This is a genomic window from Bradyrhizobium genosp. A, assembly GCF_049949275.1.
Classification (GTDB): Bacteria; Pseudomonadota; Alphaproteobacteria; order Rhizobiales; family Xanthobacteraceae; genus Bradyrhizobium.
The window spans coordinates 4,011,817-4,064,447 of record NZ_CP188196.1 but is presented as its reverse complement, the minus strand read 5'-3'; the positions used below and the strand labels follow the sequence as shown (position 1 = coordinate 4,064,447).

At 63.9% G+C, this 52,631-nt stretch carries 62 protein-coding genes and 3 pseudogenes (2 of these 65 only partly in view); 26 read left to right on the top strand and 39 right to left on the bottom strand.

The genetic code is table 11. The features are described from left to right. On the top strand, window positions 1–1,581 hold the 3' portion of the coding sequence (locus tag ACP2YP_RS18820) for a CHASE3 domain-containing protein (protein ID WP_426425908.1). It extends 678 nt beyond the left edge of the window; only the last 1,581 of its 2,259 coding nucleotides appear in the window; its start codon lies beyond the left edge, outside the window; its stop codon occupies window positions 1,579–1,581. 107 nt (window positions 1,582–1,688) lie between these two features. Here ACP2YP_RS18820 and ACP2YP_RS18815 read toward each other — a convergent pair. From ACP2YP_RS18815 to ACP2YP_RS18785, 7 genes and pseudogenes are all read right to left on the bottom strand, one after another. After that, window positions 1,689–2,023, bottom strand: a pseudogene (locus ACP2YP_RS18815) (carboxymuconolactone decarboxylase family protein). Between the two features lie 82 nt (window positions 2,024–2,105). Continuing rightward, window positions 2,106–2,501 carry a tautomerase family protein gene (locus ACP2YP_RS18810; protein WP_426425907.1) on the bottom strand — a complete coding sequence of 132 codons (396 nt, stop codon included), beginning with the start codon at window positions 2,499–2,501 and terminating at the stop codon, window positions 2,106–2,108. 117 nt (window positions 2,502–2,618) lie between these two features. Then, a complete protein-coding gene (locus ACP2YP_RS18805) occupies window positions 2,619–3,590 on the bottom strand; it encodes a zinc-dependent alcohol dehydrogenase family protein (protein ID WP_426425906.1) in 972 nt (323 codons plus the stop codon). 47 nt (window positions 3,591–3,637) lie between these two features. Continuing rightward, window positions 3,638–4,456, bottom strand: coding sequence for an alpha/beta fold hydrolase (locus tag ACP2YP_RS18800; protein ID WP_426425905.1), 819 nt, complete (start codon window positions 4,454–4,456; stop codon window positions 3,638–3,640). A 64-nt stretch (window positions 4,457–4,520) separates the two neighbouring features. Continuing rightward, the gene (locus ACP2YP_RS18795) at window positions 4,521–4,931 is read right to left on the bottom strand and encodes a tautomerase family protein (RefSeq protein WP_426425904.1); all 411 of its coding nucleotides are present in this window, start codon (window positions 4,929–4,931) and stop codon (window positions 4,521–4,523) included. Window positions 4,932–4,999: 68 nt separating this feature from the next. Continuing rightward, the gene (locus ACP2YP_RS18790; protein WP_426425903.1) at window positions 5,000–5,767 is read right to left on the bottom strand and encodes a DUF899 family protein; all 768 of its coding nucleotides are present in this window, start codon (window positions 5,765–5,767) and stop codon (window positions 5,000–5,002) included. A 9-nt stretch (window positions 5,768–5,776) separates the two neighbouring features. Further along, window positions 5,777–6,400: a flavodoxin family protein gene (locus ACP2YP_RS18785; RefSeq protein ID WP_426425902.1), complete on the bottom strand. Its 624-nt coding sequence runs from the start codon at window positions 6,398–6,400 to the stop codon at window positions 5,777–5,779. A gap of 288 nt (window positions 6,401–6,688) precedes the next feature. On the opposite strand from ACP2YP_RS18785, the gene ACP2YP_RS18780 reads away from it, so the two are divergent. Beyond that, entirely contained in the window at window positions 6,689–7,555 is an 867-nt protein-coding gene (locus ACP2YP_RS18780; protein ID WP_426425901.1) for a LysR family transcriptional regulator, read from the top strand. A 143-nt stretch (window positions 7,556–7,698) separates the two neighbouring features. Here the strand turns inward: ACP2YP_RS18780 and ACP2YP_RS18775 are convergent, their stop codons facing one another. Next, complete coding sequence (locus tag ACP2YP_RS18775; protein ID WP_426425899.1) at window positions 7,699–8,595, bottom strand: DMT family transporter; 897 nt, start codon at window positions 8,593–8,595, stop codon at window positions 7,699–7,701. A 763-nt stretch (window positions 8,596–9,358) separates the two neighbouring features. On the opposite strand from ACP2YP_RS18775, the gene ACP2YP_RS18770 reads away from it, so the two are divergent. Next, window positions 9,359–13,126, top strand: coding sequence for a vitamin B12-dependent ribonucleotide reductase (locus tag ACP2YP_RS18770; RefSeq protein WP_426425898.1), 3,768 nt, complete (start codon window positions 9,359–9,361; stop codon window positions 13,124–13,126). 413 nt (window positions 13,127–13,539) lie between these two features. On the opposite strand, the gene ACP2YP_RS18765 is transcribed toward ACP2YP_RS18770, so the two are convergent. Together ACP2YP_RS18765 and ACP2YP_RS18760 are read right to left on the bottom strand one after the other, a co-directional pair. Next, complete coding sequence (locus ACP2YP_RS18765) at window positions 13,540–13,833, bottom strand: hypothetical protein (RefSeq protein WP_426425896.1); 294 nt, start codon at window positions 13,831–13,833, stop codon at window positions 13,540–13,542. Between the two features lie 262 nt (window positions 13,834–14,095). Continuing rightward, entirely contained in the window at window positions 14,096–14,773 is a 678-nt protein-coding gene (locus ACP2YP_RS18760; RefSeq protein WP_426425895.1) for a cell envelope biogenesis protein TolA, read from the bottom strand. 133 nt (window positions 14,774–14,906) lie between these two features. Between ACP2YP_RS18760 and ACP2YP_RS18755 the strand changes: the two genes are divergently transcribed. Both ACP2YP_RS18755 and ACP2YP_RS18750 read left to right on the top strand, forming a co-directional pair. Then, on the top strand, window positions 14,907–15,701 hold the full coding sequence (locus ACP2YP_RS18755) for a transglycosylase SLT domain-containing protein (protein WP_426425894.1): 795 nt from the start codon (window positions 14,907–14,909) through the stop codon (window positions 15,699–15,701). Window positions 15,702–15,816: 115 nt separating this feature from the next. Next, entirely contained in the window at window positions 15,817–16,257 is a 441-nt protein-coding gene (locus tag ACP2YP_RS18750; RefSeq protein ID WP_426425892.1) for a DUF3237 family protein, read from the top strand. Window positions 16,258–16,333: 76 nt separating this feature from the next. Here ACP2YP_RS18750 and ACP2YP_RS18745 read toward each other — a convergent pair whose 3' ends face one another. Continuing rightward, window positions 16,334–16,798 carry a MarR family winged helix-turn-helix transcriptional regulator gene (locus ACP2YP_RS18745; protein WP_426425891.1) on the bottom strand — a complete coding sequence of 155 codons (465 nt, stop codon included), beginning with the start codon at window positions 16,796–16,798 and terminating at the stop codon, window positions 16,334–16,336. A 140-nt stretch (window positions 16,799–16,938) separates the two neighbouring features. On the opposite strand from ACP2YP_RS18745, the gene ACP2YP_RS18740 reads away from it, so the two are divergent. After that, a complete protein-coding gene (locus tag ACP2YP_RS18740; protein WP_426425890.1) occupies window positions 16,939–17,703 on the top strand; it encodes an alpha/beta fold hydrolase in 765 nt (254 codons plus the stop codon). 68 nt (window positions 17,704–17,771) lie between these two features. Here ACP2YP_RS18740 and ACP2YP_RS18735 read toward each other — a convergent pair whose 3' ends face one another. The 3 genes from ACP2YP_RS18735 to ACP2YP_RS18725 form a co-directional block, all read right to left on the bottom strand. Beyond that, window positions 17,772–17,951 carry an SGNH/GDSL hydrolase family protein gene (locus tag ACP2YP_RS18735; protein WP_426425889.1) on the bottom strand — a complete coding sequence of 60 codons (180 nt, stop codon included), beginning with the start codon at window positions 17,949–17,951 and terminating at the stop codon, window positions 17,772–17,774. 103 nt (window positions 17,952–18,054) lie between these two features. Next, the gene (locus ACP2YP_RS18730; RefSeq protein ID WP_426425888.1) at window positions 18,055–19,068 is read right to left on the bottom strand and encodes an acyl-CoA desaturase; all 1,014 of its coding nucleotides are present in this window, start codon (window positions 19,066–19,068) and stop codon (window positions 18,055–18,057) included. 151 nt (window positions 19,069–19,219) lie between these two features. After that, on the bottom strand, window positions 19,220–19,501 hold the full coding sequence (locus ACP2YP_RS18725; RefSeq protein ID WP_426425887.1) for a hypothetical protein: 282 nt from the start codon (window positions 19,499–19,501) through the stop codon (window positions 19,220–19,222). Window positions 19,502–19,722: 221 nt separating this feature from the next. Between ACP2YP_RS18725 and ACP2YP_RS18720 the strand changes: the two genes are divergently transcribed. Both ACP2YP_RS18720 and ACP2YP_RS18715 read left to right on the top strand, forming a co-directional pair. Further along, on the top strand, window positions 19,723–20,682 hold the full coding sequence (locus tag ACP2YP_RS18720; protein ID WP_426425886.1) for a hypothetical protein: 960 nt from the start codon (window positions 19,723–19,725) through the stop codon (window positions 20,680–20,682). A gap of 67 nt (window positions 20,683–20,749) precedes the next feature. Further along, window positions 20,750–21,100, top strand: coding sequence for a zinc ribbon domain-containing protein YjdM (locus ACP2YP_RS18715; protein ID WP_426425884.1), 351 nt, complete (start codon window positions 20,750–20,752; stop codon window positions 21,098–21,100). Between the two features lie 83 nt (window positions 21,101–21,183). Here the strand turns inward: ACP2YP_RS18715 and ACP2YP_RS18710 are convergent, their stop codons facing one another. Continuing rightward, window positions 21,184–21,990 carry an FkbM family methyltransferase gene (locus ACP2YP_RS18710; RefSeq protein WP_426425883.1) on the bottom strand — a complete coding sequence of 269 codons (807 nt, stop codon included), beginning with the start codon at window positions 21,988–21,990 and terminating at the stop codon, window positions 21,184–21,186. 295 nt (window positions 21,991–22,285) lie between these two features. Continuing rightward, window positions 22,286–22,684 (bottom strand): VOC family protein, encoded by a 399-nt coding sequence (locus ACP2YP_RS18705; protein WP_426425882.1) that lies wholly within the window; start codon window positions 22,682–22,684, stop codon window positions 22,286–22,288. 143 nt (window positions 22,685–22,827) lie between these two features. On the opposite strand from ACP2YP_RS18705, the gene ACP2YP_RS18700 reads away from it, so the two are divergent. Together ACP2YP_RS18700 and ACP2YP_RS18695 are read left to right on the top strand one after the other, a co-directional pair. Beyond that, entirely contained in the window at window positions 22,828–23,097 is a 270-nt protein-coding gene (locus tag ACP2YP_RS18700; protein WP_426425881.1) for a hypothetical protein, read from the top strand. A 26-nt stretch (window positions 23,098–23,123) separates the two neighbouring features. Continuing rightward, entirely contained in the window at window positions 23,124–23,366 is a 243-nt protein-coding gene (locus tag ACP2YP_RS18695; protein WP_426425880.1) for a hypothetical protein, read from the top strand. Between the two features lie 43 nt (window positions 23,367–23,409). On the opposite strand, the gene ACP2YP_RS18690 is transcribed toward ACP2YP_RS18695, so the two are convergent. Further along, complete coding sequence (locus ACP2YP_RS18690; protein ID WP_426425879.1) at window positions 23,410–24,330, bottom strand: DMT family transporter; 921 nt, start codon at window positions 24,328–24,330, stop codon at window positions 23,410–23,412. A 72-nt stretch (window positions 24,331–24,402) separates the two neighbouring features. Continuing rightward, window positions 24,403–24,822, bottom strand: a complete 420-nt coding sequence (locus ACP2YP_RS18685) for a nuclear transport factor 2 family protein (RefSeq protein ID WP_426425877.1) — start codon at window positions 24,820–24,822, stop codon at window positions 24,403–24,405. A gap of 112 nt (window positions 24,823–24,934) precedes the next feature. Here ACP2YP_RS18685 and ACP2YP_RS18680 point away from each other — a divergent pair, with 112 nt between their 5' ends. After that, entirely contained in the window at window positions 24,935–25,540 is a 606-nt protein-coding gene (locus tag ACP2YP_RS18680; protein WP_426425876.1) for a bifunctional transcriptional activator/DNA repair enzyme AdaA, read from the top strand. Here the strand turns inward: ACP2YP_RS18680 and ACP2YP_RS18675 are convergent. Further along, window positions 25,521–25,667, bottom strand: coding sequence for a hypothetical protein (locus tag ACP2YP_RS18675; protein ID WP_426425875.1), 147 nt, complete (start codon window positions 25,665–25,667; stop codon window positions 25,521–25,523). The genes ACP2YP_RS18680 and ACP2YP_RS18675 overlap by 20 nt on opposite strands. 13 nt (window positions 25,668–25,680) lie before the next feature. Here ACP2YP_RS18675 and ACP2YP_RS18670 point away from each other — a divergent pair, with 13 nt between their 5' ends. Then, window positions 25,681–25,926 (top strand): hypothetical protein, encoded by a 246-nt coding sequence (locus ACP2YP_RS18670; RefSeq protein WP_426425874.1) that lies wholly within the window; start codon window positions 25,681–25,683, stop codon window positions 25,924–25,926. A 48-nt stretch (window positions 25,927–25,974) separates the two neighbouring features. On the opposite strand, the gene ACP2YP_RS18665 is transcribed toward ACP2YP_RS18670, so the two are convergent. Then, a complete protein-coding gene (locus ACP2YP_RS18665; RefSeq protein WP_426425873.1) occupies window positions 25,975–26,226 on the bottom strand; it encodes a hypothetical protein in 252 nt (83 codons plus the stop codon). 342 nt (window positions 26,227–26,568) lie between these two features. Between ACP2YP_RS18665 and ACP2YP_RS18660 the strand changes: the two genes are divergently transcribed. After that, window positions 26,569–27,900, top strand: coding sequence for a hypothetical protein (locus ACP2YP_RS18660; protein WP_426425872.1), 1,332 nt, complete (start codon window positions 26,569–26,571; stop codon window positions 27,898–27,900). A gap of 21 nt (window positions 27,901–27,921) precedes the next feature. On the opposite strand, the gene pdxY is transcribed toward ACP2YP_RS18660, so the two are convergent. The 3 genes and pseudogenes from pdxY to ACP2YP_RS18645 form a co-directional block, all read right to left on the bottom strand. Next, window positions 27,922–28,734 (bottom strand): pyridoxal kinase, encoded by an 813-nt coding sequence (gene pdxY / locus ACP2YP_RS18655; protein ID WP_426425870.1) that lies wholly within the window; start codon window positions 28,732–28,734, stop codon window positions 27,922–27,924. A gap of 48 nt (window positions 28,735–28,782) precedes the next feature. Next, window positions 28,783–28,916 (bottom strand): annotated as a pseudogene (locus ACP2YP_RS18650) (FMN-binding negative transcriptional regulator); the annotation flags it as partial. A 4-nt stretch (window positions 28,917–28,920) separates the two neighbouring features. Further along, window positions 28,921–29,565, bottom strand: coding sequence for a TetR family transcriptional regulator (locus ACP2YP_RS18645; RefSeq protein ID WP_426425868.1), 645 nt, complete (start codon window positions 29,563–29,565; stop codon window positions 28,921–28,923). A gap of 94 nt (window positions 29,566–29,659) precedes the next feature. Here ACP2YP_RS18645 and ACP2YP_RS18640 point away from each other — a divergent pair. The 3 genes and pseudogenes from ACP2YP_RS18640 to ACP2YP_RS18630 all read left to right on the top strand — a co-directional run bounded on the left by ACP2YP_RS18640 (window position 29,660) and on the right by ACP2YP_RS18630 (window position 31,466). After that, window positions 29,660–30,324 (top strand): annotated as a pseudogene (locus ACP2YP_RS18640) (O-methyltransferase). 228 nt (window positions 30,325–30,552) lie between these two features. Then, window positions 30,553–30,897 (top strand): DMT family transporter, encoded by a 345-nt coding sequence (locus ACP2YP_RS18635; protein WP_426426198.1) that lies wholly within the window; start codon window positions 30,553–30,555, stop codon window positions 30,895–30,897. Then, window positions 30,897–31,466, top strand: coding sequence for a TetR/AcrR family transcriptional regulator (locus tag ACP2YP_RS18630; protein WP_426425867.1), 570 nt, complete (start codon window positions 30,897–30,899; stop codon window positions 31,464–31,466). The genes ACP2YP_RS18635 and ACP2YP_RS18630 overlap by 1 nt, the downstream gene beginning before the upstream one ends. Before the next feature lie 11 nt (window positions 31,467–31,477). Here ACP2YP_RS18630 and ACP2YP_RS18625 read toward each other — a convergent pair whose 3' ends face one another. The 5 genes from ACP2YP_RS18625 to ACP2YP_RS18605 form a co-directional block, all read right to left on the bottom strand. Continuing rightward, window positions 31,478–31,855, bottom strand: a complete 378-nt coding sequence (locus ACP2YP_RS18625; protein WP_426425866.1) for a hypothetical protein — start codon at window positions 31,853–31,855, stop codon at window positions 31,478–31,480. 27 nt (window positions 31,856–31,882) lie between these two features. Further along, window positions 31,883–32,311 carry a hypothetical protein gene (locus tag ACP2YP_RS18620; RefSeq protein ID WP_426425865.1) on the bottom strand — a complete coding sequence of 143 codons (429 nt, stop codon included), beginning with the start codon at window positions 32,309–32,311 and terminating at the stop codon, window positions 31,883–31,885. Window positions 32,312–32,325: 14 nt separating this feature from the next. After that, the gene (locus ACP2YP_RS18615; RefSeq protein WP_426425864.1) at window positions 32,326–32,604 is read right to left on the bottom strand and encodes a hypothetical protein; all 279 of its coding nucleotides are present in this window, start codon (window positions 32,602–32,604) and stop codon (window positions 32,326–32,328) included. Between the two features lie 164 nt (window positions 32,605–32,768). Beyond that, window positions 32,769–33,755, bottom strand: a complete 987-nt coding sequence (locus ACP2YP_RS18610) for an SH3 domain-containing protein (protein ID WP_426425863.1) — start codon at window positions 33,753–33,755, stop codon at window positions 32,769–32,771. Between the two features lie 140 nt (window positions 33,756–33,895). Next, on the bottom strand, window positions 33,896–35,818 hold the full coding sequence (locus ACP2YP_RS18605) for an FAD-binding monooxygenase (protein ID WP_426425861.1): 1,923 nt from the start codon (window positions 35,816–35,818) through the stop codon (window positions 33,896–33,898). A 103-nt stretch (window positions 35,819–35,921) separates the two neighbouring features. Between ACP2YP_RS18605 and ACP2YP_RS18600 the strand changes: the two genes are divergently transcribed. Both ACP2YP_RS18600 and ACP2YP_RS18595 read left to right on the top strand, forming a co-directional pair. Beyond that, window positions 35,922–36,386: a MarR family winged helix-turn-helix transcriptional regulator gene (locus tag ACP2YP_RS18600; protein WP_426425860.1), complete on the top strand. Its 465-nt coding sequence runs from the start codon at window positions 35,922–35,924 to the stop codon at window positions 36,384–36,386. A gap of 120 nt (window positions 36,387–36,506) precedes the next feature. Further along, the gene (locus ACP2YP_RS18595; RefSeq protein WP_426425859.1) at window positions 36,507–36,941 is read left to right on the top strand and encodes a COG4315 family predicted lipoprotein; all 435 of its coding nucleotides are present in this window, start codon (window positions 36,507–36,509) and stop codon (window positions 36,939–36,941) included. Here the strand turns inward: ACP2YP_RS18595 and ACP2YP_RS18590 are convergent. Continuing rightward, window positions 36,938–37,177 carry a hypothetical protein gene (locus tag ACP2YP_RS18590; protein WP_426425858.1) on the bottom strand — a complete coding sequence of 80 codons (240 nt, stop codon included), beginning with the start codon at window positions 37,175–37,177 and terminating at the stop codon, window positions 36,938–36,940. The genes ACP2YP_RS18595 and ACP2YP_RS18590 overlap by 4 nt on opposite strands. Window positions 37,178–37,331: 154 nt before the next feature. Next, a complete protein-coding gene (locus tag ACP2YP_RS18585) occupies window positions 37,332–37,985 on the bottom strand; it encodes a L,D-transpeptidase (protein ID WP_426425857.1) in 654 nt (217 codons plus the stop codon). 282 nt (window positions 37,986–38,267) lie between these two features. Between ACP2YP_RS18585 and ACP2YP_RS18580 the strand changes: the two genes are divergently transcribed. The 4 genes from ACP2YP_RS18580 to ACP2YP_RS18565 all read left to right on the top strand — a co-directional run bounded on the left by ACP2YP_RS18580 (window position 38,268) and on the right by ACP2YP_RS18565 (window position 40,763). After that, complete coding sequence (locus ACP2YP_RS18580) at window positions 38,268–39,314, top strand: hypothetical protein (protein ID WP_426425856.1); 1,047 nt, start codon at window positions 38,268–38,270, stop codon at window positions 39,312–39,314. A gap of 382 nt (window positions 39,315–39,696) precedes the next feature. Next, window positions 39,697–39,927: a DUF6894 family protein gene (locus tag ACP2YP_RS18575; protein ID WP_426425855.1), complete on the top strand. Its 231-nt coding sequence runs from the start codon at window positions 39,697–39,699 to the stop codon at window positions 39,925–39,927. 86 nt (window positions 39,928–40,013) lie between these two features. Beyond that, a complete protein-coding gene (locus tag ACP2YP_RS18570) occupies window positions 40,014–40,406 on the top strand; it encodes a hypothetical protein (RefSeq protein WP_426425854.1) in 393 nt (130 codons plus the stop codon). A gap of 108 nt (window positions 40,407–40,514) precedes the next feature. Beyond that, a complete protein-coding gene (locus ACP2YP_RS18565) occupies window positions 40,515–40,763 on the top strand; it encodes a hypothetical protein (RefSeq protein WP_426425853.1) in 249 nt (82 codons plus the stop codon). Between the two features lie 20 nt (window positions 40,764–40,783). Here ACP2YP_RS18565 and ACP2YP_RS18560 read toward each other — a convergent pair whose 3' ends face one another. From ACP2YP_RS18560 to ACP2YP_RS18540, 5 genes are all read right to left on the bottom strand, one after another. Further along, window positions 40,784–40,969, bottom strand: a complete 186-nt coding sequence (locus tag ACP2YP_RS18560; RefSeq protein WP_426425851.1) for a hypothetical protein — start codon at window positions 40,967–40,969, stop codon at window positions 40,784–40,786. 176 nt (window positions 40,970–41,145) lie between these two features. Further along, window positions 41,146–41,427: a cell division topological specificity factor MinE gene (gene minE / locus ACP2YP_RS18555; RefSeq protein ID WP_426425849.1), complete on the bottom strand. Its 282-nt coding sequence runs from the start codon at window positions 41,425–41,427 to the stop codon at window positions 41,146–41,148. Further along, complete coding sequence (gene minD / locus ACP2YP_RS18550; RefSeq protein WP_426425848.1) at window positions 41,424–42,239, bottom strand: septum site-determining protein MinD; 816 nt, start codon at window positions 42,237–42,239, stop codon at window positions 41,424–41,426. Before minD ends, minE begins: the two co-directional genes overlap by 4 nt. Before the next feature lie 21 nt (window positions 42,240–42,260). Next, window positions 42,261–42,959 carry a septum site-determining protein MinC gene (gene minC, locus ACP2YP_RS18545; RefSeq protein WP_426425847.1) on the bottom strand — a complete coding sequence of 233 codons (699 nt, stop codon included), beginning with the start codon at window positions 42,957–42,959 and terminating at the stop codon, window positions 42,261–42,263. Window positions 42,960–43,096: 137 nt separating this feature from the next. Further along, complete coding sequence (locus ACP2YP_RS18540; protein ID WP_426425846.1) at window positions 43,097–43,555, bottom strand: MarR family winged helix-turn-helix transcriptional regulator; 459 nt, start codon at window positions 43,553–43,555, stop codon at window positions 43,097–43,099. 569 nt (window positions 43,556–44,124) lie between these two features. On the opposite strand from ACP2YP_RS18540, the gene ACP2YP_RS18535 reads away from it, so the two are divergent. Beyond that, entirely contained in the window at window positions 44,125–45,981 is a 1,857-nt protein-coding gene (locus ACP2YP_RS18535) for a tannase/feruloyl esterase family alpha/beta hydrolase (RefSeq protein WP_426425845.1), read from the top strand. 52 nt (window positions 45,982–46,033) lie between these two features. Here ACP2YP_RS18535 and ACP2YP_RS18530 read toward each other — a convergent pair whose 3' ends face one another. Then, the gene (locus tag ACP2YP_RS18530) at window positions 46,034–46,291 is read right to left on the bottom strand and encodes a hypothetical protein (RefSeq protein ID WP_018644685.1); all 258 of its coding nucleotides are present in this window, start codon (window positions 46,289–46,291) and stop codon (window positions 46,034–46,036) included. 64 nt (window positions 46,292–46,355) lie between these two features. Beyond that, window positions 46,356–47,315 (bottom strand): DUF2778 domain-containing protein, encoded by a 960-nt coding sequence (locus ACP2YP_RS18525; protein WP_426426197.1) that lies wholly within the window; start codon window positions 47,313–47,315, stop codon window positions 46,356–46,358. Window positions 47,316–47,506: 191 nt separating this feature from the next. On the opposite strand from ACP2YP_RS18525, the gene ACP2YP_RS18520 reads away from it, so the two are divergent. Both ACP2YP_RS18520 and ACP2YP_RS18515 read left to right on the top strand, forming a co-directional pair. Next, a complete protein-coding gene (locus ACP2YP_RS18520) occupies window positions 47,507–47,947 on the top strand; it encodes a DUF1810 domain-containing protein (protein WP_426425844.1) in 441 nt (146 codons plus the stop codon). Between the two features lie 97 nt (window positions 47,948–48,044). After that, window positions 48,045–50,126 (top strand): methyl-accepting chemotaxis protein, encoded by a 2,082-nt coding sequence (locus tag ACP2YP_RS18515; protein ID WP_426425843.1) that lies wholly within the window; start codon window positions 48,045–48,047, stop codon window positions 50,124–50,126. 11 nt (window positions 50,127–50,137) lie between these two features. Here the strand turns inward: ACP2YP_RS18515 and ACP2YP_RS18510 are convergent, their stop codons facing one another. Together ACP2YP_RS18510 and ACP2YP_RS18505 are read right to left on the bottom strand one after the other, a co-directional pair. Next, on the bottom strand, window positions 50,138–50,728 hold the full coding sequence (locus ACP2YP_RS18510; protein ID WP_426425842.1) for an NADPH-dependent FMN reductase: 591 nt from the start codon (window positions 50,726–50,728) through the stop codon (window positions 50,138–50,140). Window positions 50,729–50,779: 51 nt separating this feature from the next. Continuing rightward, complete coding sequence (locus ACP2YP_RS18505) at window positions 50,780–51,727, bottom strand: helix-turn-helix domain-containing protein (RefSeq protein WP_426425841.1); 948 nt, start codon at window positions 51,725–51,727, stop codon at window positions 50,780–50,782. Between the two features lie 305 nt (window positions 51,728–52,032). Here ACP2YP_RS18505 and ACP2YP_RS18500 point away from each other — a divergent pair, with 305 nt between their 5' ends. Beyond that, window positions 52,033–52,631: the 5' portion of a DUF2336 domain-containing protein gene (locus ACP2YP_RS18500; protein WP_426426196.1), read on the top strand. 535 nt of this gene lie beyond the right edge of the window; 599 of the gene's 1,134 nt are visible here — the first part of the coding sequence; its start codon is at window positions 52,033–52,035; its stop codon lies off the right edge, out of view.

The window sequence follows — 52,631 nt, the reverse complement described above, 5'->3', positions numbered from 1 at the left end:
GAGCGCACCGAGCACCTCCTCACCGCCCATGATGAGCTGCGCCTGTCGGTCAACGTGCTCCAGAGCACGTTCCGCGGCATGGCGGAGGCCGTGCTGGTGATCGACGCCGAAGGCACCGTGCTGCTGTCCAATCCGGCGGCGGAGCGCATCCTGCTGCATCGAACCGGCATGAACGTGCGCAATCTGCGCGCCCTGTCCGACGTGTTCCACGGCGACGGCGTCACGCCGCTCGAGACAGACGGGCTGCCGTCGGTGCGCGTGCTGCGCGGCGACGCGTTCGAAAATCTGGAGATGATCGTCCGCCCGCACAGCGGCAACAATACGCGCCATCTGATGATCAGCGGCCGGCCGATGCTCGACGGGCAAGGCAACATCTCCGGCGCCGTGCTGGTCTATCACGACGCGACCTCGTCGCGCGAAACCGAGCGGCAGTTGCAGCAGTCGCAGAAGCTCGATGCCATCGGCAAGCTGACCGGCGGCGTCGCACACGACTTCAACAACATGCTGACGGTGATCTCCGGCAATACCGAGACGCTGGTGGCGAGCCTGAAGGGTCAGCCGGAGCTGCAGCGCACCGCGCGCCTGATCGACGATGCCGCCGAACGCTGCGCCGAGCTGATCCAGCATCTGCTGGCGTTCGCGCGCAAGCAACCGCTGCAGCCGCGCGACGTCGAGATCAACGCCGCCATCGCCGACATCGCAAAGCTCCTGCGCCCCACCCTGGGCGAGCAGATCCAGATCGAGACCGTGCTCGAGCAGGGTCCGATGACCTCGCACATCGATCCGTCACGGCTCACCAATGCCGTGCTCAACATGGCGATCAACGCTCGCGATGCCATGCCGAACGGCGGCAAGCTCCTGCTCGAGACCCACCGCGTCGTGCTGGACGAAGCCTATGCGCAGGCCAATGCGGAGGTGCGGGCCGGCCCTTACGTGATGCTCGCGGTCAGCGACACCGGCACCGGCATGCCGCTCAGCGTGCAGGACAAGGCCTTCGAGCCGTTCTTCACCACCAAGGAGGTCGGCAAAGGCTCAGGTCTCGGCCTCTCCATGGTCTACGGCTTCGTCAAGCAATCCGGCGGCCACATCAAGATCTACAGCGAGGAAGGCCACGGCACCACGATCAAGCTCTATCTGCCCCCGGGCGAAGGCACGACGGACGTGGCAGCTGCCGTGGCGCCGCAGGCGGAAGGCGGCGCCGAGACCATTTTCGTGGTCGAGGACGACACGCTGGTGCGTAATTTCGTGACCGCGCAGCTCCAGAGCCTCGGCTACAAGACAGTCGCCGCCGCGGACAGCCGTGCCGCGCTGCAGCTGATCGCGGCCGGCCAGGCCTTCGATCTGCTCTTCACCGACGTCGTCATCCCCGGCGGCATGAGCGGCCGTGAGCTCGCCGACGAGGTCGCGAAGCTCCGGCCGGGCCTCAAGGTGCTCTACACCTCCGGCTACACCGACAACGCCGTCGTCCACCACGGCAAGCTCGACGACGGCGTGATTCTGCTGACAAAACCCTACCGCCGCAACCAGCTCGCGGAGATGATCCGGAAGGCGTTGAACGGCGGTGGGATGACGGCGAGCTAGGCCTGTACCCATAAACCCGCGCCTGATGCGACGCAGGCTACGTCCGCTTTAAACGCGGCCGTACCTCGCGGACCAATGAGGCACGGCCCGTGCTTGCGGCGAGCGCTTCAAGTTGCCGCATCGTACGCGTCAACCGTGCGGGTCGCGTAGACCATGGCTGCCCCGGCGTTGACGCTGATGCCGACGCTCAAGGCTTCTGCGATCTCTTCCTTGGTGGCACCGAGCTTCTTTGCCGCCGCGGAGTGGGCGGCGATACAACCGTCGCAGCGCAGCGTAATTGCAACCGCGACCGCGATCAATTCACGGGTCTTGGAATCAGGTGTCCCGTCTTGGCGCCGGCGCCGCTCAAAGCGGCATAGCCCTTGACGGTGTCCGGTGAAAGCTTGCCTATCTCGCCGATGCGGTCAAGAATCTGGTTTAGGTAGTCGTTCCAATTGAGCATAGCCATTTTCGGTCTCCACGTTTTGGCCATCGAGATTCAAGCAGCGATATTTCTCGCGACAGCGAAGGCTAACGGAAGCGCCTTAGGCCGAGATGTGAGCCCGCTGTGCCAGTCCATCGCCGAAGGAGAAGTTCTCACCGGGCATCTCGTAGACAAGGACGACGAGATCGTCCGGCCGCAGACCGACCTTCTCCACGACGTGTCGATTCAGCGCGGTGAGCAAGGCCAGGCGCTTCTCCTTCGGACGGCCCGAGATAAAGGTGAGCTCGAGGAGGACCAAGCGATCACTATACGTGCAGCCGACGAAAGCCGGCGTGTGGACAAACTGTCCCTTTGGAAGAATGTGCGTGATGCGGAAGTAATCTTCTGGCGGGATCGATAGCACCTCCTCTAGGGCGGCCTGTACGGCCGTCCCTATCGCGGCAAGTTCGCTATCCTTGAACACACCTTCGTGTACATGAAACTTGGCTACGGGCATCTCACAAATCTCCTTCGGTTCCGCTGTGGAAATCGACGCATAGAAGGTGCAGTGATCTTAGGGTAGGTGGTCGCCATGTCGTGCTCCTTCATGAAATGAGCCTTGGAGATCAACCAACTATGGGGTCAGGATCACTTTGCCCTTGAATCTTGCAGCTTCTGACAACGCTTCTGCGAAGCGATCGAGACTGTAGCTTGCGGCGATCGGCGCTGTGATGGTTCCGGAGGCAACCATTCCGGCAAGAAATTCGTACATTGACACCAGCTTTTCCGGCGTAGCGGTCTTGTACCAGTTGAAAAGCCAGAAGCCCCGTATCGACATATTCCGGAAAATTACGTTCAGCGCCGAGCCGATCATCGGCTTGCCGCTCATTGCGCTGTAGGCAACCAGGACACCATTAGGGGCAAGCGCATTCATCAGATTCAAGGCGGAGGAATCCGAAACCATGTCGAGCGCAAGAAGAATTCGCGCTTTTCCTGTCGCAGCGGCGACTCCCTTGGACAAATCAGGCCCGTCAACAAGCACGACATCGCCACCGAGCATCCTGATCTCGTCCACCAGTTCCGCACGCCGCACAACGTTGACGGTCCGGATGTCGAGCGACTTCGCGATCGGGATCAGGGCCCGCCCCGTGGCGGAATTGGCTCCGTTCTGGATCACCCAATCGCCGGGCTTGAGCTGCACAAACTCCGTCAACAGCAAATAAGCGGTTGCAGGATTGATACCGAGCATCGAAAGCTGATTGACGTCTCCCTTCGGCAGAGGTCGAAGCCACTCAGCCGATACTTTGATGCGTTCGACCCACGCCGGCTGAAGCAGGGGGATAAGCGTGCGATCCCCTTCCTTGAGGTGCTTGACGTCCGCCCCTACCGCAATGACCCGTCCCGCGCCTTCCACGCCGAGAATACTAGGGAGCGGCGGCAAGTATCCATAGCGCCCTGCAATGATGAGCAGATCGGTCACGTTGATCGGAGACGCTTCCAGCGCTATGACCACCTCATTTCCGCTTGGCGGCCCAACATCGGCAACGTCCGCAAGTTTGACAACGTCGGCCGGTTTGCCGAAGGACTGGAGCTGAAGCGCTTTCATAGGTTCCTCCCTTTTCGATCCGCTTGCCACTCCACCGAGGCATGGTCCTACCCGTGCCATCCGTCCAGGAAATCGCTTAGTTCCTGATTCACCCGTTCCGGCTGCTCCTCCTGAGGAAGATGTCCACAGCGGGGAATTGCGACGCCGCGGACGTTCTTGGCCATCGTCTTCCAGACGCCGAGCACGTCAAACGCCTGGCCGACAAGTTCGAAATCCGCGCCCCAAAGCGCCAGCACAGGGCATTCAATCAAGTCGTCGGCATCCTCGTTGTCCTGCTGGAGATCGAGCGGGCCAGCTCGATAGTCGTTGAACGCCCCACGCAGAGCTCCGGGCTGGGAATATGCGCGGACATACTCGGCAACCGCCGCGTCTTCGACGGCGCCAGGGTCGTAACACCACGTGCTGTAGAAATGACGGAGGAAGATTTCCTCGCGTCCTTGGATCAATGCTTCGGGCAGATGCGGGACCTGCTGGAAGTAGAAGAACCAATAGAGCCTGGCGAGCCTCGCGTTTGTCGCATTGAAGACGACGCGGGTCGGGATGTTGTCCAGCACCGCCAGCCGATCGACCATGCCCCGATGATCCTTGGCGAAGCGCGTCGCGACCCGGGCGCCGCGATCATGCCCGACGAGAGCGATCCGCTGACAACCGAGAATAGCAACGAGCTGCCGGATATCTTCCGCCATAGTCCGCTTGTCGTAGCCGATGTCGGGCTTGTCGGTGTCGCCGTAGCCGCGCAGATCGGGCATGATGACGCGGTAGTCGCGGGCCAGATGGGGCCATTGCTTGCGCCACGCGTACCAGGTCTCGGGGTAGCCATGGAGCAGGACGACCGGCGGGCCCTCTCCAGCTTCCGCGAAATGCATTCGGATCCCGTTAACGGCAACGGTGTGGCGCTTTGGAGTTGGTGTCATATCGATACCAGCAACCTTACGCATGCGTAGCCGGCCTTGCCGCGGATGCTTCGGCGGCGGTCCAGTCGCCGGTCCATTCGCCGTCACGCAGCATCTCGTCGCCGCTATGAGCGGTGAATTCGACGAGTACCGTTTTCCTGGGAACCCCCAGCACCTCACTACAGATGTCGATGATACCCCGCCCGAGTTCGAGACGTTGATCTGGCGAGCGGCCCCGCCGAGTCTCGACGAGCACCATCGTGACCGGCTCCAGCCCGTCCGTGCCAAGATGGAAGAGGTTGTCCTCGCCAAGCTCCGCGATCCCCACATTGGGACGCCACAACTGGGTCTGCATCACGTCAGCGTAGAGACGACAGAGGCGGGCCGCGAGTTCGCGCTTGATTTGCGACGGATAGGTTTTCGCGAGGTCGAGATGCAGATACGGCATGGTCGAATTCTCCTCTGGCCGCGGCGATCCAATTCCCGGGCGCCTAAACGTGGGGACTCGACGACCTTCTAGTATTGCAGGTTGGGATAGGCAGCGCTGTCTCCACGCCCCTCGCGCGTCAAATCCAGAACGCCGAAGATTGGCCAGATGGGATCGAGCGGACTGGTGTCTCCGCGTTTGAATATCCCTTCGCTCGCCCAGTGGTGACGTATGCCGTCGTGGTCGCGAGAAAACACGTGCAGGACCGCAAGCTGGACACCGTCCGATGTTTCCGCGTGGTAGTCGCGATTGAAGCTATTGTTGCGCGAGGACAACAGCCGAATGTTGCGCCAACCGCGTTCTTTTGCGTAGGTGCCGAGCCGGTCGGGGCTTGTCTTCGCGATCACGACAAGGTTTGTGCGCTCAGCGAGGTGAAAGGCGGCGCCCTCGAGGCCGTCGACGACCGAAGTACATGACGGGCACGGCTGCTCGACAAGCGGCAGCTCCGCCGTCTTACCTTCTGCGGCGCCCGCTCGCTGGTCCTTCGGCCAGCGCGGGAACATCATGTTGTAGATGACCAGCGAGTTCTTGCCCGGCGCGAATAACTCCGAGAACTTCACCTTGCTGCCATAGGCTGCGGACTCGAAAACGTAATCTTCCTTGATGAGGCCGCCCGCCGGGAGTGCGCGTCGCTTGGCGATGACCTTTTCGTTCAGAAGCCGAAGCTCTGCCTCCGCCTCCAGAAGCTCGTCGCGCGCGCGCCGGTATTCACTCGACTCGCCAGGAAATTCGATATTCGGGTCGAGCAGGATTTCCCGCCACTCCGTCATGTCGCGTGGTTTGCCCTTGAGAGCCATCGCTTACTCCTACGCGTTGGAAGTTTCGAGCTTGCGTACGGCGGATTCCTGCGCAAGCAGCTTCCTGCCGCCAGTCCAGCGAATTGTGGCCTCCGCGACCCGCGCGCCGAATTTGGCCGCCGTGCGCAGGTCAGTTGCGGGAGGAGCGACATCGGCAGGCTCGTCGAAGTTGCTCTGCGCCATGGCACCGATAAAGCCGCCAAGACGGTTCAGATCCTCGATGCTTCCCTTGGAGTTGTTGTTGCCCGGCAACATGCCGGGGTTGATCCAGGTCATGCTATGCTGACCGGCGAATATCACGAACTGCAGCAGCGTGTTGAGTTTGTCGCCGCTTTGGCTCGATGAATTGGTGAAGCCCGCAGCGATCTTGTCTTTCCAACCTTGGGCGTACCAAATCTTGCTGGAAGCATCCATGAACCGTTTGAACTCGGCCGAAGCGCTGCCCATGTAGGTCGGCGCTCCGAAGATGATCGCTTCGGCCTTCTCCAAATCATCCCAGTGGTCGTCCACCTTCTCAACTGAAATTAGCTGGGCGCGAGCTCCATCGACACCTTGCACGCCTTCAGCAACGGCTTTCGCCTGCTTGAGTGTGTGCCCGTTGCCAGAATGATAGACGATTGCGACAGTAGTCATGACAAGGTCCTCCTTGGAAACCAACAGTCGCTGCCAACGCACCCTGGATACGTCGTGCTTGTGATGGGGCGAATGTCTCGATTAAAACCCTTGTCGGCGGTCCTACGGATCACCGATCAGTGCCGTCAAACATGGGCAGGAGAACCAGCGCGTAGAATTGCCAAAGCCGGAATATCGATATAACAAATGCTTATGGCTACGCGAGAAGACGCAGCGCGGGTGCGGCTTCGGCGATCGCTGAAGCTGCGTGACCTTTACACGCTCACCGTTGTCGCCGAGCTCGGTAGTATGGCGAAAGCTGCCACGTTCCTGGGCGTCACACAGCCCGCGGTATCGCAGGCCATCGCCGACCTTGAGCGGTTTGCCGGCGTTCGTTTGCTTGACCGCGGTCCGCGCGGGGCGGTGCTGACCCTCGCCGGCGAAGCCTTGGTTGCCCGCGGGCGCCAGGCGCTCGATACACTCGATCTCGGCATGCGCGATATTGCGTTCCTGACAGATGGCGGTCGGGGCGTCGTACGTGTCGGCGCCGATATGGCTTTCATCGGCGGAGGCTTGATGGCTGACATCATCACACATCTCCGAACCCGCCATCCCGGAATTGCTGTGCATGTCTTCGAGACCAGCATGCGCGTTTCATCGCCTGAGTACCATTCACTCATGGAGCGCGGCGTGGATGTTCTGCTAGGGCGACGGCCGCATGAGAACATCGACGGCGAACTGTTCGTCGAACATCTGCTCGAGGAGAAGCTCAAGATAGTGGCAAGTTCGACCCATCATGTTGCGAGCTGGAGCGAGGTCAACTGGAGTGATTTGACGGGGGAAACGTGGATTCTTGCCGCTACTGACAGCATTGCCCGTCTCATTCTGGAAGATCAATTCAGGCAACGAGGACTGCCCGTGCCGGATGCAGCAGTCGCGACCTACTCGATGCAACTACGCCTGCAGCTTGTGGCGACGGGCAAATACCTAACCGTCATATCAGAACACGCCTATCACCATGCCGCCGACCGGTGGCACTTGCACGCACTGCCGCTTGAGTGCTCGCAGACGCTTCCGATCGTCATCCAACGGCTGAAACACAGATCGACCACGCCCGTGGTCGAGAGGTTCTTAAAGTCAGCGCGCGCAGTGATCCTCGCAATACGAAAGCAGTAGGAACGTTCGTCGATCAAATGACAATATGTACCGACGGGTGGCGAAGCTTTTTCTTCGCCGGCCGCACCGTCCTCGCTCAAGATCATCATGTCGGCTCAATGAATAATTCGATAGATGCTGCAACCGGTGACGCTGAATAGCTCTTATCGCGTCGCCAGCACCACGGCCGCGAGCGTGAAGATCAGCGAGGCGATCTGGCCCGGCCCCAGCGACTCTCCCAGCGCTATCGCTGATGCGACGACGCCGATGACCGGCACGGCCATCGTCCCAATCGCGGCGACGGAGGCCGGCAGGCGCGAAAGCGCTGCGAACCAGCTGACATAGGCGATGCAGAACTGCACCACGGTCGAATAGACCAGCAGCGCCCAGCCGATCGGCGTCACCTTGTCCAGATGCGAGGTTTCGATCAGGAGGCCTGTGATCGAGATCGGTAGGCAGCCGATCCCGATCTGCCAGGCCGCGGCCGTGATCGGCGGCAGGTGGATCGGGTACTTCTTCGAGAACACCGTGCCGACGGCAAAGCCGATCGCGCCGCATAGCGCCATGATGATGCCAGGCGCTTTCTCGGCGCTCGCGGCCATGCCGTTGCCGCCCATGATCGAGGCGAGGCCGGCAAAGGCCATCGCCAGCCCGAGCGTGCGCAAGACCGTCGGCTGCTCGCCGAGCACGGGCCAGGCGATCAGCGAAGCCCAGACCGGCATGGTATAGGCGATCAGCGCCGCCTCGCTCGCCGGCAGCCACAGCAGCGCCAGCCCCATCAACACCATCCAGCCGGTGACGTTGAGGATTGCGGCGGTGGCCAGCCGCGGCCAGATCGCGGGCGCGACCTTCAGGCTGTCGCCGCGAGCCAGCGCCAGCGCGGCCAGCAGCACGGCGCCGAGCACGCCGGTGACCCCGCGCAGGGTGAGCGGCGGCAGCTCGCCGAGCAGGAATTTCGTCACCGGCCAATTGAATCCCCAGCCGATCGAGGTGATCGCAAGGAACATCAGGCCGGCCGGGGCGATGCGCGGTCGCAGCACCGGTCTGGTCGAATCAAGCATGGGGGCGGTCCGGCAAAATCGAGCTCAGCTTGGCGCGGATTCGCACCCCGGACCACCACCCCGGTGGGCATGCCTGCCCTCTCCTTCCGTACCCCTACGTGAGTCCTGCTGACGCAATCCCCGTGCCCAAAAATATACCTGCCCTGTGAACAGCGGGATGAAGGGTCCGGATCAACACGGGATGCAAATTTTTTCGGTTGGGAATCCCTGAGGACTCACCGATACTTGGCTCAACAACAGGTGAGGGCTTGCCCCCTGTTATCCCCCGCAATCCACCATATTTAGTATTTGATTCAGGAACTCGCACTAGTTCTTGACGGGCGCAACGGAGAGTCCTAGCTTTCGGTCCGTTCGGCGCGAGTGTGTTTGCGTCCCGCCGGCACTCCCCCAAAGGGTCCGCATAACTGCACTCCGCCAAGCCAGACGAAGGCAGCGGGATGAGGGCTTGTCTGCCCTTGGCAAGTGGATTTTTCGGGCGCCAGAACGGGCCGGCAACAGGCTCGGAAGGCATTAGTAGACGTTGTGACGGTGGGGCGTTTGAACGCATGTCGGGCTCATCGCTTTGGGGCGGATGGGCCTGGACATGCCGGCGGATGATCGGTGCGCGCATCGATGAATCGCGCCGGGAGAAACTGGGCCGGATCCACCGGCTGAACTGCGGTGCCTTTGGGCCGGTGAGGCCTGGGTGGAAACGCGAAACGAAATGTCGACCCGGACGCCTGAACGGAGGCGCTTCGGTCAAAGAATAGGACGGGGCAAGACCATGCGGATTGAGCGGCGGCACACCACTTCGGGACAGTCACCTTACGCGGGAATCGAATTCCGCCTGACCACGTCGGAGATCAGGAATCCCGACGGCTCGGTCGTGTTTAAAATGGACGGCGTCGAGGTCCCGACCGTTTGGTCGCAGGTTGCCTCCGACGTGCTGGCGCAAAAGTATTTCCGCAAGGCCGGCGTCGCCGCGCGCCTGAAGAAGGTCGAGGAAGAGTCCGTCCCCTCCTTCCTGTGGCGCTCCGTGCCCGACACCGAGGCCCTCGCCGCACTGCCCGAGAAAGAGCGCTATGTCAGCGAGCTCTCGGCCAAGCAGGTGTTCGACCGCCTGGCCGGCTGCTGGACCTATTGGGGCTGGAAGGGCAAATACTTCTCCTCCGACGAGGACGCCCAGACCTTCTACGACGAGCTCCGCTACATGCTGGCCATGCAGATGGTCGCGCCGAACTCGCCGCAATGGTTCAACACCGGTCTGCACTGGGCCTATGGCATCGACGGCCCCGGCCAGGGCCACTATTACGTCGACCCCTTCACCGGCAAGCTGGCCAAGTCCAAATCAGCCTACGAGCATCCGCAGCCGCACGCCTGCTTCATCCAGGGCGTCGGTGACGACCTCGTCAACGAAGGCGGCATCATGGACCTCTGGGTCCGCGAAGCCCGCCTGTTCAAATACGGCTCCGGCACCGGCTCCAACTTCTCGCGCCTGCGCGGCGAAGGCGAAAAGCTGTCCGGCGGCGGCCGCTCGTCCGGCCTGATGAGCTTCCTCAAGATCGGCGACCGCGCCGCCGGCGCGATCAAGTCGGGCGGCACCACGCGCCGCGCCGCCAAGATGGTCGTCGTCGACGTCGATCACCCCGATATCGAGACCTATATCGACTGGAAGGTGAAGGAAGAGCAGAAGGTCGCCGCCCTCGTCACCGGCTCGAAGATCAACCAGAAGCACCTCAAGGCCGTGCTGAAGGCCTGCGTGAACTGCGAAGGCTCGGGCGACGATTGCTTCGATCCCGAGAAGAACCCGGCGCTCCGCCGCGAGATCAAGCTCGCGCGCCGCAGCCTCGTGCCCGACAATTACATCAAGCGCGTCATCCAGTTTGCCAAGCAAGGCTACAAGGACATCCAGTTCGACGTCTACGACACCGACTGGGATTCGGAAGCCTATCTCACGGTCTCCGGCCAGAACTCCAACAACTCGGTCTCGCTCCGTGACGACTTCCTCCGCGCGGTGGAAACCGACGGCGACTGGAATCTCACCGCCCGCACCTCCAAGAAGGTGACGAAGACGCTGAAGGCGCGCGACCTCTGGGAAAAAATTGGCTACGCCGCCTGGGCGTCGGCCGACCCGGGCCTGCACTTCAACACCACCATGAACGACTGGCACACCTGCAAGGCGTCCGGCGACATCCGCGCCTCCAATCCGTGCTCGGAATACATGTTCCTGGACGACACGGCGTGCAACCTCGCGTCCGCCAATTTGCTCACGTTCTACAACACCGCGACAAAAAAGTTCGACGTCGCCGGCTACGAGCACCTCTGCCAGCTCTGGACCATCGTGCTCGAAATCTCCGTGATGATGGCGCAGTTCCCGTCGCGCGCGATCGCCGAGCTCTCCTACGAGTTTCGCACGCTCGGCCTCGGCTACGCCAATATCGGCGGCCTCCTGATGACCATGGGTCTGTCTTACGACAGCAAGGAAGGCCGTGCGCTCTGCGGCGCGCTGACCGCGGTGATGACCGGCATCACCTACAAGACCTCGGCGGAGATGGCGGCCGAGCTCGGCACCTTCCCCGGCTACAAGAAGAACGCCGCGCACATGCTGCGCGTCATCCGCAACCACCGCCGCGCCGCGCATGGCGAGGCCTCCGGCTACGAGGCGCTCTCCGTCAACCCGGTGCCGCTCGACCACGCCTCCTGCCCGCAAAAAGACATCGTCACGCATGCGCAGGCCGCCTGGGACGCAGCGCTCGAGCTGGGCGAGAAGCACGGCTATCGTAACGCCCAGACCACGGTCATCGCGCCCACCGGCACGATCGGCCTGGTCATGGATTGCGACACCACCGGCATCGAGCCTGACTTCGCGCTGGTGAAGTTCAAGAAGCTCGCCGGCGGCGGCTACTTCAAGATCATCAACCGCGCGGTCCCCGCGGCGCTGCGCGCGCTCGGCTATCGCGAGAGCGAGATCGCGGAGATCGAGGCCTACGCCGTCGGCCACGGCTCGCTCTCCAACGCGCCAGGCATCAACGCCTCGACGCTGAAGGCCAAGGGCTTTACCGATGAAGCCATCGCCAAGGTCGAAAAAGCCCTGCCGACCGCCTTCGACATCAAGTTCGCCTTCAACAAGTGGACCTTTGGCGAAGATTTCATCCGCGACCAGCTCGGCATCGGCGCGGAAGCCGTTGCGGCTCCCGGCTTCGACCTGCTCCAGGCCGTGGGATTTACAAAACGCGAGATCGAGGCGGCCAACGTCCACATCTGCGGCGCGATGACGGTGGAAGGTGCTCCGCACCTGAGGCCTGAGCACTATTCGGTGTTCGACTGCGCCAACCCCTGCGGCAAGATCGGCAAGCGCTATCTGTCGGTCGAGAGCCACATCCGCATGATGGCGGCCGCCCAGCCCTTCATCTCGGGCGCGATCTCCAAGACCATCAACATGCCGAACGACGCCACGGTAGAGGACTGCAAGTCCGCCTACATGCTGTCGTGGAAGCTGGCGCTGAAGGCCAACGCGCTCTACCGCGACGGCTCCAAGCTCAGCCAGCCGCTCAACTCGCAGCTCATCAGCGATGACGAGGACGAGGACGATGCGATCGAGGCGCTCTACGAGAAGCCGCTTGCCGCGCGTGCCACCCAGGTCTCGGAGAAGATCGTCGAGAAGCTGGTCGAGCGCATCATCGTGATGCGCGAGCGCGAGAAGATGCCGGATCGCCGCAAGGGCTACACCCAGAAGGCGGTCGTCGGCGGCCACAAGGTCTATCTCCGTACCGGCGAATATGACGACGGCCGTCTCGGCGAGATCTTCATCGACATGCACAAGGAAGGCGCGGCGCTCCGCTCCTTCATCAACAACTTCGCCATCGCGGTGTCGCTGGGCCTCCAGTACGGCGTGCCGCTCGATGAATATGTCGACGCCTTCACCTTCACCCGCTTCGAGCCGGCGGGCCCCGTGCAGGGCAACGACAGCATCAAGTACGCGACCTCGATCCTCGACTACGTCTTCCGCGAGCTCGCGGTGAGCTACATGTCGCGCTTCGATCTCGCCCATGTCGATCCGACCGAGTCGAATTTCGACGCGCTCGGCAAAGGCGTGGAAGAAGGCAAGGAGCCGGACGCCCACCACGCGACCAAGCTGGTCTCGCGCGGCCTCACCCGCTCCCGCACCGACAATCTGGTGGTGATGCGCGGCGGCTCGGCCGCGGTCGTCTCCGGCAGCGACAGCGCGCCCGCGGGCGGCAGCAAAGTCACCTCGCTCGCCTCTCACGGCGCCACCGCCCGCGGCGCCGGCGATGTCCTGGAAGGCGCAGTCGCGCTGAAGCAGGAAGCCCAACACGACCTCTCGCCCACCGAGAAGCTGGAAGCCCTCCAGTGGAGCAAGGCCGGCAGCGCCGCGCAGACCGCGGTGCCCAGCAAGGCCGAGCGCCGCGCGGAAGCGAAAGCAAAAGGCTACGAAGGCGAGATGTGCGGCGAGTGCGGCAACTTCACGCTGGTGCGGAATGGCACCTGCATGAAGTGCGATACGTGCGGAAGCACGACGGGGTGTTCGTGAGCGATCAATAGTCGAAACAACAAAAGGCCGCTCGAAAGAGCGGCCTTTTCCACATTCGCGCATTCCAAGGTTGCCGCCCCTAGGGTATTGTCTCAGCTTGGGGAAGCGATCCATGTCTCAACCCGATTTGGGAAAAAGATTACAGAACGAGCGCCAGCGGCAATTACGGTGACAGTGCACTAAATTGATCTGCTATCGCCGCCCTGCTGGATTTTTCGGCATCGGCTCGCGTTTGGTGGGCGACATAGTTAAGTGCACCGTCACCGTGATACGTAGCTCGACGAGCGCGCGCGGTCGTGTCTCGCCGAAGCTCGGCGAGTGAAGGCGGACACACTGCCCCTGTTCAACCGATCCTGCGTTCTACGTGGTGCTGAGTCCTCAGTCCTCGAGCACCTGAATTTGAGTCTCGGACTTCAGTACCCGGACTTTGTGCTCGAGCCGGTGGCTGGCCTCGTGCTTGCGCCGGTGGTTTGACCTGGAGCGTAATTGGACGCGCCGGCGTGGGTCTTCTTCGAGGCTTTCGCGTGGTGCATCGCGTGATGCATCTTATGTCCGGGAGCGTAGCTGGAAGCGCCCGGCTCGCCTTGCTTGGAACCCGTTTGCTGCATCTCCTGACCGGGCGCCTTGCTCGATACGCCCTGAGCCAGCACGGCCGGTGCCGTGGCCATGGCAACAGCAGCAGAGAGCGCGATGATCGTCATTTTCATGATGTCCTCCTCCCGACAAGCCCCCCAATGCAACGAAATGACCCCGATGCCCGTTCCTCCGAACGAATGTTTATGAGCGTGGGATTCCCAGCCGGGAGCACCGCAGGGAGGAGGACGGTTGGCCTGTGGAATAAGGCGTAGAGCAACCCGTCCGCCGCAGGCGCCAAGGTGGACCTGTCTCGCCGAAGCTCGGCAAGCGAATGCGATAACACTGACAGTGCACGAAATTTGATCGAACTGATCGAACCCACCGGCCCCGACCCTACTCTCGCGCCCGGCGAACCGCTTCCTCCAGTTTGATCCTCTGCTTGTCCCAGCGCGTGTCCTCCACCCCGGCCCGTTCATCCAGCGCAGCCCGCTCCGCTTCGATCTCGTCCACCCGCGCCTGGTGGTCCCGCCTCGCTCTGTCCAGCGCCGCCTGGGCGGCCGCGACCGCCTTGTCCCGGCGCGCGCGCTCCCTGGCGCGGGCGGCCTCTTCCTTGCGCCGCGCGCTTTCGCGTCGCTGCTCCTCCTTCGCAAATGAAGCGGCGGCCCTGCGCGCGTCCTGATCGTCGATTTTGGACTTCGTTGCGGTCTTGTTTGCGATCTTGGCCGGACGCTTCTTCGGCTTGGACTTTGGCTTAGATCTTGGCTTAGATCTTGGCTTGGACCTCGCTCTTGGCTTGTCCTCGCCCTCGGCGAGATCGGTCGGCAGTTCGGCGTGCTCGGTGAACGGGCCGTCCGATCCGACTGGGCGCCTGAGCACGACACCGGGGGCTGCCATGGTCGCGGCGACGATATCGGCGTCGTCGGTCTCCTTCGCGATACCCTGATGGAACAGGTTGGACTTGGCGCCCCAGGCGTCCAGCGCCGCCTTCATCGAGGGTGCGGCGACCGCCTGGTCGTAGAAGCCGAGCGAGGTCTGATAGGTCTTCAGTTTTCTTGACAGCTTTCTTGGCATGTCGCCTCACGGCTTGGTATTGCGGTCTGCAGGGGCCGCGGATACAGGCGCAGCCTCAAAGCGCTGCACATCAACTCGTCGGGTCCTGGGTTTCGCAACGGCTCGGCCCATCCTACCCACTCACTCAAGCCCCATGCCAAGGAAAAGCAAGCGCCTACTCCCTCGCCTTCGCAGCGTTCGGCGCCGCGCTCGGTGGGCCCGAAAAACGCTCGCCCGCGCGCCGCGGATGCTCCGGATCGCGGCCAGCGTCACGATCTTGCTTGCGGCCGCAGCACTTCTCAACATCGCCTACCACGTGATCCGCAAACCAACCGAGCTGTTCGTCCTCGTCGGCAATTCCCTCGACAAGGACCCGGCCGAGAACTGGCGGCAATACGGACCCCTCTTCCGCACCTATTCCACCGCGACGATCACGCCCGAATTGCTGGCCGCACTTGCGCAGGTCGAGAGTTCAGGCAATCCGGTGGCGCGCACCTACTGGCGCTGGCGATGGAGTTTTCATCCGCTCGCGATCTACAAGCCCGCCTCCTCTGCGGTTGGCCTCTACCAGATGACCGATCCAGCCTTCAGCGAGGCCGCACGGTTCTGTATCCGCGGCAACGCGGTGACTGATACGGGCTGCGGGTTCACTGGTCTTTACACCCGCGCGATCCCGAGCCACGCCATCGAGCTGGCATCGGTGTATCTGGATCGACAAGTGGTGCTGGTTCTCAGCCTCGCGGGCGATGTGAAGGCAAGCGCGCGCGAGAGGCAGGATCTCGCCGCCTTCATCCATCTCTGCGGCGCAGGTCCCGCCACGGCCTTTGCGCGCCGCAAGTTTCAGATGATGCCAGGCGAGCGCTGCGGCGATCACCTCGTCGCAAGCTATGTCGCCAGGGTCAACGCGATGAAGCGGCAGTTTCAGCGCCTTGCGGCGGATCGCCCCTGAGCAGAACTCGTGCTCGCGATGCCCAGCGAAAAATAATTCATCTGAACATGTCGTCTTGCCAGTCGCCCGTTCGACTGGGTGTCGGCAAATCCAGCTGAACAACAGGAGTTCTGCAATGCGAGGCGAGAAGATTTACGAGTGCGATCTCGTGATGACCGGCGTCACGGACTACGGCGTGAGCATGGATGATATCCTCACCGGCAAGAAGGCAGTTCCACTGCACGGAGCGCGCTTCGACCTTCATGTGGATGGACCATGCAAGGGCCGCCTTTCGGGGCGCATGCATGGCACCGACTATTTGAGAATGCGCGCTGATGGCCACATCGACCTTGATCTGCACGTGATCATTGAGACCCATGATGGCCATCGCATTGCGCTGGCGGGCGGTGGTCAAGCCGCGCCGCGAAACGGAGAACCGATGATCGATATCTTCGCCAACGTCCGGCTCACCACAGCTTCCAATGAGTATGCGTGGGTCAACGAGCGGCAGATTTGGAGCGTCAGCGCCGGAGACCTGGCGACCGGGAAGATTCACGTCGAAGCCTACAGGCAATGACGGCGATATCGCCCCAATAGCACCAGGTCTCGCAAGCGGCGTCTCCAGGGAAGCACCCTTAATGACGGTGACGCCGTCACCGCTCTTCCTGCTTCTCCTCGCTCCCCACCAGCGCATCCCGCAGTTTCTGCACTTGCTTGTTCAGCGCGACCATCTCGGCGACCTTCAGGCCGGAATGCGCGAGCAGCGCGTCGGTGAGGCAGGCGACGTGGCCGCGCAACTTGCGGCCCTTCTCGGTGAGATGAACCTGCACCTGGCGCTCGTCCTCGGGATTGCGCTCGCGCGCAACGAAGTGCGCGGCTTCAAGACGCTTCACCAGCGGCGTGATGGTCGAGGACTCCAGCGCGAGGCGCTCGGCAATGGCCGAGATGGTCTGGCCATCCTCCTCCCACAACGTCGAGAGCACGAGATACTGCGGATAGGTCAGCCCCATTTCGTCCAGCATCGGCTTGTAGAGGCGATTGATCGCAATTGTCGTCGAATAGACCGAGAAGCACAGATGCGCATCGAGCGGCAGCGGGTCGCGGGTGTGGGGGGGCATGGGGAAAATCTCCTTCCTGGTCCGTAATTTACTACGATAAACAATATCGTGATAATCTTTTTCTCGACAAGAGGCAGGCCTCGGATTAGAAATTACTTATCACGATAATCAATATCGTGAAAACAAACAGAGGAACTCCGATGACCCACAAGCTTCTCGCCGCCGCAGCCGCCTCCCTGGCGCTGGCCGGCGCCCCCGCGCAGGCCGCCACCCCCGCCCCCGTCAAGTCGATCGTGCTGGTGCACGGCGGCTTCGTCGACGGCTCCGGCTGGATGGACGTCTACAAGATCCTCAGCAAGGACGGTTACAAGGTGACGATCGTCCAGAACCCCACCAACTCGCTCACCGACGATGTCGCCGTGACCAAGCGCGCAATCGCCGCCGCCGATGGCAAGGTGATCCTGGTCGGCCACTCCTATGGTGGCGTCGTGGTGTCGGAAGCCGGTACCGACCCGAAGGTCGCGGGCCTCGTCTATGTCGCGGCGTTCGCTCCGGACAAGGGTGAGTCCGTCAACTCGCTGATCGCCAACCCGCCTCCGGGCGCAGCCGTTCCGCCGATTCTGCCGCCGAAGGATGGCTATCTCTTCCTCGACAACACCAAGTTCGCGGCCGCCTTCGCCGCCGACGTGAAGCCTGAGGTCGCGCAGTTCATGGCGGCATCGCAAGTGCCGTGGGGCGTCGCCGCGCTGCAAGGTGCGGTCACCGAGCCGGCCTGGAAGGTCAAGCCCAGCTGGTACCTCGTCGCCAAGGACGACCACATGATCCCGCCGCCCGCCCAGCGCCAGATGGCCGCGCGCGCCGGCGCCAAGGTTGAGGAAGTCGCCGGCAGCCACGCCGTCTATGTCTCGAAGCCGGGCGCCGTCGCCGCTGTCATCGAGAAGGCCGCGCGCGGCGCCGCCGAGTAACCCCTCGCGTCGGATCGGCTGCTAACCCTGCAGATGCGCGAAGGCGCATCTGCAGGGCGTAACCACGGCTACCTCGCCACGCCGACCACCGCCGCCGCCATCTTCTTGTTGCCCTCAACGCTCAAATGACGCCCGTCGGGACCGACGCTGCCCGGTTGCCGCCAAACTGACATGTAGGTTCCCCAGACGTCGACGACCCGGATGCCCCGTGCCTTCAACTGGCTCTTGATGGCTGCGATGTTCTCCATGGCTTCGTGCGTCGGTCCGTAGGATGGGTAGAGCTCTTGCGAAACCCATCATTCCGCGACGGCTGTTGATGGGTTTCGCTGCGCTCTACCCATCCTACAAAATTTAGGCCACCGCTTCCGTATCAGGCGTAGAGCGTTTTCCGCCGTCCGATGCACCAGGTGTCCGGCTTCTCGCCGAGAAAATGTCGTGCACGAGCCCGAGCTTGCCAAGCCCCAGGATGATCAGGCCATTGATGTCGATCTCGTACCAGGCGTGCGAGATATAGGCGTCGCGCGGAAACCGGTGATGGTTGTTGTGCAGCCCTTCCCCGAAGGTGAGGATGGTGGTCACCAGCTCGTTGGTGGTGCCGTCGTCGAGCTCGAAGCGACGGTAGCCCCAGCGGCCGTCGCTGTGGCAGACCGAGTTGACCAGTGAGGTGGCCATGGTCATGAGGTAGCTGCGGAACAGGCCGGAGAACAGCACGCAGCCGATCATCGTGCGCACGCCGCCAAACGCGTAGCCGACGGCGCCCGGAATGATCAGCGCCGACAGCGCGTACCAGTACCAGCGCGTCGTGGTGAAGAACATGGCGATCGGGTCGGCCAGAATATCCCTGGCGTAGTATTCGGCATCGGTGGTGGCCTGGTCCCACACCCAGCCGCCCTGCGCATGCCCCATCCCCTTGGCGAAGCTCTCGATGCTGTTGCCGAAGCCGTCATAATAAGGGCTGTGGACGTCGCCGGGCTTGTCGGAGTGAAGATGGTGCCGGCGATGATTGGACACCCACTTCAGGATCGAGCCCTGCACCGCCATCGTGGCGATCACAGCCAATATCGTCCGCATCACCGGACCGCAGCGGTAGCTGCGGTGGACGAAGTAGCGATGCATGAAGCCGATCCCCATCGTGGTCAGCATGAACATGCCCGCGAAGACCGAGATCTCCACCCACCCGATGCCCTGCGTGAAGGCCCAGATCAGCGCGCCGATCGAGCCCGCGATCATCATGGCGAACGAGATGTAGGAATCCCGAAATTTTGCGTCGACCACCGGGCCGTCGACAAGCACGCCCGGCGGCATTTTGGGCGGCGCTGTCCGGTCGGAGCCTTGCTCCGCAACCACGCCCTCAATTGCAGTCATTGCAGTCGATCCATTGATGGAAAACCAGCTCTTCTGCAACGCAGGGTACAGACGCCGGCTATTTTGAGCAACCCGTGGAAGCGCGGTGCGGCGATCACCTCGTCGAAAGCTGTCCCGGGGGTTAACGCGATGAAGCGGCGGTAGTCGGTTGCTACCACCAGTACGGCCAGCGCCACCCCTCATACCGAACATAGGACGGCACCAGCGGCGGGCCGTAGGGATCGACGCGGTCGTCTTCGGGGCGATAACGGTAGCGCGGAACAACATTGTAATCCCACGGCGTTGGCCTGAGCACAGGCGCCGTGACGATGAGCCTCTCCTGTGGCTCACGAACGATGTGCGCCTTCCGCGTCCGGGCTTCAGCACCTGACATCCCGGCGTTACACAGCACCAGCGCCGTTCCGAGCGCGCACGCGACAGTCATGATCTTCATGCATTGGTCTCCCTGCCTTCAGAGTGCAAAAGGACGCAAAGCAAGGCAAGCGAATTCGCTGTCGGCCTGGACGAACGACGCTCGCGGCTCCCCAGCGACAGCCCGCCATAATTTCTCCGTTGCGCGCGCGTTGTCTGGGACGGCGGCGAGGACTATCGTTGCGGTGATCTCGGACTGCCGCACTCATTCCGTTGACGCAAGAGTGAATGGAGCGCGCATCGGTGCCTCAGACCAACGACCCCAATCCTGACGGCGCGAAGCCCGACGACCCGAAGCCTGACGCCCCAAAGCTGGCCGATGGCGATCTGACGCGGGCGTATGAACGGATCAAGAGCGCCGAACAGGACCTTGCGCGGCTGGACCGGCTGGTTTCCGGAATGGAACACGGCAGCGACCGCCCGCCACCCCCGCAGGCAAAGGCCGCTGCGGCACCGGACGCCGGTCCCGCGAAAGACGCCTCATCGCCGCAAGGCAAGACTCCAGATCAGAGCCCGAAAGCGCACAGGCCGATGCTGCGAGCCGTGGTTATCCTGCTGCTGGCGGCAGGCCTCCTCGGTGCTGCCGTCGCTTCGCAATATCGCGATGAGGCCCGAGCGATCATGGCGCGATGGGCTGCTCCGGTCCCGACCCCGTCCTCGAGCCCGCGCTTGAACCCGCCTTTGGAAGCGTCCGAGGTTCGCAGTCCGGCACCTCCACCAACAGTCTTGCTGGCCGCGGCCGATGAGCAGGCGCCCGTGCCGGCACCGCCGGTCCACAAGGACGCGGACAATCATCCGACGACCGGCGCGACGCCGCCGGATCCAAAATCCGCCGAGCTGACGCAATCGCTCAAGACCATCACGGACCAGCTTGCTGGCATCAACGAAAAGCTCGAGCAACTGAAGACCCGCCACGAGCAAACGCTGCGCGAGCAAGCCGACGCCATTCAACAGCTCAAGACCGCGCAGGAGAAGGACGCAGGCGACAGTGCGCGTCTCTCCGCGCAAGTCCAGGCCCTGCAGACGCAGCTGACCGCGCTATCCGCATCCGCGAAATCGACGGGGCGGAGCGTGGTGAAGGAGAGCGATCCGGTCGCACGCCAGCACATGCAGGCAGCCACACCCCGGAGGCCCAGGCCGCCGCGAGAGCCCTGGATGCCCCCGCGCTATATGGATGATCCCTACGGTTATCCGGACTGGTGAGCCTCCCCTTGCTTTCCTGGTCCTCGCCCCTACGGTGCGCCGCGCACACACCGGAGACGAGACCACCATGGACGACGCCACGAAATGCCCGAAATGCAACTCGGAGCATGCCTATCAGGATCGCGACCTCTGGATCTGCCCGGAATGCGCCCATGAATGGAGCGCTGCGGGCGACGCCGTCGCGGCAGCGCCGCAGGAGGCCGGCGTGCGCGATGCCCATGGCAATTCTCTCGCCGACGGCGACAGCGTCATCGTGATGAAGGATCTCAAGGTCAAGGGATCGTCATCGGTCGTCAAGGGCGGCACCAAGGTCCGCAACATCCGCCTTCAGGACGCCACCGACGGACACAACATCGCCTGCAAGATCGACGGCATCGGCGCGATGAATCTGAAGTCGGAATTCGTGAAGAAAGCGTGACGCGTAGGGCGGATGAGCCGAAGGTAATCCGCCACCTGTGTCCCGCAAATCGGCGGATGACGCTGCGCTCATCCGCCTGCCCTCTAAGCCGCCCGTTGCGGTGCGTTGATATCCTTCAGGCTCGCATCGCACTGATGGATGGCGAGAATGTTGATGCCGAGGGCGAAGGGCTGGTAGCCGTTGTCCGCGAGCCAGCGCTCGAGTTGCGGGATATCGGTCTTGATCTTTTCGATCAGCAGCACCGGGTGATACCTGTCGATGGTCTCCCGGGCACCGCTGAGCGCCTCCATCTCCATGCCCTCGATGTCGATCTTGATGAAATCGACCCGCGGCAGGTTGAGCTCGTCCAGCGTCATCTTCCGGACCAGAACGGTGTTGTCGGCATAGTTGATCTGCTGGCCGATGAATTCGTTGCTGGGGCGCGGCCGCAATTCCAGGCTGCCGAAGCTGGACGGCGTAAAGTAATCCGGATTTGGAATTTGCAGCGTGCCTGACTCGGAGGACACGGCCGCATTCACCGCCAGCGCATTGAAGCAATTGTTGATGGCGATGTTGCCGGCCAGCGCATAGTAGATCCGTTCCTGCGCCTCGATCGCGATCACAGAGCCCCAGCCCGTCATCACAGAGGCCCATTCGATGGTGTGCACGCCGATATTCGCGCCACAGTCGATGGCGATCACGCCGTCGCCATGGTGCTTGCGCCGCAAGGCCAGCAATTCGAGCGCAATCTTGACTTCGCCGGGATCGAACGCGGCCGCGTTGAGGATCTGATACCCCACGCCGTAGCCGCGGTCAGGGGCGACCATGCGATAATCGAAGCGGTTGACGATCATCGTCCCATGGCTGGACGAGGCCATGACAAAGGCCAGCTTTTGCCCCGCGATCGGCATTGCAGAATCTCCTCTCACTCAGAGTGAGATTCCTCTATCCCAGTGCGCGCTTATGCGGGGCTTGTCCTGATTCCGCAGGATGGGGTGAGCGTCAGCGAAACCCATCATTCCGCGACCGCTATCGATGGGTTTCGCTTCGCTCTACCCATCCTACGAAAGCGCCGAACCATCGCACCTGCCCACCCTGCCATCATGCCCCTGTTTTGCCCGACGGGTCAAATATTATTCGGGTTCGCCGAAACGACAAATTCCCCAAGCGTTTCTACTGTGCATGGGGTTGTTTTCGCGATTTTGTTTACCGGAGCAGCGCGTCATACCCCTCCGCGCTGAACGCCAGCAGACAAAACCCGTGCCCGAACGGATCGGCCAGCATCGCGATCCGGCCATAGGGCGCATCGCGCGCGGGTGCCTCCAGGATCGCGCCGGCGCTGACCGCGCGCGCCACGGCGGCATCGACATCGTCGACGACGACGTCGAGATGCACAGGCGTCCAGTGCCGGTCGTAGCGGCGGCGGTCGCGACCTGCCCCCAGCGTGCCGGCCGGCTTGGTCAGGAGATACACCGGCGCCGGCCAGCCCAGGAGCTCGACGAAGTCGCTGCCGAAGCGGCGGCCGACCGTGAGCCCGAACGCGGCGGTGTAGAAGGCGGTGGCGGCTTCGACGTCGGGGACGTCGATATTGAGCAGGACGGTCATGGCGTCATCGGCTCCCTGGTGGCGCGGGTCGGCCTCAACTATCACTTCGGCGGGCTTTGGTGTTATGCTGCGGCGGAACGGCCGTCCGTCTCTCGTCACAAAGGTGTGCGAGGCTCGAGTCTCGGCTGACGGAGGAGCGCGTGATGAAGCACCTTCCACGATTTTGGCTGGCCTTCACGGCCGCTGCGCTGCTGCTGGGCGCAGTCAGCGCAGCCCAAGCCGACGGCCTCTGCGGCCCCGGTTGCCATCCGACAATGACAGGCGCCTGCGTGGCCGACGGCTGGGGCACCGATGCGCGGGTCTGGAACGAATGTCCGGCCACCACCCGCCCACGCCCGCCCTGCGGCGGATCGGATTACGTCTGGAGCCAGCGCAAGCAGGCCTGCTTCCCGAAGGTGAAGGACTGGATCTAGAGGGCAATCACGCGGGGGGCACGTCCATGTCGAAGAAGCCGTCGGTCGACCACGACTATCGTCCGAAGAAGGATCGCCTCGAGATCACGATCAAGCACTACGCGCTCGAGAAGAAGTCCGACCGGGAAGGCCTGATCAAGCACATCCTGCGCAGGCTCGAGAAATCGCCGGCGCTGGCTAAGGCGACTGCCAAGAAGGCAAAGAAGAAGCCCGGCAAGCTGCCGAAATCCCCGATCAGGGGATCGCGGTTGGTCCAGGTCGGAGACTGAGATCGTACGCACGCTGCCTTGTGAGGCGCTTCACAAGTGCGCTCTAGCGCTGCCTCTGCGCGAGGTAGAACCCACACAACACCGTCACGAGGCCGGCGGCCTGCAGCGCCGTCGGCGGCTCGCCGAGCAGCAGCCATCCAGTGAGCACCGTCAACGCCGGCACGCAGGCCGGGAACACCGCTGCACGGGCGACGCCGAGGCGCTGCACCGAGACTGCAAAGAGATAAAGCGCGGCAGGGCCTGCAAGCACGCCCTGCGCCAGCGCCTGGATGGCGTTCTCGGCGACGCCGATCGCGGCGACGTGGGCGAGACCGACGGTCGCGATGTAGATCGGCAGCAGCAGCAGCGACAGCACGTTGATGACGAGCGCGGCCGACACCGCCGAGACGCGCCAGTGGCGCAATAGCGCGCCGAAGCCTGCGAACATCAAGCCGGTCACCACGAAGATCAAATCGCCCTGTACGCCGTCGACGCCGATATGGCCGATCGATTCCGCACCAATCACGCCGAGCCCGCCGACGATCACGATCGCGCCGGCCAATCGCGAGGCGGAGATCCGCTCTTTCAGGAACAGAGCGGCAAGCAACAGGCCGCCGAGTGTCGCGCAGGACGGCTGGATCACGCTACCATGGCCAAGCGGCACGAACAGGAACCCGGTGTAGGAGATCAGCGACATCACGGGGCCGCCGAGCACCATCAACGCAAGGCCCCTCGCCCAGCCGATGCCGCAGAGATCGGAGACGCCGGCACGCAGCACCAGCGGCAGGAAGGCGACGCCCGACCAGACGTAGCGATGCGCCAGCAGATCGACCGGCGTGAAGCCGACCTTCAGACCATGCCGCGTGCCGGCGAACCCAAGCGCCCAGAACAGCGCAGCCGACAGCCCGCAGACGACGCCGATAAGCGCCAGCCTCGCATCGTTGGTTTGAGTGAGAGCGTCAGCGCCGCTCGTCCGCTGATCCATGCGCCAAGTCTTATGTCAGTGCGCGCATCGGCTCAACCCACGCGGTTGCAGGGCTGGCACGCGATGGTCCAATCATCGTGCCTCCTCGCCAAAGACCATGCGCCATCCCTTGCGCGTATCCATGTATTCCCGCACCTCGCGAATGCGATAGCCAGCCACCGTGAACACGAAGCAATAGTCGTTCTCGTAAGCCTTGCCGCCGGCAAGCGTCGCACGCATCCGCTCTTCCACGATCACGGTGTCGCCGTCGGCGTAGACGCCGCGAAAGGCGATATCGATCCCGGAAAACATCCTGTGCATCTCCTGCGCGATGAAGCGTGCGATCTGCTTGGCGCCGACCATGTGGTCGGTGTGGTCGAGCGCGATTGCCGTGGCGTTGCCCTTCGGGGCGATCCACTCGGCATCCTCCGTGAACAGCGCCGCGATGCGCTCAGTGTCGCGCGACGAAAAGGTTTTCCAGGCATCGAGTACGACGTCCTTCGGGCTGGTCACGATGGGCTCCCTCGTTTGCATTGATTGGAGGGGCGTATTCTAGGCCGTGAGACGCGGTGCGGCTCGCCACAATCGGACTCGGTCATCCCGCGGCTCTTTCGCCCGCGCCGGCATGCGCTATCATCCGCTGATGTTGAGCTTCGAGACCTGCAACGCCGCACGGCTGCGCCGCGATCCCCGCTATGACGGGCGCTTCTTCACCGCGGTGAAGACAACGCGGATCTATTGCCGTCCGGTCTGCCCGGCCAAGCACCCGCTGACGCGCAACGTTGCGTATTACCCGACGGCGGCTGCGGCAGAGGCTGCCGGCTTTCGGCCCTGCCTGCGTTGCCGTCCGGAGACCGCACCGTTCTGTCCGGCCTGGAACGGCACGCGCTCGACAGTCGCGCGCGCCACGAGGCTCATCAATGAAGGTGCGCTTGACGGGGACTCGGTGGTGACGCTCGCGACGCGGCTCGGCATCTCATCGCGTCATCTGGCACGGCTGTTCGAGCGCCACGTCGGCGCAACGCCGCAGCAGCTTGCCAAGACGCTTCGCGTCCAGCGCGCCAAGCGATTGCTCGACGCCGGCGAGCACACCATGACGGACATCGCGTTCCAGTCCGGCTTCGGCAGCCTGCGCCGCTTCAACGCCGCCTTCGCCGAGCTCTATGGCCGTTCGCCATCGAGCCTGCGTGCCGCGCGCAGAGTGTCATCGCTCAGAAGAAGCCGGGGCTGAGATCGAGCCCATAGGTCAGGCTCAGCACGAACACGAACAGCGCGGCGGCTGCGAACATTGCGAGATGCCGGACGACGAATTCGCGCGGCGAATTGGCGGCAACAACGGTTTTTTGCGCAACAGGCATAACGGACTCCAATATGAAAACGATTCTTGGCCGCCAATATGCGGCGCCCGCATCAAGCGCCGCGATCTGCAAAACAACTATTAAGGAGATCACACTCGTTTTGAACGGCGATACTCATGTCGCGCGTTGCGAGGAATTTTTCTGCCGAAGGATTCTCAGTCAGCGCACCAACACGCGACATGAGATGGAACACGCGCGAGATGCGATGGATCGCTTCATCTCGACTGCAAAAAAATGGCCGGGACAAGCCCGGCCATGACGTCGTGAAATTTTTGGCACCAAGCTCTCGGCTCGCTGCGATGTCAGCCTAGCGGTCGGAGCCCGTGGTCACGTTCGCGGTCTTCTGCTTGCGCGGCGCCAGCACGCTGGCCTGGAGCGCCGTCACGCTGGTGGCGGGCGCCGTCACCTGCTGCTCGACATGGGCGGCGCCGAGCACGCGGACCTGCACGGGCGAGGCCGGCATGCCGTTGGCCTCATAGGCCGGCAGCTCGGCGGCGAAGGTGGCAGTCGTGCCCGCAAGAGTGAGGACAGCGGCGGCGATCGACAAAGGCTTGTTCATGGTGATGCTCCAAAGAGAAGTTCGGAGCCCAATGTAAGTCTGATTTGCTGCGCTGCGATATCCATTGCCGCAACGCAATATCGCGCGCCGTGCATGGCAATATGCTTAACGGGCCCAACCTCTTGGACGAATCGCTCTCCAGCCGCCGGTTCAGCCGTTTCCTCACGACCCCAGCCGCGGGAACCGCGCGGGAACCAAAGTTGCATTCGGGCAACACTCGCGTGAAAAGCCCTTTTCAGGGAATTTGCGCCATTGCACCGCCACATCATCCTCCGAACAATTGACGCGCCGCGTGCTTGGCTGTGCAATCTGGTTCGCTCACGAACCTTGGAGGCAGGGATCATGAATGATCGGCGGTCTCTTCTTGTGGCGGTCTCGTGCCCCTCGGCCGTGATGGTCGGCTGGCTGGCGCTCTCCCTCTCCGCCTATGCCCCTGCTTTGATCGAGAACAGCGGCGCCAATGCAGCCACCGTCTCCCGCGCCAAAGATCTCACCCGCCTCGAGCTTGCCGACATCCCGCGCGCGGCGACGATCGATGATGGCGTCGCGCTGACTGCTGATATCGCGGCCGCAGCAGCCGCGACACCGAGCGTGACCTTGGTCGAAGCGCCACCGCCCGAGGCACCCGCCCCCGCCGTCCAGCTCGCCTCGGCCGATCCGACCGACATCGTGCCGGCGGCCTCGCCCGCGCCTCAGGTCGTGCCTGAGCCCGCGCCAGTCGCCAGCGAGGCCAAGGTTGAGACTGAGGCTGAGGCTGAGACTGAGGCTGAGCCCGCAGCCGAGCCGACCATCAAGCTCGCGTCCGCCGATCCCGGCGACGTCGTGCCGGAGGCTTTGTCGCCCGCAGCGATCGCGAGCGGGCCCGTGGCGGAGAGCAAGGCGTCGCCGCCCGCCGATACCGTGGCCGTGCTCGATGAATGCTTCGTCATGGATGCCTGCATCGACCGCTATCTCTGGACACTCTATCAGCGCACGCCGAAGGAAGACTCGATCAAGGTCGAGGACCGCCGCGCCGTCACCATCAAGCGCAAGGGCAAGATGGTCACGGTGATGCGCAGCTTCACGAAACTCGTCGATGAGGATTTTGCCTGGAAGGATCCGAAGGCGGCCGACCACGCCAACATGGCACTGATGGATTACGTCATCGGCGGCATGGACAAGAGCTTCAAGCAGAAGCTCTTTCGCATGATGCTCGTGGCCGAAGCCGCCGGCCTCTCGCCCGGCATCACCAGCGCGTTCCGCGACGACTATCGTCAGGAGATTGCGAGCGGCCTGAAGGCGGCCTCCAACCGCTCGTATCACGGCGGCAGTCTCCGCGGCGGCTACGGTCACGGCATGGCGGCCGACATCGTCAGCACCAAGGGCGACAACCGCGCGCAGCGCTGGGCCTCGACCGAGGTGTTGTGGAAATGGGTCGACACCAACGGCAAGGCGCTCGGCATCGGCCGCCCCTATCTCGACCGCGATCCGCCGCATGTCGGCCCGATCGACGGTCAGGAATATATCTCGAAGCGCGGCGTTGCCACCGACCGCAAGGAAGCCGCCAACACCAAACCGAAGAAGGCGCGCGCTGTGGCCAGCGCAAAACCGCCGAAGGCCCGGGTGGCGCGGGAGCAGAAGAGCCCGGCAAAGCCGCAGAAGTCGGCGCAATCCGCCGCGAAGCGAACGACCTGAGCCTTCGCTCGGTTTACTGGTTCAGTTCCCTGAGGCCGGCAACGGCACGAGACACATCTCGGCCGATCCTTGAGCCTGCGTGCGGACGAGCACGGCAAAGATTGTCTCGACCGCAAGCCGCACCGCCGCCTCGATCGCCGTCCCCTTGGCGAGATGCGCCGCGATCAGGCCGGTGAGGAGATCGCCGGTGCCATAGGGGCGGATCGGCAGGCGCGGCGTCGCAAAGCGCGACAATTGCCCGTCAGCACACAGGATCGTCTCCACCTGCCCCACTGGCGTGTCGGCGAGGGTGCAGCCGGTGGCAACGACGTCGATCCGGCGTTGTCCCGTAATTGCAGCCGCTGCAGCACGCAGGGCGTCCGTGTCCGCGATCTTGACGGCGGAGAGCAGCTCGAGCTCGAACTGGTTCGGCGTGATCAGGTGTGCGGCCGGCAACAAGCGGTGCCGCACTACATCCATAATGCCGTCGGCGACATAGACACGGCCGTCGTCGCCGATGACGGGATCGCAGAGATAGACGAGCTTCGAATTGCGCGACAGCGCTCGCTCGACAAAATCGGCGATGACGACGGCGTTGTCGGGCGAGCCGAGATAGCCGGTGACGAGCACGGCCGCCTCATCGACAAGGTCCCGCTCCTCGACACCTCGCAGCAGATCGGCGACCAGCTCAGCGTCGAGCACCCGCCCACGCAAGGTCGGATAGCGCGGATGGTTCGACAGCAGCGTCGTCGGCACCGCAGCGACGTTGACACCCTCCGCCTGCATCGCATGGACCGCCGCGCTGTTGCCGACATGGCCGTGGACCACCTGGCTTTGAATCGAGATGACGAGCATGCAGAGGTCCGTAGGGTCAAAAGCTGGATGTGGCAAGCGTAGCCCGGATCACGAAACGTCGTACCCGAGTCCCGGCCGCAGCGCCTGCATCTTCCGCGCCAGCTTCCGGTGCCCGGTCTCCTCCGCCGCCCCAATTGATCGGCGACCGCGAGATGGTCCCCGTCGCTCTTGTGCTGATTGAGGATGTCAGGAATGACTTCCGCGGCCTGCAAGCTTGTCGAGGTAGGCGCAGAACATGTCGGCCAGCCCGACGGCATGACGCGCGATCTCCGCCTCGCTGCGGGGCGTCTCCGAGAACCGCTTGCCGACCTCGGCCAGCGTCATCTTGATCAGCTCCCCGGCGAGCTCGCGCGTCGCCTCCGAGGCCTGTGGCAGCGCCTCGCGCATGAAGGCTCCAACGATGCCCTCGCCGGCCGCTCGTGCGTCCTGCGCCTCGGGCGCATCGCGATAGAGCGGTGCGGCATCGCTGAGCGCGCCGCGGATCGCAGCTTCCTCGCATTCAGAGCGCATGAAGGCGTGAACCAGCGCGCGCAGCCGCGCCGGTGGCGGCTTCGTCTGGTCGGCGAGAATGCCGCGCAGAAGCTCGCTCGTGCTTCGCCACTCGTCGCTCTGGAGGCGGAACAGGATCGCCGCCTTGTTCGGAAAATATTGGTAGAGCGATCCGACGCTCACCCCGGCCCGCTCCGCCACCCGCGCGGTGGTAAAGCGCTGTGCCCCTTCCTTCGCCAGGACCTGAACAGCGGCATCCAGAATGGCCGCCACCAGCTCGTTGGAGCGGGCCTGCTGCGGCTGTTTTCGTGAAGAAACTGAACGACTTCGGCGATCGGCCACGGTGCGCTCGGGGGAATGCGAATAGGAAATACGACGAATTAGTCGTATTTCAGTTCGCACGCAAGCACTTTGCCGCGAACATTGGAGACACCGAATGACCACCCCAACCATCACCTCGCTTGCGCCGCTGCTGGATCGCCTGTTCGACCAGGACGAAGCAGCCCGCGGCGCAACGCGAGCCGCATTCGCCGACCTGAGCGACGCCGACCGTGCACAGATGATGCAGAGCAAGACCGATTACGGCGACCTCTACACACGCCTGAAGGACGCCCCGGTCGCGGTCTCACGCGAGACCGGTCAGCTGCTCTACATGCTGGCGCGCAGCTCGCGCGCGAAGGTGATCGTCGAGTTCGGCACCTCGTTCGGAATCTCGACCCTGCACATGGGGGCAGCCTTGCGCGACAATGGCGGGGGAAGGCTCATCACCAGCGAGTTCGAGCTATCCAAGGCGGCGCGGGCACGCGAAAACCTCAGGGACGGCGGGCTGATTGATCTCGTCGAAATCCGCGAAGGCGATGCGCTGAAGACGCTGAGCAAGGATCTGCCCGATCAAATCGATCTCGTGCTGCTCGATGGCGCCAAAGCGCTCTACACGAGATCCTCGATCTGGTCGAAGACCGTCTGAAGCCGGGCGCGGTCATCGTCGCCGACAACGCCGACTTCAGCCCCGATTATCTTGCGCGCGTCCGCAAGCCCGGCAACGGCTACATGTCCACGCCCTTTGCCGAGGACGTCGAACTCACCGTGCGGATCAACTAGGGCTGCATCGAACAGCCCGCGACACCTCGGGGACCGCCGTGCGATTCGTCGCGCGCCGGATTTGTGTTGTCGGCGACACGTCTGCAATCTCGCCCCTGAGGTCGTCAGATTCCGCCTTGTCGCAGGCTCGTCACTCACACGTGATATTTGCTCCCGATAAAAGTCATGTTGCGCGTGCTAAACATACCTACCGTGCGGTATCTTTCGCGCGCCACGATCGAGATCGCCATGACGTCCGCCTTCACCTCCTATGCTGCGCTTGCCCTCGCCATCGTCTTCGAGGTGACGGCGTCCGCCTTCCTGCAGCAGTCCGCGCAATTCACGCGGCCCTGGCCGACGCTGGCAATGGTGTTGTTCTACGTCGCCTCGTTCTACGCGCTGTCGGTCGCGATTCGCGTTATCCCCCTGAGCATCGCCTATGCGATCTGGGGCGGGGTCGGCATCATCCTGACCGCCACCGTCTCCTTCGTGCTGTTCCGCCAGATGCTCGATGCCGCAGCCTTCGTCGGTATCGGGCTGATCGTCTCCGGGGTCGTGGTCATCAACCTGTTCTCGCAGACGACGGCGCATTGATGCCGGCGAGTGCCTATACCCGCGCCAAGCAGCCCGAGCAGGTGCGGCGCGCCCTGCTCGACCACGCCGCAGCTATCGCCATGGACCACGGCGTCTCCGGCGTCACGGTGCAAGCGGTGGCAGCGGCGGCCGGCGTCACCAAGGGCGGGCTGTTTCATCATTTCGGAAGCAAGCAGGCGCTGATCGAGGGCCTGTTCGCCGATCTGCTCGGCCGCGTCGATGCCGAGATCGACGCGGCCATCGAAGCGGACCCGAAGCCGCGCGGCAGTTTTACACGCGCCTATGTGCATGCGGTATTCACCGGCAAGGCGTTCGGCTTCGCCACGCCTTGGGCGGCGCTGAGCATGGTAGTCGTCACCGACCCATCGCTGCGCAAGCTCTGGAACGACTGGATGAAGGCGCGCCTGAAACGTCACCGCGCCACCGATGCGGCGCCAGAGCTCCAGATCGTGCGCCTGGCCGCAGACGGCGCCTGGCTGTCCTTCGTCACGACGGGACAGACCCGCATGAACGCCGATTTGCGCGCCGTGCATGACCGCCTGGTCGCGCAAACCTATCCGCGCAGGTAGCCGGGCGACGACTACTGGCTCTGCACCGGCTTAGGCAGACGCGGCTTAGATCGGGCTGACTTCGCGCCGGACTTCGCCGGAGCACCTGGGGGCGGCGTATCGACCGACACCAGATAGGCCGCGAGCGCCTTGGCGCTGTCGGAGCTGGTTGAATAATGGTCCGCCAGGAACCATGACAGCGTCAGGCTCATGCGCCCCTTCGCAAGCCCCCGCGGACTGCGATGGCAGGCCGTGCAACCGTCGGCGAACAGCTTGTCGGGTGCTTTGCCGGCGTCGAGATTTTGCGCCGACGCAAGCGGCGCCGTCAGCACGACGCTTGCTGCGGCGATAGTCCCAAGAATCACCAGAGGCGCGATGAGTTCGCGCCCCGGTCGAATGAGCGATCTCAATGTCGTCCCCTAGCCCGTGCCTCGCGATCACGCCGCCAGCAACTGATCGAACTCCGGCGGAGTATAGGCCTTGCCATCCTGATCGGTGATGACGACCCGCCACCCTTCGCTGGCCCAAACCTTCGCCTTCGCCACGATGAGCAACCGGCTCTCGCGGGCAAAACTGCACTTCTCATTATCGCGTTCTGCGATCATTTTATAGGCCAATGCGCATCCCCTTGCGTTGCCCTGCACCCGTTCTCGTCGTGGCAGCGGGCTTTGGCGGCAATTCGCCGGGAGCGTGGCAATTTGGTGCCCTCCGCGGCAGCATTGCGCGCCGGCACCGGTTCCAGCCGAGCGACGGAGCTCAATACGCCGCATCATCAATGAGATTCGGCTTGCCGGGAGCTTGTTCGCCGCCGTTGCAACGCCGCCAGCCGCGCGCCGGCCCATCGCCGCCGCGACGGAGCCGATCATGCCCCGCGATCCGCTCAGTGGACCCGGATGACGTGTGGCCGGCCGAGATCGATCAGCCCTTGCACGGCCGATAGACGGTCGTCCAGGGCAGCAATGGTGAGCAACAAATTGTTGCGGCGCTCGTCGAGCAGACCCATCTCGGCGCCGGAGAGTTTTGTGCTCGTCCGCTCCTTGTGGATGCCGTCGAGGGATTTGCGCAAGCCGGCAATCAGGCTGGCCAGTTGCTTGGCCTCTTTGGTCATCGACCGCTTCGCGACATTTTGGCGGCGCGACTCCGCCTGGCTCTGTCTCATTTCATCCTCCGGTGCCCCGCTGCCCCGAGTGGATGCTTACAGCTTTGAGTACACATATTACGATCCTTGAAATCTGCCCGCGAAGAACTTTCTTAAATTGTACGCGCACGGAACCGGGTCCAAGCAAAAGCCCGGCGCGAAGGCCGGGCTTTCGTTGGCAAATGCTAGTGCTTCTCGTGACCGCTGCCGGGGCCGCCGCCGTGCGGGGCCGCATTGATATGCGGAGCGCCACCGCCTCCACCGGGATGCGCCATCGCAGGCGCAGGCGCAGCCGCTCGCGGCGCCGGCATCTGCGCATGCGCATTCATCGGCGCACCATGGCTGATATTCGGCTGAGCGACGTGTGGCATCGCTGGCCGGGCCGCCGGCGCAGCCGACACACGCGGCGCCTCATGCGCGCGTGCCATCGGTTGCGCGCGCACCGCGGTCGGTTGCGCGCGTACTGCGGCGCGGCTTGCCGCCTGTTCGTGCATCATGCGCGCCTGCGCGTCACGGGGATTGCGACCCTGCACCGCAGTTCGCTCGTTGACGAAACGCTGGCTCCGTTCGGTACGATTCCGATCGACGCCCACCGCAGCGTCGCGCTTGGCAATAGCCGCATCATGCCGCGCCGTCGTGGCATCACGGCCGGAGATCGCGACATTCCCCTTGGCATGCGCGTCGCGGCCGAGCGCGACCGCGGCGTCACGCGTCGCTGCACGACCGATCCGGGCGACGCGCGGGTCGATCGTCATCTGCGTTGCGAAACGCTCGTGCGAGGTCCAGTAGCTGTTCCAGTAGGCGTGGCGGCGATACCAGGGGCGGCCCTCATAGTAGCTCGACCAGTATGAGCTCAGCACGAAGGGAACGATGGGCACGTCGACCTCGTCGACATAGTCAGGCAGATAGACGTAGTGATTGCGGTAGAGATATTCGAGATATTGCGACGACACCCAGCCGCGGTCGTCGGAGAAGCTCACGTCGCACCAGGCATTGCCACGCAGGCAACCATGGATGTTGACGCGGGCGCCTTCGGGGATGCGGTCGACCAGCGGAAAGCCCGCACCTGGGCCGGCGCGCAGACCGGTCGAGACGGTGACGATGCCCGGCGCAGCCAATGCGGCCGTCGGCGCGAGCAGCAATGCGGCAACTAAAGCGGTTCTCAATCTCATGGCGAAGTCCTCCTCTGAGAGGCGGAACGCGCAAGCGGATCGAAGCGTTCCGCGCGCAAAGGCCGTATCAGCCAAAAGATTGAGAGGCGCGCCGCGCCCGCAGTTCAATATTCATCCGCCATTCATCGGCGGAGCACGCATCAGTTCACCTGCAACATGAAGGCGTCGAAATACGCGGAGAGCGCCGTAAAATCATTGAGCGGCAGCACCTGCGCGACATATTGATCCGGCCGCACCACGACCAGGCAGCCGGCCTTCCGATCGATGCCGCGCATTGCGAAAACGTCGTGACCGCTCTTGAGGTCCGGACAAAACATCTTTTCGTAGTCGAGCAAGCCGTAGCGCCCTTTGCGCGGCAGCAGCAGCGCTGGCATCGCCTCGATCGCGAGCGCGCGATGCTCCTGCTGAAACACCGCACGCAGATCGATCACGCCGTCGATGTCGGCGCCGGCTGGCGTATACCGCCGGATCGGCGATTGCCGGGACTCGGCGAGGAAATTGCACAAGGCACGAATGGCCGAGCTCGACGCCGCGGGATTCTCGGCAGGAGAAAACGCGTAGATGCGGAAACGGCCATCCGCCTGTGCCGCGTGGCCGAGATGAACAGGCTTCGCATCCCCAAGCCGGATCACCGGCGCCGAGTGGAAGCGCTTGCCGATGACGAGACCTGGCGCGAGATGCTGATGCGAGGCTGCGCCGGTCAGGATCGATGGCGTGTAATGCGTCGCCGTGCCCGCGGTGTAGCGGCCGTGCCTGACGAAATAATCCTGCGTCTTGGCGGCATCGGCGCCGCCGGCTTTCGCTGCGGAGGCGAGAATCCCGGCCCATTCTCGATCGAAATCGATCAGCTCTTTCGCCACCGCTTGCCGCTCGGCCGAATAGGAATGCAGCAGGCTCGGTGCGCTCCGCTTCCGAAGCACGGCTGCAAGCTTCCAGCCGAGGTTGAAGGCATCCTGCATCGAGACGTTCATGCCCTGCCCCGCTTTCGGGCTATGGGTATGACAGGCATCGCCGGCGATGAAGATCCGCGGCAGGCGCGTGTTGATCTCGGCTTCCGGCACGTCATCGAACTTGTCGGTCAGGCGTTGGCCGATCTCGTAGACCGACCACCAGGCGATCTCCTTCACCTCGAGCGTGTGCGGATTCAGGATCCGCTGCGCTTTCGCAATCACGTCTTCGGCAGTGATGTTGCGGTTGGCCACGCGCTCGCCGACGTCGAGCTTTGCCAGCTCGACATAGAGGCGGACCATGTAGCCGCCTTCGCGCGGAATGATGAGAAGGCTGCCGTCCTTCGCCGACTGGATCAGGGCCTTGAAGCGGATATCGGGGAAATCGGTCACCGCCAGCACGTCCATCACGCCCCAGGCATGGTTGGCGGAATCGCCATGCAGCTCGCGGCCGATCGATTTGCGCACCGTGCTGCGCGCGCCATCGCAACCGACGACGTAGCGCGCCCTGATGGTCTCGACCTTGCCCTCGCCTCCGGCATCGACGCGTTCGAGCCGCACGGTCACCGCATGGTCGGCTGCTCCCGCGGCCGGATCGACCTCGAGGTCGAGCAGACGCCTTCCGTAATAGGGCGCGAGCTTGGCTGGTGATTTACGCATAACGTCGAGAAAGCCGTCATGGATGCGGGCCTGGTTGAGAATGACGTGCGGGAATTCCGACAGCCCGTCCTCGACGTCCTGCACCCGGCCGCTGCGGACGATCTTCTCCGGCGCGCCCTCGTCCGGTTTCCAGAACGTCGTCTCGTTGACCCAATAGGCTTCCTTCAGCACGCGCTCGCTGAAGCCATAGGCGTGGAACATCTCCATGGTGCGGCAGGCGACGCCGTCGGCCTGGCCGACCGAGAGCCGGCCCGGCTTCTGCTCGACGATGCAGGTCTTGATGTCAGGGAATTGCGCTAGCTGGGCCGCAAGCGTCAGGCCCGCAGGGCCACAGCCGACGATGAGGACATCGACCTCGTCAGGGACGGCGCCCGCAGCGCCCGAGGCCTGAACGCGTTCGGCGGGATCGGCAATTTCGGGATCGCCCGGCTGGAATCCATTGAGATGGAATTGCATGAGCACCTCTCCCGTTGACGTCTTGTTCGATATTGCTCAGTATGCTGACTATCAGTATACTTGTCAATAATCGTCCGCCGTCGCTGCCCTCACGGAGATTTCGGTGAAAGACAACAACGACATGCCCGGCCATCTGGCGCGGCGGTTCCAGCAGATCGCGGTGGCGGTATTCCTTGCCGAGGTCGGCGAAGCCGGATTCGACCTCACGCCGGTGCAGTACGCGGCCCTTGCGACCATCAAGGCCAATCCAGGGCTCGACCAGGTCACGCTCGCAGGATTGATCGCCTATGACCGGACCACCATCACCGGCGTGGTCGATCGCCTCGTGCAGAAAGGCCTCGCCGAGCGCCGCGCCAGCAGCCGCGACCGCCGCGCCCGCGAGCTCGAGATCACCGACGAGGGCCGCCGAACGCTGCGCAAGATCACGCCCGCGGTCGAATCCGCCCAGCAGATCATGCTGCGCGGCCTCAGCGCCAAGGAAGGCGAGGAGTTGATGCGGCTGTTGCGCAAGGCCATCGCCGCGGGCAACGCGCTCAGCCGCGCTCCCTTGCGCGATATCCAGGCATGACCGGTTCCTGGGTGGGTAATTGTCGCAGACCTGCGAAACCAGGAGCTAACCTTCGGCTGCTACCGTCGGCCCCAATTCGGCGCTTAACGCGCGATTAACTTTGCCGGTTCGGAGTTTCGGATGTTCAGGTTCGTCGTTGCGGCCGCAGTTATCGCGCTGTCCACCGGTCATGCGCTCGCGAATGGGCATGGCGGCGGCGAAGCCGCTGCTGCGCCGAAGACCGAGGCGGTGCCCGCGCCCGCGCGCTACGTTCAGACCAAGCAGGGCCTCAAGCTCGTCGATCTCAAGGGCATGACGCTTTACTTCTATGAGCGCGACACCAGCGGCAAGACGTCGAGCTGTGACGGCAAATGCGCTGAGGCCTGGATTCCGCTGGCTGCTCCCGCGAATGCCCAGGCGACCGGCGATTTCACGCCGATCACCCGAAACGACGGCAGCAAGATGTGGGCCTTCCGCTACCGCCCGCTCTACACATCAGTGGCCGACAAGGCGCCGGGCGAAACCAATGGCACAGCCACGACACTGCAATGGCGCGTCGCTCGGCCCGAGGATTAAGGCGCGAACGGCGCGCGTCCGTTACCGCCCAGCGCGCCAGCGAGCTTGGCGTGAGCCGCGGAATCGGCCGAGGCGTAATTCACCTCTGGATTCCAGTGCAGCGCCGTGTACAGCACCAGTCCTGCCAGGATCGATCCGTAGAAACCGAGCGTGGCCAAACGCCACTTGCGCACGACGCGACGATCGTTCTCGTCAAGACGATCGTTCTCGTCAAATTGATCAATGAAATTCTGCATGATTGCCTCCAATGGCAACGAGCCATTGAGACATAGCGCAACTGCAGCAATACGCGTGTGAAGCATTTCACCTTTGCAGCAGGCTGGTCGTCGCTCGACGCGGTCCCCGTCATTCAAGCTTCGGTGATGCGGCCGGAGCGACAGGTCAGCTGCCTCATCCGCGCCAGCTCGGCCCCGCCTCGACCTGCGCGCTGTGGCCGGGCGGCAGCACCACGACGGTTGCGTTGAGCTTGACCCGATCGAACAGATCGATCACGTCCTCGTTGCGCATCCGGATGCAGCCCGACGAGATCGCCTGTCCGATATATTCCGGCTGGTTGGTGCCGTGGATGCGGTAGAGCGTGTCCTTGTTGCCGGTATAGAGATAGATGCCCCGCGCGCCCAGCGGATTGGCGGGACCGCCGGCCACGCGCGCCGGATACGGCCCCAGCCGCGCCTGGATTTCTGCGGTCGGCACCCAGTCCGGCCATTCCGCCAGACGACCGACGCGCGCGACTCCCGAGAACGCCATCGCCTCCTCGCCAACCGCGACGCCATAGCGGATCGCCTTGCCGTCGGGCAGCACGTAGTAGAGGTAGCGCGCATCGGTATCGACCAGGATCGTGCCCGGCTGTTCCTTGCGCGGATAGTCGACGATATGACGGAGAAATTGCTCAGGCACATTCGCCTGGGCGTAAGGCGTGTGCGCGAGCAACTGGCGGTCGCGCGCCGTCATGCTCGCGTCCGTCGATGGCGAGAGCGTCGTCTGCATGCAGCCGCCGAGCGGCAACAAGGCAACGAAGAACAAAGCGAGTAGAGATCTTGGCACCGCCGGCCCCCGATAGCGGATAGTAGCGCCCCCAGCACCGCGAGAATGCTGCCTAAATCGTGCTGAAAACAAGGCAGTGCGGAACACGTGCCCGTGTTCGGCAAGCCCGGTTCCATCACCACAAACGGCAGGAGACCGTCGCGATGTCTCCATCGCGTCGCCTTGCTTTGGTCAAACCCGGCTGGACTCGTGCCCCTTGGGCCAACCTGACCAGATCTGGATGGGCCATTCAACCGATCGGCTCGCGCCAATGCGGACGACCAACGCTTCAGAGGAGCTGCGATGCTCGCGACGTTGAACAGCCGGCAGATCGTGGATGAGATCGTGAAGGACACGATGAGAGACAACGACCCGCATGACGCCGTCCAGATTTCGCCCGACGTGGTGCGGGCTTCGCGCCTGACCACCGAGGCGCCGACGCTGGCACCTGAGTTCACGGCCCGTCCGGAGCCGAAATTCGCGCTAGAGCCCAAGATTAATTCGGAGATTAATCCGGAGATTAATCCGGAGATTAATCCGGAGCCGAAGTTCATTCCTGTCTCCAAGCCGCACGCTGCAATGCCGTCGGTCGACACCGCTGTGCGCGTGACGGCGAGCGATGGTCATAGCCGACCGAAGCGATCGGCCGCCGGCAGATGGCTGCGCGGCGCCTTCGTCACGTTCCTGTTTGCTGGCGGCAGCGCGGCCGCCACCATCGCCTGGGAAAAGCACGGCGACACCGCGACGCAGATGCTCGCGGAATGGACACCGGCCCTGGCGTCGCTGCTGCCTTCGACATCGCAGACGGCGCCGGTCGCAGCCGCGCAGGCTGCCCCGCCCGTCGCACCGGATCAGACCTCCGACCAAACTGCGGCGACGCCCGCAGCACCAGTTGTTACGGCCGCTGCTGCGCCTGCCGCGACACAAGCCGATGCCACGCAGACAGTGGAGTCAATGACGCGCGACATCGCCGCGATGGCGCAGCAGATCGAGCAGCTCAAGGCCAACATCGCCGAGTTGAAGGCCGGTCAGGAGCAGATGGTGCGCGAGATGGCGAAGCCGCCGGCGCCAAAGCCGGTCGCCGAGGCGAAACCGCCGATCGATCCGCGCGCGCGATTATCTGCGCTGCCGCCGCGCGCTGCGGCCCCGATCCCGCCGCCGGTTCGCAAACCGAAGCCGGTCGTGTCACACAGCTACATGCCGGCTTATTCGCCCCCGCCGCTCGCACCTCCGCCGCCGCCTTCGCAGGCTGCCGCGGTCCCGCCGCCGGCGGCACCACCGGCTGCGACGACGCAAACTGTCGCCGATGATGACGGACCGATCGTGCGTCCGCCGATGCCGCTGCACTAGAGCTGCATCGCGAGGCCCGCATCAGACGACAACGCAAGCTGTCCGACTCGACGTGATGATGTGAGTCCGTGCGACTACGGTGATGCGCGGCTCGGCGCAAAGAGAGAAAAGGCCGTCGGGATCTATGCCGCCGGCCTTCTCTTGCAGCTGCCGGTTCCCGGAGCCCGGTTCTGCTGCGATTCAATGCCTCATGATCGCGCAGACATATTGAATAAAAACTTAATGCACCCGAATGCTGCACATCATTTCTGCGCCATAAGCACAGAGATTGCGCGCTCCGTTCTCGGACAGATATCGACTCAGTGGTACAATCCCTCATGTTTTGAAGACTTCCGTTGAAGGCTTCGTTTGAGGATTTGGGTCGTCACACCGGGGAATTCGGATGCCTTACTACTCCTTCGATCTCGTGGTTGGTGAAGAGTTCAAGAACCAGGGCGAAATCATTCTCGAGGATATCGCGGTCGCCTCCGATCGCGCTGTTCAACTCGCCACCGAGCTGTCGCAGGTGAAGCCCGAGCTGCAGCGGAAAGGTTGCGCGGTGCGCGTCACCGATCGCGATCACAACGAGGTCTACCGCACGCCGCTCGACCCCGTGCCAGCCTGGCGTCGATAGCTCGTCGGCGAGCTTCACGGCCGCGCCCCCATTGCGGAGCGGCACTCCAGCCGCTAGCCTCCTCAAAAATCAGGGGAGGCACAAGGATGCGCTACGGTTACCTGATGGCAAGCCTGTTGCTGATCGCAGCTCCAGCCCAGGCCGCTGACGACCATCCGCGCTCGACCTATGTGACGATGGTCTTGCAGGCTTTTGCCGCCAAGGTCGAATGCCCGAACACGGATGTCGTCTATCAGGATCTGGTGCAGAAGGCGCAGCAGATGCAGCTTCCCGACGGCACCACCGAGCAGGTGCGCAAGGCGATCGCCTGGATGCACACCGGCGGCAAGATGGGCGAGAAGCAGGCCGACGACATCATGGCGGAGGTCGCGGTGGCGACGCAAGCGACCGATCTCGACCAGCGCCGGCTCGGCATGAGCAATTGGTGCGAAAAGCAGAAGACCAACCTCGCCGGCCTGATCCGCAGCAAGGGCGGCTAACCGGTTTTTCGCGGGCGTTAAGCACGCCGCGACGGAACCGCCGCCCCCGGCCCATAATCGTCGCATTTCTCGCCAGCATGCGCGGGTCTCTTTGAACAGGAGAAGCCCATGCGGATTGCCTATCTCGTTTTCGCCGGCACGCTCGCGGTGAGTGCCGCGCTGGCTGCCCCGGCGCTGGCCAAAAATTCCAACGCCCAGAAGAGCGAGGACAAATCGGTATCATCATCCTGTAGCGCCTATCAGCAAGCACCCGATGGATCGTGGGAGCAACTCCCTTGCAAGGAGACAGGCGACCGCGAACAGCCACAGACGCAGCACAAACCAGCTCCGCCTGGCGTCGACCAAGGCGAGCGCTAAGCCGATCCGGTTCCGGCAAATCAGCTCTGATGCGGACCGCGGATGATCTTCATGGCGTCCTCAATGTGACGCCATTCCTTTGCATCATCCGCGTCCCCGCGGCCCTCGCAGGCCTGCGCCTGCTCGGCAGCCTTCGCAATCGCAGCGAAACCATGTCGTTCCAGCATTTGCCGTGCGACGGTGTGGACCTGGACCTCGGACATCATGGGCGCTCTCCCATCTGACGAAGCCGCGGGGCATCGCTCAACGTTCCGCGGCCATCGTACAACGATCGAGCCGCGCGTGTCGTTCCGCTCACCCGCCAGCACGACAAAGGCGGCCCGCCATGCCCAGCGGACCGCCTTCTCACCCACCCCAAATGGGCCGTCCTCAGTCGCGTCCCCTACGCGACAGCCACACGCTTGCGCTCGAAATCGTTGGGCACCTCGATATCGACCTCGAGGGTCGAAACCTCGTCGCCGCGCTCGAGCCGGACGATCACCTTGGTCGGGTCCAGTGTCACATGCTTGGACACGACCGCCAAAATTTCCTCACGCAGCACGCCGAGCAGATCGGGCTGGCCGCGCAGTCCGCGTTCATGGGCAAGCAGGATCTGCAGCCGTTCGCGCGCGACGGGTGCAGAGGCCTTGTTGCCGCGGAGAAGCCGGAGCAGACCCATGCTCATGCAGCCCTCCGTCGCAGCAGACGATCCATGAAGCCCTTGCGTTCGGTGGGCACCTGCATCGGCACGGTGTCGCCGCACAGCCGCCGCGCCGCGTCGATATAGGCCCGGGCGGGTGCGCCGTCGGCATTCGACAGCGTCACCGGCGTGCCGACATTGGAGGCGCGCAGCACGTCCTGGCTCTCGGGGATGATGCCGAGCAGAGGCGTCGCGAGGATTTCCAGGATGTCGTCGATGGTCAGCATCTCGCCGCGTGCGGCGCGCGAGGGATCGTAGCGGGTGATGAGAATGTGCTTCTCGACGCGCTCGCCCTTTTCGGCCCGCACGGTCTTGGAATCGAGCATGCCTATGATGCGATCGGAATCGCGCACCGAGGAGACTTCCGGATTGGTGACGATCACGGCCTCGTCGGCAAAGCGCATCGCCATGGAGGCGCCGCGCTCGATGCCGGCCGGGCTGTCGCAGATCACCCAGTCGAAACGGCTGCGCAGGTCCGCAATGACCTTGCCGACGCCCTCTTCCGTCAGCGCGTCCTTGTCGCGGGTTTGGGACGCCGGCAGCAGCCAGAGGTTCTCCAGCCGCTTGTCCCTGATCAGCGCTTGCGGCAGCTTAGCCACGCCCTGCACCACATTGATGAGGTCGAACACCACGCGGCGTTCGGCGCCCATCACGAGATCGAGGTTGCGCAAGCCGACGTCGAAATCGACGACGACGACCTTGTCGCCGCGTTGCGCGAGCGCAGCGCCCAGCGCGGCGGTCGTGGTCGTCTTGCCGACGCCGCCCTTGCCTGATGTCACGACCAGTACCTTACTCATCTGAAATGTCTCCTTTGCTGGTCAGTTCAGTGCTGTAATTCGCATGGTATTCCCCTGCAGCCAGGCCTGCGCCGGCTTGCCGCGCAAGGCAGCGTCGATGTCGTCGGCGGTCTGATAAAATCCATCGATTGCAAGCAGTTCGGCCTCGATCTTCTGGCAATAGATGCGCGCGCTGGTATGACCGTTCACGCCCGCCATGGCGCGGCCGCGCAGCGCGCCGTAGATGTGGATGGAGCCGCCGGCAACGACCTCCGCGCCGGAGCCGACCGAGCCCAGAATGGTGACGTCGCCTTCGGGGAAGATCACCGTCTGGCCGGAGCGCACTGGGCTCTCGAGCAGCAGCGAGGTCGGCTTGGTCTCGGCCTTCGCCTCAAGCTTCTTGGGCGCGCTCGGCTCGATCACGCAGCTGCGTCCGCCCGAGACCAGCGGCGGCATGGAGGGCGTCAGCCGCGCTTCCTCCACGCCCTCGATGCCGAGCACGCGGATGTTGCGGTCCTGAAGACTGGTGAGGAGATGACCGATGCCGGACTGGCTGAGATCGACCGAGGACAGATCGACCACTACGGGGCGGCCGGCGAAGAAGCCCGGCGAGCGTGCGATGGTGGCGTCGATCTCCTGGAGCCAGTCCTGGATCGGAACCGTCGGCACGAAGACGAAAGCCACATAGGAGCGCCCGCGCAGGCGCACCATCTGGCGTTGAGGTTTTACTAGGGCCTCCATGGCGGCCGACTCGTCCCCTGTTATTGAATGGTTAACGATGCCGCCGATGTGGTTAATGGCTGGTTAATTTCTCCGTGGGGTTACGTGAGTGGGATGGGCTTGGCCGGGGCCGCCTGCCAAATCAGGCCACGGATCGCTCAGGCGTCCCCGACAAAGACCGTCAGCGCCCGCTGCAATTCCTTGTAGGCGCGCGGTCCGATCTTGGCCGCGAGCGCCTTGTCGCTTTCGGCGGCCGCCGGCCTCAGCCGGCCCAGCAGCGCCGCGCCGGCCTCGGTCAGATAGAGCACGTAATAGCGGCGGTTGATTGCGGACGCAGTGCGCTGCACCAGGCCACGGCCTTCCAGATGATCCACCAGCCTGCCGAGCCCGGCCCGCTCGATCGACAGAAGCTGCGCGACGGCGAGCTGGTTGACGCCGGGATTGGCGTCGATCACGCAGAGCACGGAAAATTGGGCGGGACTGATCTCGAAGGCCGCCAACTGCCGGCTGAATTCCTTGAAGATCCAGAGCTGCGCCCGGCGGATGGAGTAGCCCAGCAGTTGCGAGAGGTCCCCGAGGGCAAGCGGTTCTGCGCGGGCCGGCTTCGTGCCGGACACGGGACGCGGCGCCGGCCGCAACGGCTTTGTCACGCGTGCCGCCCGCTGCGGTCGCGCGATCCGTTTCCTGACCCGAGCCTTTTTCCTCACTGGAGCCTTGCCTGGCTGCATCGCGCGCATCTTTCGCAAAGCCGGCACAGAAGCTTCCGGCGGTATCCCGAGGATTCGGACAGCGAGTCTAACGCAACGCGGTCGGATCGAGAAGCCGGGCGGAGCTCCGGCTTTGCCGCATACAGCTTCTACGACAGGTTGCACGGCAATATCGCGCAATGCGCCATGTTGACATGGCAACATCGCTCGCCTAAGGATCGTGAAAGCCTGCCGTACCACGAGCAGGTTCAAGGGGAGCGAACGTCCGTGCCGTCATCAGGGGTGGGCGACGATCCGCGTGCCACAGCGCATCGCGGCAGAATGGTTTTGCGCGCAACGGCCTCGCGGCTCATTTGCCGGCGCACGCGCATCGCTCCCAGCAATTCCAAAGATGTTTCCGATCACTCTACGCCTCGCCAATCGGCGGCGCGTCGGGCGCTTTCGTTCCATCATCAACGTTGAAACTGGGAGGGCATGACATGAAACGACTTTTCCTCGCCTCGACGATCATCGCCACATCGGCGTCTCTCGGCCCGCAGGTAGCGGCACACGGGCTGCCGCCGAGCGGCGTGGCCCCGCGCTCGTCCTGCACTGCCCTCACCGGGCTCACTCTGCCGAACACGCAGATCCTGAGCGCGACGCAGAAGTCGGGCTATTGCAACGTGGTCGGCATCATCAACAAGCGCGTCTCCACGCAGGACCCCGATCACTTCACCTACGGCATCGGCTTCGCAGTCAACTTGCCCAACACCTGGCATGGCCGCTTCGAGATGATGGGCGGCGGCGGCACCGACGGCAGCCTGCAAAGCGATCCGCAAGGGGCGGCCGGTGTCGAGCTCGGCCAGGGCTGGGCGGTCGCGGCCGATGACGGCGGCCACGAGGACAGTGCAACCAACGTCGTCGGCGGCCATCAGGACGACGACGCCAATGCCGGCGGCTCCGCGCATTTCGCGATCGATGCGCAGGCACGCCGCGACTACGGCTATAATGGCATCGAAAAGACCGCGACGACCGCCAAGCAGATCATCTCCTATTTCTACGGGCTCGACACCGTCTATTCCTACATCATGGGCTGCTCGAACGGCGGCCGCGACGCGATGGTCGCGTCGCAACGATCGCCCTGGCTGTTTGACGGCGTGATCTCGCAAAATCCCGGCTTCAACCTGCCGCAGGCGGGCCTTGCGGAAGCCTGGAACGAGCAGGTGCTCGGCACGCTTTCGACCAGCAAGGACGTCAACGGCCAACCGTACATTCCCGACACGTTCCCGCAGCAGGACCTTCAGGTGACATCGGCTGCGATCCTGAGCGCCTGCGACGCGCTCGATGGCCTCGTCGACGGCATCATCGACAATTACCACGCCTGCACGGCGAAGAAGGTGTATCCGGCCCTCGCGAGCTACACCTGCGGCACCGGCTCGCACGGCAGCACGCCGCATGGCGGCACCTGTCTCACCAGCGCGCAGGTCGACGTGCTCAAGAAGATCTACGCCGGACCGGTCAATTCAAAAGGCGAGCGGCTCTATTCGAACTGGTTCTGGGATGCCGGCATCTGGACGCCGCCCACCGCGCCCGGCGCAGGTTGGCAATTCTGGAACGTCGTCACCGCGCCTGTGCCCGCCGTCAACACCGCGATCAACCTGACACTCGGCGCCGGCGCGATCCCGATGATCTTCCAGACGCCGCCCGTCGTCACGCCCGTCAACGGACCGAACGGCCAGGAAGCCTTCGTGTTCAAGTTCAACTTCGACACCGACGCGCCGAAGATCTTCACGAAGACTGCGGCCTATCCGGAAAGTGCGATGGACTTCATGGCGGCGGTCGCAACCGATTTGCGTCCGTTCAGGTCGCGCGGCGGCAAGCTGATCATCTCGTCCTCGGTCAATGACGGCATCTTCTCGGGCGCCGCGATCGCCCGCTGGTACCGCAAGATGAACCAGCGCATGGACAATCACGCGACCGATTTTGCGCGGCTGTTCATGGTGCCCAACATGGCCCATTGCGGTGGCGGCGCAGCCACCACCAGCTTCGCCACGAACGAGCTCAAGGCGATCACGGACTGGGTCGAAAACGGCATCGCGCCGGAACGCATTGTCGCGGCCAATACCAACACCGCCTCGCCCTACCCGACCGGCGGCGTGTTCGATCCGCGCATTGCCCAGAACTTCCCGGCCGGGGGCACGCGGCCGCTCTGCGTCTATCCCAAGATTGCGACGTACAAGGGCAGCGGCCTCACCAGCGATGCCGCGAACTTTGCGTGCGTCGATCCCGGCTTCGGCCGCGGCGGCGACCACGACTTCCACGACGATGACGACGGCCACGGCGGCGACGGGCACTGAACGTCAGACATGTGACTGGATGCTGCGCGCGATCGTGCGGCGCGCAGCCAGTTCAGAGCAGCTTCGCGCTCACGAACAGCGCGCGCACGGCATTGGTCGCCTGGACCGCGAGCATGGCATTGCCGGCCGCACCCTCGAGCGCGGCGACGGCATCCTCATGCAGCGAGCGGAATTCCATCCACTCGACCGATTTGAAGTTGGTGAGGAATTGATAGGCCTGGCCGACGGTCGCGATCGCCAGCGTATCACCGTTCAGCTTGATCTTGAACGTGGTGCGCAGCGGGGTCTCGGAGCTTGCTGGATCACTCATGGGCTGCTTCTGGACGACAACGGCTTAACGAAGGGAAAACGGTAGCCCCGCCGTCCAGCGAATATCAGGAATCGGTGCTGGCGCGCTGCGAGGCGGTCGCCGATCCGCTCAGGCTCGGCACCACGACCAGGCGGTTGAACTCGCCGTTGTCGTAGGCCTTGAGGAAGCGATCATAGTCCTTGATCGAGACGCAGCCGTTGGAATCGCCGCGCGGCCCGAGCATGAAGGTGTGGGTGAGCAGGCCGACACGGCCAAGCGCGCTAGTGCCGTCCGTCGGCGTCATGCGCAGCGCCCGAACGCCGTGGAACAGTCTTTCGCGCGGCTTGAGGTCGTAGGTCGCAGGCGGGGTGGCACCGACCATGCGCTGGTCGACGTGCTCGGGGTCGTCCATCAGCGCGCCCATGCCCGAATGGGCCTCGATCGCGACGCCGCTTGGCAAATAAAGCGCCTTGGCCTTGATGTCATAGACCGCCGTCCGCGAATCATAGCCCAGCGCGGCGAGATCCGGCGCCTTGCCGAACAGGCCGCTGTCGGGCGTCAGCGACGCGAGCTTGATCTTGTCGGTGAACTTTTCGAAGAAGTTGCGGTTGTCGACCCTGGGGTTGGGGTTGGTGTCGGCAAAGGCCTGGCTGGAGGCGATCTGGGCAGAGAGGTCCGCCTGGACCGGCCGCGAGCGTGGCATCGGAATGCCGTCGGCGCGCTGCGAGGGTCTCGCCGTCTCTTCGGTCGCAGGCTGCTCGTTGTCGGTCAGGGTCGAGCGCCAGTCATCGCCCTGGAGCTTTTGGGCGAGCATCGCTTTGGCGTCGCGCAGCTTGAGCTGGACCACACTCAGGGCGGAGCGCTCCATCGTCCGCAGGCCGAGCTCACGGGCGGGCGGGTTACCGGACAGTGAGGCGAAACGGTCGTCGAACGAGGGAGAATTGGCCGGCGGCAGCGCGGCGGTGACCAACGGGGTGGAATCGCCGATATCCGCGACCCACGCAGCGGCGCCCAGCGCCAGCGCGATGGCAGCCATAGACAGCAGTATTGTCTCGGCTCGCCCAATTCGGCGGCGCGACAACAGCCCCTCGGCGCTTGCGCGGTCGGAAACCATCAGATCCCCAAAACGACCCCCGGGGGACCCAACCCCCACCCGGAGACTCTCTACCAGCTACCACATTGGGAGCCAAAAGTTAGGCATAATCGCGGCCGGCTAGCCCTCCTGTGAGGTATCCAATGACCGATCCTTTCGATCTAGAGCGCTTCCTCAGGGCCCAGGATCCGGTTTTTCGCGACGTTTTGGCGGAGCTGACCCGCGGCCGGAAGCGATCTCACTGGATGTGGTTCGTCTTCCCGCAGGTCGCCGGCCTCGGCTTCAGCGCCATGTCGCAGCGTTACGCCATCGGATCGCGGGCGGAGGCCGAGGCCTACCTCGCCCACCCCCTGCTCGGCCCGCGCCTGATCGAATGCACCGGCCTTGTGCTCGCGGTCGATGGGCGGACCATCAATGCGATCCTCGGCGCGCCCGACGATGCCAAATTCCGTTCGTCGATGACGCTGTTCGGCGCGGTGTCCGACCAGGCTGTTTTCGACGAGGCGCTCGCCAAATACTTCGCCGGCGAGCGCGACGGCGCGACGCTGGAGATCCTGGCCGGTCTCGATCGAAAGGCCTCCTGACTGCGACAACCGTGGCCGCAAGCGTAAACCCGCGATTAATACGCTCCCCCTATTTTCGGAGAATATCTTTCTCCTCGCGCCAATTGCCGGACAGATCATGAAAATCGGTACGCTGCTGACCACCGCCATTGTCTCGCTCTCGACTGTCGGCGGCGGCCTTGCCGTCTACGTCGCGGTGACGAAATACCAGACGATGGAGCGGATCAGCGAGGCGCAAGGGCGGCTCGCTGTCGTCCGCGCCGTCAGCGACATCCCGCGCTATCTCAACCCCGAGCGCGGCTTCGCCACCAATATCCTCTATGGCCCTGCGACCGTCGACCCGGCGCAACTGTCCGAGCACGACAAGCTGCGCAAGCAGACCGATGGCGCGCGCGACAAGATGAACGCGCTGCGCAAGGAGCTGCCCGGCCCGGTCGACGACGGCACCACCATCGGCAGCAACATCGACGGCATCAATACGAAGTTCACCGCGTTGCGCGAGGCCGTCGACAAGGCGATTGCCGGACCGGCGGAGGCGCGCAAGGACGCGGCCAGGAAGATCGTCGCCGACAATGCCGTGCTCAATGCCGGCGTCACCGCGCTGCTCAACGAGCAGGTCCGCCGCATGGCGATCCTCAACGGCGATGCCTACCGCCAGGCCAGCTACGCCAACATCGCGATGACGCTGCGCGACATCGGCGGCCTCAACGCCAGCCTGCACAAGAACCTGCTCGGCTCGAAGAAGGTCGCGACCGACGCGGAGAAAGCCGACATCGCCCGCACCCAGGGCCGCAACGACCAGATCGTGATGTCGCTTCAGGAGCTGCGCGGCAACCCGACCACGCCCGCCAATGTCGCATCCGCCCTGGAGACGATGAACACCGTCTATGTCGACGGCTTTGGCCGCGAGCAGAAACTCGTCAAGGACGGCGCCGTCAGCGGCAAATACGAGCACGACATCGACACCTACTTCGCCGCATCGCAAGTCGGTCTCGGTGCGATCATCGGGGTGCGCGACGCCTTCTACGACAATGCGGAGCAGATCCTCGCCGGCGCGTCCGCCGCCGCGCGCACCAGCTTCACCATCGCGCTGCTCGGCCTTGCCGCCGTGCTGATCGCCAGCGCCGGCCTCATCGTGATGGTCCGCCGCCGCGTCTGCGCTCCGATCGTCAGCCTGACGACCCGGATGTCGCGGCTCGCCGACGGCGACGTTGCAGAAGATATCTCCGGCGCCGAACGCTCCGACGAGATCGGGGCGATGGCGGCCGCCGTCCAGGTGTTCAAGGACAACATGATCCGGGCTGACCGGCTCGCCGCCGAAAAGCAGGCCGAGAACGACGGCAAGATGCGGCGTGCCCAGGCGCTCGACGGGCTCACGCGCGCGTTCGAAGCCAAGGTCACCGAACTGGTCGGCGGCCTGTCCCGCGCCTCCGCCACCATGGAAACCACGGCGCAGTCGATGACCTCGACAGCCGCCCAAACCAACAGCCAGGCCGCGGTCGTCGCCGCTGCCTCCGAGCAGACCTCGACCAACGTGCAGACGGTCGCCAGCGCCACCGAAGAGCTGACGTCATCGATCGCCGAGATCGGCCGTCAGGTCGCGCAATCGACCGAGATCGCGGCCCGCGCCGTCGACAACGCCCGCCGCACCGGTGACACCGCCCGCGCGCTCGCAGCGGGCGCACAGAAGATCGGCGACGTCGTCACGCTGATCCAGAGCATCGCCGAGCAGACCAACCTTCTGGCGCTCAACGCCACCATCGAGGCCGCCCGCGCCGGCGACGCCGGCCGCGGCTTTGCCGTCGTCGCATCCGAAGTGAAGTCGCTGGCCGGCCAGACCGCCAAGGCGACCACCGAAATCTCCGAGCAGATCACGGCGATCCAGTCCGCGAGCGACGAGACCGTCACTGCGATCCGCAACGTCGCCGACGTCATCGCCGAGATCGACCAGATCGGTACCGCGATTGCGGCCGCGATCGAAGAACAGGGTTCGGCGACCAGGGAGATCTCCCGCAGCGTCCAGGAAGCTGCCCGCGGCACCCAGGAGGTCAACACCAACATATCTGGCGTGCAGCGCGCCGCCGACGACACCGGTGCGGCCGCAAGGGAAGTGCTGGGCGCGGCCGAACAACTCTCGACGCAGTCACGCGATCTGGCGGGTCAGTTCGACCGCTTCCTCGGTGAAGTCAGGGCGGCGTAAGCAGCGCGCGTTTAATAAGGCGGCGCCTTGCGCGCGCGCTGCGCCTTGGTGGCCTCGATCCACCAATTGAGATCATCGGCAAAGCGCGGGAACGAGCGTTCCAGCGCCTGGCCGCCCTCGCCGATCGGCTCGCTTTCCGCTGACAGTGTCTGGCCGATCGGCCCGACGCCGATGGTGCTCGAGATCACCACCATCCCCATCTCCGACAACGTGCCGTGCCACGCGGTCGAGGCGCGCGCGCCGGACAGGCGGCCGGCGGAATAGCTCACGATCGCGGCCGGTCGCCAGAACCACTCTTCCAGGAAGTGGTCGGTGAGATTCTTCAGGCCGGGCTGAATGCCCCAATTATATTCGCCGGTGACGAAGACGAAGCCGTCGGCGCCGCGGATCTGGCCGGCCAGCTTCTCCAGCGCCTCCGGCGCGGTGCCCGCGGGATATTCCTTGTACATGCGGTCGAGCATCGGCAGGCCGATCGCCTTGGCATCGATGAACTCGACCTCTTCGCCGCGACTGCGCAGGCGATCGATGACGAAATTCGCAAGGCGGATGCCCATGCGGTCGGACCGGTAGGAACCGTAGAGGACGAGGATGCGATGGCTCATGGCCGGCAGGTTAGCACGAAACGGCGGGACGGCCCCAACCGATTTGCCGCGCTATCGTTTTCGCCCGAATTCCAGCGTTTGCGACGGCGACTCGCCGAACTGATCGCGATAGCTGCGGGAGAAATCGCTGAGATGCCAGAAGCCGAACGCGAGCGCGACGGCCTTGACGCTGTCGGCACCGGCGAGCAGCCGCTGGCGCACCAGCCAGAGCCGGCGCAGGCGCAGGAATCGGTGCAAGCTCATGCCGCGATAGCGGCGCACGACGTCGTGCATGGTGCGAACGGACAGGCCGAGCTTGCGCGCGATGTCCTCGCTGTAGATCGGCTGCGAGAGGTCGTCGGACAACAGGGCGCGGATGTCCTGGAAGATCTTGAAGTTGCGCTCGTCATTGGGGCGCAAGGTCCAGCGGACCGAGACGACGTTTTCGAAGGCGTCGTCAACTGCACCCAGCAGAGACTCCTTCATGGCCGCAGCCTTGAACGGCATCTCCGCTGCGCCGACGGGCTCTGCCGCTGCCGCCAGCACCTCGCGAACCACGCTGCGCAGCCGGTCCAAGCCCGCGGCGGTTGTTTCAAAAATCTTGAAGCTCAGGGCCGCACGCGGCCATCCGCGATCCGTCACCTCCGGCCTGAACACCACGGAGGCGATTTGCCGCTGCACTTCCTCGATGGTGGTGTAGGCCGCGCCGCCGCTGCCGATGACGATGACCGGACGGGCGCGCTGCGAGCCGTTGAAGCGAATGGGCACGTCGAGGTTGTCCATCGTGAACCCGATCGCCGTGCAATTCTCGACAAGCTGCGCGTCAACCACCCGCGGAAACGCGTGCGTCAAATTCACGTCGCAGCCGGGCAGCGACAGAATGGTCTGCTCGGCCGGAATCCCCCGTACGAAAGGCGTGAATTCGAAGTTCAGGCCACGTATGGCATTTCGAAATTCATCGACGTCGGAAAACCGAAATATCTTCGGCGCCAGCCCGGGCGCATCATCATTGCTGTTCATGACAAATGAAAAACCACGTCGGAAAACGACGCGCGTCCGGCGATAGCGCCGATCCGAATTTCCCCTTTTTCGGTTGCCCCGTTAGACCGAAAGAATCGTCTAACTCCACTCGATGAGTTGGCGAGGATCCCCTTCAAAGGACAAGCCGCCGCATCAAGCCTCGCCAAATTTCGATATCGTTTCCGGCTGTGACAGCGGTGCATTCATACCCGGACGCCCAAGACCTCAATTTCAAATTAACGGCTCTGGGGCGAAATGAAGGGCGTTGGTTCGTCGAAATTTATTTGAGTACAGGCCCTGCCACGATGGCAAATTCGCCTGCTGATATTCTGGTCGAATTGGAAGAGGCCGTCGCAACCTGTCCTTTGGACCGCTGCGCTCGCATCCTCTCCGGTATTGTGCAGTTGCTCACAGGCAGCGGCGACCGATCTCAGGAATTGCTTGCCGGTGTGGTCGATGGCGTTCTGCTGCGACTGACGGAACGGGTCGAGGTCACTGCGCTGATTCAACTCAGCACGACGCTTGCCGACCTTAAGGTGGCTCCGCCGGAGACATTGCAGCGTCTTGTGTCACACGACAACGCGGACGTGGCGTGCCCCCTCCTGCTAAATTCGCAGGCGCTCTCCACGACCGCTCTCGCGGCAATCGCGGCCTCCGGCGGCGAGCGCCATCAACGTGCGATCGCTGCACGCACCTCAATCGAGGCTGATGTGACCGAGGCACTGATCAAGCGTGGCGGATCGATCTGCCTCGCGCTGATCAAGAACCCGGGAGCTAAATTCTCCGAAGCTGCCTACGCCGCGCTGATCGCCAGGGCCGATGAAGACGGCGAGATCATGAAAGCGCTGGCTCTGCGGCCCGGCACGCCTGACGTCATCGTCCGGAAGCTGCTGTCCACCGCACC

What these genes read in the sequence shown, in the direction of transcription:
- ACP2YP_RS18810 (WP_426425907.1), bottom strand. Translation starts at nt 2,501, where the DNA reads ATGCCCGTAGCCAAGTTTCATGTACACGAAGGTGTGTTCAAGGATAGC.
- ACP2YP_RS18805 (WP_426425906.1), bottom strand. Translation starts at nt 3,590, where the DNA reads ATGAAAGCGCTTCAGCTCCAGTCCTTCGGCAAACCGGCCGACGTTGTC.
- ACP2YP_RS18800 (WP_426425905.1), bottom strand. Translation starts at nt 4,456, where the DNA reads ATGCATTTCGCGGAAGCTGGAGAGGGCCCGCCGGTCGTCCTGCTCCAT.
- ACP2YP_RS18795 (WP_426425904.1), bottom strand. Translation starts at nt 4,931, where the DNA reads ATGCCGTATCTGCATCTCGACCTCGCGAAAACCTATCCGTCGCAAATC.
- ACP2YP_RS18790 (WP_426425903.1), bottom strand. Translation starts at nt 5,767, where the DNA reads ATGGCTCTCAAGGGCAAACCACGCGACATGACGGAGTGGCGGGAAATC.
- ACP2YP_RS18785 (WP_426425902.1), bottom strand. Translation starts at nt 6,400, where the DNA reads ATGACTACTGTCGCAATCGTCTATCATTCTGGCAACGGGCACACACTC.
- ACP2YP_RS18780 (WP_426425901.1), top strand. Translation starts at nt 6,689, where the DNA reads ATGGCGAAAGCTGCCACGTTCCTGGGCGTCACACAGCCCGCGGTATCG.
- ACP2YP_RS18775 (WP_426425899.1), bottom strand. Translation starts at nt 8,595, where the DNA reads ATGCTTGATTCGACCAGACCGGTGCTGCGACCGCGCATCGCCCCGGCC.
- ACP2YP_RS18770 (WP_426425898.1), top strand. Translation starts at nt 9,359, where the DNA reads ATGCGGATTGAGCGGCGGCACACCACTTCGGGACAGTCACCTTACGCG.
- ACP2YP_RS18765 (WP_426425896.1), bottom strand. Translation starts at nt 13,833, where the DNA reads ATGAAAATGACGATCATCGCGCTCTCTGCTGCTGTTGCCATGGCCACG.
- ACP2YP_RS18760 (WP_426425895.1), bottom strand. Translation starts at nt 14,773, where the DNA reads ATGCCAAGAAAGCTGTCAAGAAAACTGAAGACCTATCAGACCTCGCTC.
- ACP2YP_RS18755 (WP_426425894.1), top strand. Translation starts at nt 14,907, where the DNA reads ATGCCAAGGAAAAGCAAGCGCCTACTCCCTCGCCTTCGCAGCGTTCGG.
- ACP2YP_RS18750 (WP_426425892.1), top strand. Translation starts at nt 15,817, where the DNA reads ATGCGAGGCGAGAAGATTTACGAGTGCGATCTCGTGATGACCGGCGTC.
- ACP2YP_RS18745 (WP_426425891.1), bottom strand. Translation starts at nt 16,798, where the DNA reads ATGCCCCCCCACACCCGCGACCCGCTGCCGCTCGATGCGCATCTGTGC.
- ACP2YP_RS18740 (WP_426425890.1), top strand. Translation starts at nt 16,939, where the DNA reads ATGACCCACAAGCTTCTCGCCGCCGCAGCCGCCTCCCTGGCGCTGGCC.
- ACP2YP_RS18735 (WP_426425889.1), bottom strand. Translation starts at nt 17,951, where the DNA reads ATGGAGAACATCGCAGCCATCAAGAGCCAGTTGAAGGCACGGGGCATC.
- ACP2YP_RS18730 (WP_426425888.1), bottom strand. Translation starts at nt 19,068, where the DNA reads ATGACTGCAATTGAGGGCGTGGTTGCGGAGCAAGGCTCCGACCGGACA.
- ACP2YP_RS18725 (WP_426425887.1), bottom strand. Translation starts at nt 19,501, where the DNA reads ATGAAGATCATGACTGTCGCGTGCGCGCTCGGAACGGCGCTGGTGCTG.
- ACP2YP_RS18715 (WP_426425884.1), top strand. Translation starts at nt 20,750, where the DNA reads ATGGACGACGCCACGAAATGCCCGAAATGCAACTCGGAGCATGCCTAT.
- ACP2YP_RS18710 (WP_426425883.1), bottom strand. Translation starts at nt 21,990, where the DNA reads ATGCCGATCGCGGGGCAAAAGCTGGCCTTTGTCATGGCCTCGTCCAGC.
- ACP2YP_RS18705 (WP_426425882.1), bottom strand. Translation starts at nt 22,684, where the DNA reads ATGACCGTCCTGCTCAATATCGACGTCCCCGACGTCGAAGCCGCCACC.
- ACP2YP_RS18700 (WP_426425881.1), top strand. Translation starts at nt 22,828, where the DNA reads ATGAAGCACCTTCCACGATTTTGGCTGGCCTTCACGGCCGCTGCGCTG.
- ACP2YP_RS18695 (WP_426425880.1), top strand. Translation starts at nt 23,124, where the DNA reads ATGTCGAAGAAGCCGTCGGTCGACCACGACTATCGTCCGAAGAAGGAT.
- ACP2YP_RS18690 (WP_426425879.1), bottom strand. Translation starts at nt 24,330, where the DNA reads ATGGATCAGCGGACGAGCGGCGCTGACGCTCTCACTCAAACCAACGAT.
- ACP2YP_RS18680 (WP_426425876.1), top strand. Translation starts at nt 24,935, where the DNA reads ATGCGCTATCATCCGCTGATGTTGAGCTTCGAGACCTGCAACGCCGCA.
- ACP2YP_RS18675 (WP_426425875.1), bottom strand. Translation starts at nt 25,667, where the DNA reads ATGCCTGTTGCGCAAAAAACCGTTGTTGCCGCCAATTCGCCGCGCGAA.
- ACP2YP_RS18670 (WP_426425874.1), top strand. Translation starts at nt 25,681, where the DNA reads ATGAAAACGATTCTTGGCCGCCAATATGCGGCGCCCGCATCAAGCGCC.
- ACP2YP_RS18665 (WP_426425873.1), bottom strand. Translation starts at nt 26,226, where the DNA reads ATGAACAAGCCTTTGTCGATCGCCGCCGCTGTCCTCACTCTTGCGGGC.
- ACP2YP_RS18660 (WP_426425872.1), top strand. Translation starts at nt 26,569, where the DNA reads ATGAATGATCGGCGGTCTCTTCTTGTGGCGGTCTCGTGCCCCTCGGCC.
- pdxY (WP_426425870.1), bottom strand. Translation starts at nt 28,734, where the DNA reads ATGCTCGTCATCTCGATTCAAAGCCAGGTGGTCCACGGCCATGTCGGC.
- ACP2YP_RS18635 (WP_426426198.1), top strand. Translation starts at nt 30,553, where the DNA reads ATGACGTCCGCCTTCACCTCCTATGCTGCGCTTGCCCTCGCCATCGTC.
- ACP2YP_RS18630 (WP_426425867.1), top strand. Translation starts at nt 30,897, where the DNA reads ATGCCGGCGAGTGCCTATACCCGCGCCAAGCAGCCCGAGCAGGTGCGG.
- ACP2YP_RS18620 (WP_426425865.1), bottom strand. Translation starts at nt 32,311, where the DNA reads ATGATCGGCTCCGTCGCGGCGGCGATGGGCCGGCGCGCGGCTGGCGGC.
- ACP2YP_RS18615 (WP_426425864.1), bottom strand. Translation starts at nt 32,604, where the DNA reads ATGAGACAGAGCCAGGCGGAGTCGCGCCGCCAAAATGTCGCGAAGCGG.
- ACP2YP_RS18610 (WP_426425863.1), bottom strand. Translation starts at nt 33,755, where the DNA reads ATGAGATTGAGAACCGCTTTAGTTGCCGCATTGCTGCTCGCGCCGACG.
- ACP2YP_RS18605 (WP_426425861.1), bottom strand. Translation starts at nt 35,818, where the DNA reads ATGCAATTCCATCTCAATGGATTCCAGCCGGGCGATCCCGAAATTGCC.
- ACP2YP_RS18595 (WP_426425859.1), top strand. Translation starts at nt 36,507, where the DNA reads ATGTTCAGGTTCGTCGTTGCGGCCGCAGTTATCGCGCTGTCCACCGGT.
- ACP2YP_RS18590 (WP_426425858.1), bottom strand. Translation starts at nt 37,177, where the DNA reads ATGCAGAATTTCATTGATCAATTTGACGAGAACGATCGTCTTGACGAG.
- ACP2YP_RS18580 (WP_426425856.1), top strand. Translation starts at nt 38,268, where the DNA reads ATGCTCGCGACGTTGAACAGCCGGCAGATCGTGGATGAGATCGTGAAG.
- ACP2YP_RS18575 (WP_426425855.1), top strand. Translation starts at nt 39,697, where the DNA reads ATGCCTTACTACTCCTTCGATCTCGTGGTTGGTGAAGAGTTCAAGAAC.
- ACP2YP_RS18570 (WP_426425854.1), top strand. Translation starts at nt 40,014, where the DNA reads ATGCGCTACGGTTACCTGATGGCAAGCCTGTTGCTGATCGCAGCTCCA.
- ACP2YP_RS18565 (WP_426425853.1), top strand. Translation starts at nt 40,515, where the DNA reads ATGCGGATTGCCTATCTCGTTTTCGCCGGCACGCTCGCGGTGAGTGCC.
- ACP2YP_RS18560 (WP_426425851.1), bottom strand. Translation starts at nt 40,969, where the DNA reads ATGATGTCCGAGGTCCAGGTCCACACCGTCGCACGGCAAATGCTGGAA.
- minE (WP_426425849.1), bottom strand. Translation starts at nt 41,427, where the DNA reads ATGAGCATGGGTCTGCTCCGGCTTCTCCGCGGCAACAAGGCCTCTGCA.
- minD (WP_426425848.1), bottom strand. Translation starts at nt 42,239, where the DNA reads ATGAGTAAGGTACTGGTCGTGACATCAGGCAAGGGCGGCGTCGGCAAG.
- minC (WP_426425847.1), bottom strand. Translation starts at nt 42,959, where the DNA reads ATGGAGGCCCTAGTAAAACCTCAACGCCAGATGGTGCGCCTGCGCGGG.
- ACP2YP_RS18535 (WP_426425845.1), top strand. Translation starts at nt 44,125, where the DNA reads ATGAAACGACTTTTCCTCGCCTCGACGATCATCGCCACATCGGCGTCT.
- ACP2YP_RS18530 (WP_018644685.1), bottom strand. Translation starts at nt 46,291, where the DNA reads ATGAGTGATCCAGCAAGCTCCGAGACCCCGCTGCGCACCACGTTCAAG.
- ACP2YP_RS18520 (WP_426425844.1), top strand. Translation starts at nt 47,507, where the DNA reads ATGACCGATCCTTTCGATCTAGAGCGCTTCCTCAGGGCCCAGGATCCG.
- ACP2YP_RS18515 (WP_426425843.1), top strand. Translation starts at nt 48,045, where the DNA reads ATGAAAATCGGTACGCTGCTGACCACCGCCATTGTCTCGCTCTCGACT.
- ACP2YP_RS18510 (WP_426425842.1), bottom strand. Translation starts at nt 50,728, where the DNA reads ATGAGCCATCGCATCCTCGTCCTCTACGGTTCCTACCGGTCCGACCGC.
- ACP2YP_RS18505 (WP_426425841.1), bottom strand. Translation starts at nt 51,727, where the DNA reads ATGAACAGCAATGATGATGCGCCCGGGCTGGCGCCGAAGATATTTCGG.